The organism is Wolbachia endosymbiont (group A) of Aleiodes leptofemur, assembly GCF_964028465.1.
GTDB classification, from domain to species: domain Bacteria; phylum Pseudomonadota; class Alphaproteobacteria; order Rickettsiales; family Anaplasmataceae; genus Wolbachia; species Wolbachia pipientis.
Map to the genome: position 1 here is coordinate 57,672 of NZ_OZ034782.1, position 56,549 is coordinate 114,220.

The window sequence follows — 56,549 nt, forward strand, 5'->3', positions numbered from 1 at the left end:
CGCTGCATTAGTATCTCCTAGCATTTTAACATAACCACCCAATGGAACAACGCTTAATTTCCATCTAGTTCCAGACTTATCGTTAAAACCAAAAATTTCAGGACCAAAACCTATGGAAAAAGATTCAACTTTAACTTTGCATGCTTTGGCAACAACATAATGCCCATATTCATGCACGAATACTATGACAGAAATTATTAAAGAAAATGATAAAAAATAATATATTCCATCGCTAAATTGATGGATAAGATTAGAAATTAATTCCACCTGTATATTTAGATCTTAACAAAATGTTAAGTATATTAAAATGCGCCTCGCTTGACAAGTATTTAGTTTAACTTTTAAATTAAAAAAAGTTTAATTGTAATGACAGATACCTCACTACTCAGAAGAAAATTAATATATAGAAGCTGGCATAGGGGTTGCAAAGAAACCGATATACTTTTAGGGCATTTCGCATTGAAATATCTTGATAAATTTTCCTTAAGCGAACTAATCGAATACGAAAAAATAGTTGATCTTGATGATTACGAATTATATTGTTACATAACTCGTAAGACAAACCTCCCTCCTGGCTTGAATAGTCAGATAGTCAATTTAATTGCTTGCTTTATTGAAGCTAATCCTTTATGCACTCAAGATTAGTGATAATCTTATTTACCTTATCTAGTACCTCAGTATATTCTATTCTTTTCTCGTTTCTATACTTTTCGCGCTCTTGATTTACTTCATCTAATCGCTTTGTTAATTCTAAAATTTTATCCTCAAGAATTAGTGCTGCAAGTAAGAAATTTAATGCATCCGAACCCTTACCTCCAGTTTTTTGAGATACAGAACTAACTAACTTGTCAAAACTATTAGCAAGGCGTAATAAATGATTCCCCTTCCCACTTTCGCAAGATATTTTATATGTGTTATTACGTATAACTATTTCTACTACTTGCATATGGTGCTAAAAATTTCTATCGTACAGTATAAACTCAAACCCCTACTTTCATCTTATTTATGGTATAAATTTTTATTCATTTATCAAATCAGATAATTTTTTACTGCTACGAAAATATGTTTTAAAGTATTGATTCTTTGTAAACTTCTGTAACATTAAATGGCTTGTTTCTTTCAAGTTATAACTTCTAACTGAAAAAGAACCAAACCCCCTAATTTCAACTCTATTATGATGTTTCAATGTGCTTGAAAGTATCCCAAAAAATCTATCAACTATAGCTGCTATAACAATCTTATCTAAAAAAGGATGTCTTTTTGCTACCCTCGCTATTATATCAGACTTTGTTGCCATTTATATGAAGCCAAAATAAGTAAACCTTATCACTTAGCAGATAATGCTATGTTATATTCTTCAACACCCAATACTTCAACTTCTATTTTTTCTGATATAGAGAGTTTTTTATTCTCTGGTAAATGCTCTTGATCTATTAGAAGGGTTACATCGTTCTCAACTTCAACGACTAGTCCATTATCTTCTCTCTTACCTACAATAACCTGTATTTTATCACCTACCTTAACTTTCTTTATCAGTTCTTCAAGAGGATCATACTCTATTTGTTTTATTCCAAGATAAATTCTTGCCCGATTCACGTTAGCCCTTATTACTTTTGCTTCTATTTTATCACCTACATTATACTTCTTTATCTCATCTGAACCATTTTTAGACCAACTAAAATCTTTCACATATATTGTCCCTTCTACGTTCTCATCTATTTCAGAATCACCGAAAGCAACAGATACATATGAGCCGGTATTATTCTTCACTTCACCAGAAACAATAGAACCAGGAGGATATTTATTGATAAATACTTGCCAAGGGTTGTCTACACACCTTTTCATGCTTAAACTCATCCTACTCTTAGCAATGTCAATACTGAGAATTTTTACATATACTTCTTGTCCCCTTGTTACGAGACTACTAACTGGTAAATTACTCTTAACCCAAGTTATTTCTGACGAGTGCACTAAACCTTCAATTCCAGGTCTAAGCTCAACAAATAATCCATAATCTTCTATGCTTGTTACATAACCCTTATGCACACTATCAACTGGATATTTTGACTCTGCATCTTGCCAAGGGCTATCTTCTAGCTGCTTCACACCCAAGGAAATTTTAGCATTTTCCTTATCTATTTTTATAATTTTAACTTTTATAGTCTGACCACAAGTAAAAACTGCAGACGGATGACTCACCCTACTCCAAGAGATATCTGTAATATGTAACAATCCATCTATAACTCCCACTACATCTGATTCATGAATACCGACAAATACACCGTAATGAGTGATACTTTTTATTTTCCCTTCTATTATATCGCCTTCATTTAAAGATTCTAAAAATTTAATTTTTTCACCAGCGTGCAATTTTTCTAACACCAGCTTTCTTGATACTACAATATTGCCCTGCTTCTTATCCATTTTAAGCACGATGAACTTTTGTTCAGTTTCAATAAGGTGCTTCGCATCTTTTACTTGCTTCAAATCCACATGACTCAGCGGTAAAAAAGCGCTTATTCCGTCACCAAGATCAACAATAAAGCCACATTTAATTGAGCGTTTAATAACTCCGCTTACTTCAGCCCTTGTAACTGTATCTTCTTCCAACTTATTCCATTTTTCGTCCCTAATTGCTTTTTCACGACTAAGAACAACATTACCATGATAATCTTCAATTCTTTCCACATAAACTCTGATTTTCGAGCCAATAATGACCTCATCATTACAACCGAGTTCCTTGATCAGAATTCTCCCGTCAGATTTTAAACCAATATCAACCACAACGTCGTTAGGGTTTATTCTTGTAATTACACCTTCTACCACATCTCCTTCTTTAATTTTGTTAACAAAAGAATCTTCAAACAAGGTATTATCTTGATCCTCAAATTGGCCTTGACATATCTCTTCTATAAATTTGTTTGATGATAGCTTTCTGATAGTAACCGGTAGATTTACGACTGGATTATTATTATTCATACCTTTACCTTTACCTTTAACTTAAACTTTATTAGAACTCATATATTATATAATATTAACAATTATTGACAAGTAATTTTTCATTAACTCATTTCGAGAATTGTTTAAGCTATATAAAATATAGTGAGAAAATTATATATGTATCAAGAATATGCTATTTAAGAATAGCAAGTGGATTAGATCGTTCTCCAGAAGGTCCAGGCTAAAACCTGATGTTGATGAAATATTGGAAAAATATTCTATTCAAAACAGCAAGGAATCTATAGAGAAAATTGTAAATTCACAAAAAAGAATATGGGTAGAAATAGGCTTTGGCAACGGTGAAAATATGCTTGACCAGGTGCTCAATGAACCTGATCTATTATTTATAGGATGTGAGCCCTACTTAAAGGGGGTTTCTCGCTTGCTAACAAACATAGAAATACAGAACATAAAAAATATTTTAATGTGGACAGAAGATGCAAGAGAATTGATTGCAAATTTTCCTGATAACAGTGTTGAAAGATTCTTTATTCTCTTTCCAGATCCATGGCCAAAAAGAAGTCACAATAAAAGACGATTAATTAATACGGAATTTTTAAATTTATTAGCAAAAAAAATACTTATAACAGGGGAAATATTCATTGCAACCGATCATCAGGACTATGCAGAGTGGATAGCATCACATATAAAGCAGTGTAACTCTTTAATCTATAGGGAAGACGATTTCACAAGTTATACTCTTACAAAATACCACAGAAGAGCGCTCAAAGATCAGCGTAAAGTGAGGTTCTTTAAAGTAAGTGTTATTAATAATTTGCAGACTATGGATCAATAGAGTTTTTGCATATCTCTTTTACGTTGACTATAGATTAAAAATAATAAAAAAAGAGGGAGAAATAGAGTAAATTCCTTTAACTACTTCTCCTTATGAAGGAATAGACTTCTTGCATAACCCAAACTAAGTAGAAAAAAGGTATCATCCAAGTAGCCCCTTTCTCGTCATGCCGCTGCGAATCGTCATACCGCCGCGGCGCTAACACGTAGCGGGATGATGAGGCTTATCGTCATGCCACCGCGAACCGTCATACCGTCACGGTATCTCTTAGCCGCTAACAAGTAGCGGGATGACGGTTGTCAGGTTAGCTGTTATCCCAGTTTTTGACACTGGGATGACAACGAAGGGCTACTTGGATGACAGGGAAGGATGCTGGAATGAAGGTTTTTCAAATTGTCGATAAACCTAAATCTATAATAACTATTTGCCTTTTTTCTAGGTTATGCAAGAAGTCTACTGAATAACAGTAAGATTTTTCAATCCTGTTCCACAGCAAATTTTAGTGCCATGTGAGTAGTTATGGTGCTGTTAACAATCAAAATAACAAAAACTAAGATGGTGATTAGTAGTGTATAAATATTCAAGGATAAATTTTCAAATTGAGTTAGCATTTTAAAATACACAAAGGTTGGCATTATCATTGGCAAAACAAGAATTTGCGATACTCCTGATGCTAAGTTGTTTTGACCAATCATCAATGCATTTCCAGTAGCTGAAATATTAGTGATTATCAGCGTATTAAATAATAAAGACACTCCAACTGCTATTGAGTGTTCAATACTATTGCCTAGAATTGCAAAGCTGAATATGGAAGAAATTACTGAAATCGGTAACCCAAATAATAACCAGTGAGCGAAAATTTTATAAGCAACTATAAGCCTAGAAGAGAGTGGCTGTACAAAGATTTGCTCTAATATTCCATCATGATAATCAGATGTAAACAAATTATTTGTAGAAATCTGCAAAACAAATGTAGCACATATCCATGTTAATGTTAACATAACTTCTTGTTTATTGTTGTTTTTAAGTGTAAATGAAGATAAACTTAACATTATGATAAAAATACATACTATATAGGTAAAGTTCTTATCATCTATTACTAATTTTTTTACTGAGTCGATCATACTAGGCTTTTAAATGTTTATTATAAATTATAGTGTTTACTTTGAGGTAGTATAATTTTTTGTTCATAAATTATATAGGTTTTATTATTTTTTTGATAATGCAATTATGGAAAAGTTACCAAAAATAAAGTCACCAGAAGATTACACTCCTTCAGAAGATGAAGAATATATGAGCGTAAAACAACTGGAATACTTCAGCTTAAAGTTACAATCAATACTCGCTGAGTTAGAGAAACAAGAACTAGAAGATAATAGTATTGATACATACTATTCTGATGAAGATAGTGGAAACGAGGAATTAATCAAGCGTCGAAAAGATAGAAAAGAAAAAATTAAGGAGGCGTTAGAAAAAATAAAATTAGGCACTTATGGTTACTGCGATGGAACAGGAGAAGAAATAGGAGTCGAAAGACTTAAAGCTAATCCGCTTGCTATATATTGTATTGAAGAGCAAGAGAGAGTAGAAAAAGAAAAGAACGTGTACAACATTAACGATTAATTTACACATAAGTGGTGAGCCCATTGGACTTCAAGAGGAGCAAGAGGCGCTGAAGTATGTTATGCTATAAAGAAAGTGGAAAATTGGACATTCTCAACTTGACTCCTGCAGATTAAAAATTAAGTTGTATCCGTTCAGGCAATGGCGTCAACTTAAGGAAAAATATCAGCGATAGTGTATAAAATTTCTCTCCAAATTTTTTATCATTAAATTATCCAAAGAGTGCAAGGGACAGCACTTTTGTTTCTGTTTTATTTCAACAAAGAAGTCTAAAATGTGTCCTTTTTAGGTGAAATATGCAAAAAGGAAAAAACCTTATTCTACAAATTAAAAATATAATATACTCGAAAACTTTTCAGAAAATCCATTGTGTTGAGTTTTACACGAACAAGAAAACTTCCTTTTTCGACAGTATTTTCTATGATTTTAAAGTTAGTTAAAAAAAGTTTGGGAATAGAATGTGAACTTATGGAGCCATTGACATGTACCCTCAAAGCAAGCTTTTTCTAAAGCAAGATATAAGATTTGCCATACAGGCTTTCAAGAATTTAAGCATCCAAACAGCCTATCAGGATGAACCTGAGTTGGAGAGGCTATAGACTTATTGCAGCAGATGGTTCTGGTATGAGATTACCCAGCTCTGGGGAAATTGTATCCGAGTTTGAACCAAATGGAACAACAGGCACCATTGGCAATTTGTTTGTTGATTTGTGTACTTCATTGATTTGCAGTGCTCGTCTTGCAGCTTGGAATATAGGTGAACAAACGTTGGCGGCAGAGCAATTACCCGAAGTTATCACTCAAATGCGTTTATTAAATCAAGAGAAATTATTATTTATCTATGATCGTCTTCAGTAAAATTCATTCAGCAGCATTATAATTTGGAAGTAGATTTTATTTTTCGCTTGCAAAAAAGAAATTATAGTAAGCTATGGGAACGCTGGCGAATTAGATTTTGATTTTATATTAGAAAATGAAAAGCTAAAAAATAAAATGAAAGGACAGAAAGTAAGAGTTATAGTGCTGACATTAGCCAACTGAGAAACAGAGTTTTTGACCGAGACTTTGGAGCAAAGCTTATGTGTTAAGGTGGCACATAGAGGAGTGCTATAAACGACTCAAAGTAGGAGCAGAGTTAGAGAATTTTTCTGGAGAGGCTGTATTACAAGAATTTTGGGCAAACTTGGTCATGTGCAATATATTATCGCTTCATATATGTGATGCACAAGGGCCTTGGAACCCAGATCAAATTACTGAGTATCGTTTAAATTTTTCAGTTTTATTTAGTGTAATGAGACAGAAACTCTATCAGGTACTTATTGCGCCAAAAAACTTTCAAGCCCTTTTTAAGTATACGCGCTAAAGTTAAAATCCGACCGGGACAGCCGCAATAAAGTAGATAAGCCTAAACGCCATCATGTCTTTAGGAGAGTTTGCTAATGAAAGTTCTTAAGTTGACGCCATTGGCTGTTCCGATTCGTTATATGACATAAGAGCATCATATATTTCATGCAATGTATTTGAGATGTTTTTTTCCATATGTTGATTAATATGCCCATATATTGTCGTCTCTTCCGAATACTCTGTATCTTTATGTATATGATTTTGTTGCTTTAATTCTTCTCTATCTACACTCTCTATTTGCTCTGACACTAGCATAACTACCCCATATTTTACATAACGAAATAAAAAAATTCTAACTGTAGTATGCTTATATAATCTACGAAGTCAATAGTTAAATTGAAAAGTTTCGGTTATAATTTACTTCATATAGAACATGCCCTTGAATTATGCTAAAAATCGCCATAGTAGGCCTACCAAATGCTGGAAAATCGACCCTATTCAACAGATTAGTAGGAAGAAAAGCAGCAGTAGTGAGTAACATTCCAGGAGTGACAAGGGATAGGCGAGAGGGAATGGGGAGAATTAGCGATTTGGAGTTTAAAGTTATAGATACAGGAGGATGGAACGACCAAACTAATTTTTCACTACAAGTTATTGAACAAATCGAATTTTCTTTATCCAATTCAAACATAATTTTCTTTCTTGTTGATGCAAAAGTGCAAAATGAGCGAAATGAAGAGTTTGCAAAGTGGCTGAAGAGAAAAATAAATAAACCTGTAATACTAGTAGCAAATAAATGCGAGAGTCATAAATCCGAAAATGTTGATTATTTGCAGTTTTTTGATTTTCTTGGCCCGGTGTATATCTCTGCCGAGCATAATCTTGGCATGGTTGATCTTTATGATGCATTAGCTGGTGTTATTGAAAATTTTAACGAGAACACTGAGTTACCTAACAATGAACTGAGTAGGCTGAGGATCGCGATCATCGGCCGTCCGAATGTTGGAAAATCAACTTTTTTAAATGGTTTACTTGCAGAAAACAGACTAATAACAAGTTCAGAGCCAGGTACCACACGTGATTCTGTGGATATTACATATGATCATGATGGAGAGTTAATTACTCTAATTGACACTGCCGGAATCCGCAGAAAGGCGAATGTTGTAGATGGCTTAGAATCAAGATTTGTTGAGAAAAGCATGGAATCAATCAAGCGCTCTCATGTGGTAGTTTTAATGCTAGACTCCCTAGTTGGTATTGAGCAGCAGGATTTATCAATTGGTGAAGCTGCAATTAAGGGAGGGAAAGGGATTATTGTTGTTTTAAATAAGTGTGATTTAATAGGTAAGGATGACAGAAGCAGGTTAATAAAATTTGTCAAACAACAGGAAGTAACCAGGTTATTCTTGGAAGTGCCAACTATAACAATTTCTGCGTTAAAAGGCATGCGCTGCGGTGATGTGATAGATAAGTGTCTTGAAGTGAGTGAATCCTTGAACAAGAAGATCAGCACTGCAAAACTGAATAAGTGGCTCATAGATGCTGTAGGAAAACATTCTCACCCTCTTGTAAAAGGCAAAGCAGTTAAAATGAAGTATATCGCTCAAATTGGTACTAAACCTCCAGCTTTTTCTTTGATATGTAACATACCTGAAAGTGTTGATGAAAGTTACAAACGCTATTTAATTAACGATCTCAGAAAAAATTTCTTTGCAGACGGTGTGCCAGTTAGATTGCTTTTGAAAAAAAATAAAAATCCCTATGTAAAATGAATACTCTGCTTTATACTTTCAGGGATAATTTACTTAAAGTTATGTGTAATAATTCCAGAATTCCTGCAATCTTTCTGCTGTCGAGTGCCGCTGCTCTAATTTTTGCATATGTGCTAGAATATTTTTTCAACATGCTGCCATGCAAGTTATGTACATACGAGCGAATAGTTTACTATATCGCTGGATTACTTGCAGTAGCGTGCATGCTTAAAGACAACAAAATTCTAATCTATGCAATGTTTTGCAGCTACCTCATAGGTGCAGTAATATCTTTTTATCATATAGGTCTTGAACTCCACTTATTTCATGATGTTTTAGGTTGTACAGAGCAAGCAAGTAGTAACGTTAGTATAGAAGAGCTCAGAAATAATCTACTAAATCCTAATTACTCTCCATCTTGTGACAGACCTCATTACGTTCTAGGTGTTTCCTTAGCAACATGGAATCTAATTTATCTCATAGTAGCTCTGTTCGTATCAGGTAAGGTGTATTGTGGAGAAAGAAAGAAATCTAAATAATTTAAGGTACAGCAACAATCAGTTCTTGCAACAGGCAATTAGAGTAGATCACGCTGGAGAATATGGAGCTATTTGCATTTATTCTGGTCAAAAATTTATTCTTAAGAAATCTTCTATAATCAATGAAATAATTGAAATGGAAGAGCAGGAAAAAAAGCATTTTCACTATTTTAATGAGAAAATCAAAGAGCAAAAAGTTCGTCCTACTGTTTTGTTGCCTGTTTGGCGTGTTTTAGGAGTGTCGCTTGGCGTTGCAACTGCCATTATGGGCAAAAAAGCTGCTATGGCTTGCACTGCTGCAGTTGAAGAAGTTATCGGGGAGCACTACAAAGAGCAAGTTTCACATTTAGAAGATGGGGAATTAAGAGAAACTATAAGTAAATTTCGCGACGAGGAGTTAGAGCACAAAGATATTGCAATTCAGCACAATGCTGAAAGCGCATTTGGCTACAACATTTTATCATCATTCATAAAAACAGGCTGCAAAACTGCTATTTACTTGTCTAAGTTAATTTAACTAAGCAGCTTTCTTAAAGTGTTTTAAATGTTCTGATAACAACAGAAACCAGGAAGGAATTCAAGTGTAACAATTATTTTATAACTATATTTACATATCACCATTATTAATAAATAATTAGTATTTGTAAATTAAATACATCTAAAGTATAGACTGCAAAGGAGGCAAAAGTGCGTTTTAATTTAGAAGAGGGAAATGCTCTTATGTAATACCTGCCACAGGTTCACAACTGTACGAACATTCATTTTTGAAGGTAAATTGCACAGCAAATGGTGTCATTCCAGTCTGGAATCCAGAAATTTTGCTTATAACTGAGCTGATAAGCTAAAGGTAATTGTCTTACACTAAAACAAACGTTTTTAATTAAGTTGCATAGAACCAGTGTCTGGGCACTGGGATGACACCCCACTGGTGGTCCAAACTACAACGTTCGTACAGTTGTGGATTCCAGACTGGGATGACACCCTACTGATGGGCCCAAATCACAATGTTCGTACAGTTGTGGGTCAGGCTATAGGATGACAGAAGTTGACTTTATTAGCTATAGGTGGTATGACACTTAGTCAATTTAAGTAAGCAGATGATCTTAGCTACAAAAGTATTTTTTACCTCATTTGTTTTTGGGTTTATTCTTTTTCCCTATTTTATAAAGCTTCTAAAAAAAATAAGCAAAGATGGGCAACCAATTAGATCATGTGGACCAGAAAGTCATTTAATAACAAAAAAGAATGTACCACCTATGGGAGGAATAATAATACTGATTTCTTCTTTATTACCAATTTTACTCTGGGCTCAGTTAACACCAGAAATTTTGCTGCTGATATTGATAACTCTATTTTTTGCTCTACTTGGATTTATTGATGATTATTTAAAATTGAAGACAAATCACTATCGAGGTTTAAGTGCAAAAACCAAAATACTTATTCAGTTTATTGTTGCTCTGGTTGGTGTGTTTATACTTAAGCTATACTCTGCTGAATGTTTTACAAAAACGTCCCTATTTAAAGGAGTAATAATAGATTTTGGCTATCTATATGTTCCGTTTGCTGCGTTTGTAATTGTCGGCTCTTCTAATGCTGTGAATCTCACAGATGGTTTGGATGGCCTTGCTGCAACTCAAGTTATCACTTCCTTTGCTTTTTTGGGGCTAATTGCATATATAACTCAGGCAGATATGAATATTACTTTATTCTGCATTGCATTTATAGGAGCTATTCTAAGTTTCTTGTGGTTTAACACACATCCAGCAAAAATATTTATGGGTGATGTTGGTAGCTTGTCGGTAGGTGCGGCTTTAGGGTTAACTAGTGTCCTAATTAAAAGAGAAATGCTTTTTGCCATTATTGGAATAATCTTTGTAATAGAGACTCTATCTGTTATTATTCAGATATCATATTTTAAATATACAAAGTTTAAATATGGAGAAGGAAAAAGAGTTTTTCTTATGGCACCAATACATCATCACTTTGAGAAGAAGGGATGGTCAGAAAATGCAATCGTTATGAAATTTTGGATAATTTCTATTATCTGTTCAGTTTTTACTATAACTTTCTTATTATAAAAACCTATGAAATACCCAGACTTTACATTAGAAAATAAATTATCAGGAGTGATAGCAGGAGTGGATGAAGTTGGAAGAGGTCCGCTAGCTGGTCCAGTAATATCCGCAGCCGTAGTGTTTATTGATAGAAATACAATTATTGATGGAATCAACGACTCGAAAAAGTTGACTCCTCAATGTAGGCAAGTCCTATATGAAAAAATAATATCCGTTGCAAAATTTGGTATAGGAATGGCAAGCGTAGAAGAAATAAATTCATACAATATCTTGCAAGCAACAAAACTTTCAATGAAACGTGCGTTGATAGACTTGGACCTAGAATTAGATTATGTGCTAGTTGATGGTAATCAACCACCTGAAGTGAAATGGCAAGTGAAATCCATAGTAAATGGTGATAATTTGAGTACATCAATTGCAGCAGCTTCAATCGTTGCAAAAGTTACGAGAGATCGGCTTATGCAAGAATTGCACAATAAGCATCCTGAATATAATTGGTATAAAAATAAAGGATATGGGACAAAAGAGCACCTTAACGCTATTGGCCTTTATGGAATTACAGAACATCATAGAAAAAATTTTGCACCCATATCTCGGGCATTATAGCCTTTACCCTTTTTTGAAAGGTATGGTTTCATTAAATAGGCAAACTGTACTCGATCCATTCCTTAAGGTAAACACTGAACTTACCCTTTCGATTATCAGGTAGTTATCAACTGTACGGAAATTTACTAAAGACTCATATCCTGCAGAATCAACCATAAAAACTGCCGGAAAATCAGAGTTTATTTTATTGAATTGTAGATATGTAAATTTTCCGTCATCAAAAACCTTAATTGGTATTATTGACTGACTACCTTTGACGTGCGAGATGGAATAATTAAAATTTAATCCCTTCTTTACAACTTCAATATCATTGATATCAGGAATAATGGTATGACTAGCTTGTTCGAAGATATCACCGTTATTTGTTGTGTAAATCTCATCACTGCTAAATAGTGGATAAAGAAACCTTACTTCATATGCTAATCTTGGATCATCTAGTCCAGTTGCTTCTTCAGCATGAAGTTCAAAGTAATAAACTCTTTTATTGGTAATTATAGTTGCATTAGTATCAGCAATATCATCTATGGGCTTAATAAACAATCTGTTACCTTGAGGAAGAAGTTGCCAACCAGTTGAATCACCCATTGAAAGGTTTTGTATTATCTCCCCTGGTTCAAACAATATACTGGACTGATAACCATAAAAACCCGTATACTTATGTATAGCCTGTGGGTTATAATTTATTACCTTTATGTGATTATCTCCAGCTATTGAACGTGGCTCCTGTTTTGCAAGTGCATCACTACCACAGAGGAACAATAGTACGGCAAACAGTAAACCAATCATAATATCAAAATGAATTAATCTTCATTTTATCATTAATAGACATGCACTGCAACTGTTAAGGCACTTTCTATACTATAAACCCCAAAGCAAGCGGTAGAAAAGGCAAGAAATAAGGCAAACTCCTTAAATACTTTAGAACTACAGGAGGCTTCACCTGAACGGGTACACTTGGAATCCTGCCATTTTCACTTCGTAAACATACCAAGAATTCTGTCCATTATTCCACCCATGTTTGCTTCAGCTTGAGTATACTCTATTTTACCACCATGCAAGATTAGTTTAATATCTGATCCAGGTGATATATTAACAAATTTACTGCCAACAACTCCACTGCTAGTGATCAGAGCTGAACTATCAATTGGCAATTTTATGTCTTTGCTTATACACATATCGATTCGTGCTACGTAGGTAGCTTTGTCAAGTGATACACCAGTTATGCTTCCAACATCTACACCAGAGATCTTGACACTATCACCAACTCCTATACCGTTAGCGTTAGCAAAAAGACCATATATTTTATAGCAATCCTTATAGTTTTTCTTTATGTAAGATAGCTTATCAATAGCAAAGAAAATCAGAAAAATAGTAAAAATTAATACAAATAATCCAGCGGTTATTTCAAGTATATTTGACCTTCGCATCTTTAGTTATCAGGACTCCAGCTTTTATAGTAATTTTTCACTTTTTGGTTTGGATAGTATGCATCTTTTGTACCCGTTAAATTAGGAGTATGTTTTACTTTTCTTTTTTTATTATTAACTGGTACTACATTATCAGTATAGTGAAGCCATATATGCCATTCCGGAGGCACTGTTGTAGGCTCAGAAACACTGCTATACATAACCCACCTTTTTCCTTTACTTGATTCATAGTAAGAATTTCCATTTTCATCTCTTCCTACAAATTTATCTTCTCTTCGTAATAGGCGTTTTATTGCATTACAAATTTTAGATAACATAAGGGTATTAAAACAAAAAGTATTATATATACTAATACTTTAACGATATATTAACAACAATTTAATGCAATTACCAATCTTACAAGTTATTATCCCAATAATTGCATCAATGTTTTGCTTTCTTGCCAAGAAACACAAGGTATCTTGGTTTATTTCTTTTATTGCAACAACAATCACTCTTATCATTTCATCAATACTACTCATTAAAACATATAAAGGTGAAATTATAACTTATCACCTTGGAAATTGGGCTCCTCCGTATGGAATAGAGTTAAGAATCGACGTGTTAAATTCCTTAATTCTAACCCTAGTGAATTTTATAGCGCTGATTAGTGTGCTTTATAGCTTTTATATTAACGAAAAAGAGATTAGCAAAAACAAAATCACTGGTTTTTACTCTCTATTTCTACTGTGCTTAAGCGGACTGCTTGGGATTTTAGTAACAAACGACATATTTAACCTTTACGTTTTCTTGGAAATTTCATCTCTTTCTTCTTATGTATTAGTTTCAATGGGAAGGGATAAAAAAGCCTTGGTTGCAGCATTTGAATATCTAATTAGTGGAACAATAGGTGCAACATTTTATTTATTTGGCATCGGGCTCTTGTATTCAATGACTGGAACGCTCAATATGTCTGACATGGCTGAAAGAATAGTTCCATTATACGATAACAACATCATAAAGCTTGGCACATTGTTCATTTTTGTTGGTCTCTCAATCAAAATGGCACTGTTTCCATTAAGCAGGTGGCTGGTTAATGCATATAGTGAGGCGCCAAGTTTCATTAGCATATTCTTTTCAGGCACAGTGACAAAAGTGATGATATATGTTTTCATCAGAATCTTTTATACTGTTTTTCATCAAAATTTTTTCTTATTTAAGCCGCTACTGGACAATGTGATAATTATCCTCGCACTTTGCGCTATTGTATTTGGGTCGATATTTGCAATAACCGCAAAAGACATAAAAAGACTGTTTGCTCACTCTAGTATTAGCCAAATTGGTTATATAATTTTAGCACTGAGTTTTAACTCAAAAACAGGTGTATTTGCAGCAATTCTTCACATAGTAAACCACAGCATAATAAAAACATCTTTATTTATGGCTGCAGGATGTATTTCTTACAAATTTGATACAACAAAAATAGAGAATTTATCGGGACTCAAGAAATCAATGCCTTATACAGCACTTGCGTTCACTCTACTCAGTTTAGCATTAATCGGTGTGCCTTTAACAAATGGCTTTGTAAGCAAGTGGTATATAATGAAAGCAATTATCGAATCTCGCGCGTGGATTTCCCTGATAGCTTTTGCTGCCGGTTCTTTTCTTGCACTAATATACATGTGGAAGATGGTAGAGAAAATGTATTTTGAAAATGATGCAACGTCACGCACTAGAATGACACTAGGCAAAATTAATGATGTGCCATTTCCTATGCTTTTCTGTCTATTGTTTATGGCAGCTTTAACAGTAGTAACTGGAATATATAGCACTCCAATTCGGTTAGTAGTTGAGAAGTTGGTTTTTTGATTTTTATCTTTGTTTCATATTTTACTATACTTTAAGGTTATAAGGTCTTTATTGTGGGTAGGCTGAAGAAGATTCATTGGTTATTAGTCATTAACGTGATAGCGCTGTTTTGCGTTGGCATTGTTGTTCAATACTCTTCTGCTGGAGGAAAGTGGGTGCCATTTGCGATTCACCAACTGGTCATATTTTCCTTCTTTTTCCTACTCGCTATAGCTATGTCATTCATAGAGCTAGATTTTTACTTGAAGTACGCCTACTTTTTTTATATAGCAGCAGCGATTTCACTATTAGCAGTAAATTTTTTTGGCTCACACATAATGGGTGCAACAAGGTGGATAAGAATTGGATCAATTAGTTTGCAACCATCAGAATTTGCAAAAGTAGGCTTAATACTTGCGCTTGCTCGCTATTTTGATAAGCAGAGTATGTATAAAATGATGGAATTTAAAAGATTGCTTAAGGCACTTATAATTATTTTCTTACCCGTGTTCTTGGTGTTAAAGCAACCTAATTTAGGCACAGCTATGATAATGTTATTTATAGGGATATCAATTATATTCACAACAATAATAAAAAGATCTCATTCAGTAATATGTGGAACTCTTGGCATTTTTGCAGTACCGGCTATTTGGCCTTTTTTACGTCCTTATCACAAGCAAAGGATATTGTCATTTTTGGATTCATCAGTGGATCCACTTGGAATAGGTTATAATGCGCAGCAATCTCAAATAGCTATTGGTTCAGGAGGTTTGCTTGGTAAGGGCTTTGTTAACGGAAGTCAAACTCAACTTGGATTTTTGCCGGAGAAACGTACAGATTTTGCTTTTGCAGTGCTGAGTGAGGAATGGGGCTTTTTAGGTAGCATGGCTTTAATTTTGCTTTATACCTCATTACTTGGAGTAATTTTCTCTATCGCTTATAGGTCGAAAAATTATTTTTCTAAGTCGGTATCTATCGGCATTTTCGCCTTTTTTAGCGCTCATTTTTTTGTAAACATTGGAATGTCAATAGGCCTCTTGCCTGTGATAGGCGATCCACTGCCATTTCTTTCCTATGGAGGAAGTACAACTGCTGCAAGCTTGATATGCATAGGATTATTGCTGGCAATAAAAGCAGATGAACAACAAAATGCTTGTATTTTACCTATGCTAAAGTAAAATTAAACTTTACTTAATAGTTTTTATGCTAGATGAAATGCGTGAGGAATGTGGGGTATTTGGCATAAGTTGCAACCAAAGTGCTGCTTTTAACTCTATACTTGCTCTCCACGCTTTGCAGCATAGAGGTCAAGAGTCTTTTGGCGTAGTAACCAGTAACAACGATAAGCTGCACTCTTATCACTTTCAAGGTCAAGTGAGCAGCGTATTTGATGATATAGATGAAATAAAGAAATCCTTACCTGGAGATTGTGCAATAGGTCACGTTCGATACTCAACAAGTGGTAATAAGTTTGGAGTGCAGCCCATGCTTGGCAAAAGTGGCAAATTTGGGGATTTTGCCATAGCACATAATGGTAATTTAATTAATATTTCTCCAATACGCGAACAATTAATTAAACAAGAGTGCGTTTTTCAGTCAGATATTGATACAGAAGTAGTAGTGCATCTGACAGCAAGCGGTGAAAAAGATAGCTTCTTAGAGAGTTTTATATATGCATTAAAGCAAATAAAAGGTGCTTATTCTTTTGTGGCAATCAATCAAGAAGTAGTTATTGGAGTACGTGATCCGTCTGGAATCAGGCCTCTTGTTTTAGGGAAGTTAAACGGTTCTTATGTTCTTGCATCTGAAACTTGTGCTCTTGATATAGTAAATGCAGAGTTTGTTAGAGAAATAGAACCAGGTGAGTTAGTCACCATTGATCGAAATGGTAATCTAGCTTCAGCATTTCCTTTCCCACAGCAAAAATCAAGTTTTTGTATTTTTGAATACGTTTATTTTTCAAGACCAGACAGCATAATGGAGAATAGGTCCATATATGATATAAGAAAAGAAATAGGAAGAATACTTGCAGAAGAGAGCCCACCAAAAAACAATATGGATATGGTTGTACCAATACCTGATTCTGGAATACCTGCAGCTATTGGATATGCAAAGCATTCAGGATTACCTATGGAACTGGGAATAATTCGTAATCATTACATAGGAAGAACTTTTATACAACCAACCGCTGAAGTACGTAAAGTTAGAATAAAATTAAAATTCAATGCTAATAAGCACACTTTGAAAGGTAAAAACATAATTTTAATAGATGATAGTATAGTGCGTGGTAGTACGTTAACAAATATAATAGTTATGCTAAAGGATGCAGGAGTAAAAGAGATTCACCTCAAAATTTCAAGCCCACCAATTAAGCATTCTTGTTTTTATGGAATAGATACGCCAGAGTGCAAAGATTTAATTGCTGCAAATAAATCTGTAGAGGAAATTAAGGAAGTTATAGGAGTAAACAGCCTAGCCTTCTTGAGTATTGATGGATTATATCAGGCTGTTAAAGGAGAAGTGTGTAACAATGCTACACCACAATATTGTGATGCTTGTTTCACTGGTGATTATCCAATTGGCAAATAGTCTACGCAAGATCACTGGAGCTTAAGTTTAGAAAATCTTAAACCGCCAAAATTTCTCTTGGCCTTTACTAATTCCGATTCTCGGAGTGCACACATAATCCGGGTTGAGGTGAGATTCATAAACACAAAATTTGTGGCTTATAGTAAGGTCTTGCTTATTATGTTCTTTTGTAATGTTTAATCTTTTGCACAGTATTCCTGGTCCGCCTAAGTTTGCTTCAAGCGGTTCAATGAGCTTTAATCCTCGTATTAACACTGCTGCTGGGAACCCTTCTGTTTCTGTTACAATATTTAAACAGTAATACATTCCATATATAAAGTACACGTATGAAAACCCCGGCATACCAAACATTACTGAGGTTCGATTAGTATAGCCTCTTGCCGCGTGACAAGCTGGGTCATTCATTCCTATATAGGCTTCAACTTCGGTTATTATTCCACTAAAGTTAGAAAATTTCAGCATCTTTCCTAGTATAGCATTTCTCATAATAGTCCGAATAGGTCATAGGAAGGCAGAATCAACAGCACGACGAAAGGATTCGAATAGAGGAATGTTTTTCCTGGCTCTGTTTTTTATAGCAAACCAATGATGCTCAATTTTGTTAAAATCTGGAGAATAAGGCGGCAGATACAAAATTTCTGCACCGACTCCTTTAGCGAGCTTGATAAGCTTATCAGACTTATGAAAAGTAGCATTATCAAGAATGACAGTTTGTCCAGGTTCTAAGATCGGTGCCAAAAATTGCTCAAACCATCCATTAAAAATATCCATATTACAGTGGCCTTCAAATGTTAATGGAGCAACTATCTTTCTTCTACTTAAGGCTGCAACCATGCTGATTCGTTGAGTTTTTTTTCCAGATTTTAGGGCATAAAATCGCTGTCCTTTCTGGCAATACCCATATGGATAGTCCTCCGTGTTATCAATCCCAGACTCATCTATATACACTAAGTTTTCTGGTTCTTTTGTTGCTATAATTTTTAAGAATTCAGCACGTTTTTCTTCGTTCCTTTCCTTGTATCCATATGTCTTTTTTTGCGCGTAAATCCAATTTTTCTGAGAGCTCGGTGGATCGTTTCGATACTAACGTTGCCCCAAAGTTTAGCCATTTCCGACAGAGTTTTTCTACCGTGTTTTTTAGCAAATTCGATAAACTTATTCCAGTCGATAATTTTCTGATTGTAACCTCCATTACCGAGTTTTTTGACTGAAAGTCGCCTGTTTCTTTTTTTCTTTGCTTCCACTCCCACAAAGTAGTTCGTCCAATTTTAAATCTTGCTGCCACTGCTTCTCTGCTTTCCCCTTCGTCTAGTGCTTCCATTGCTTTTTTTCTTAAATCATAACTATATGCTGCCGGCATCCAACCTCCTTATCGCCATCTATCCTTAATCTTATCATATCCGGACTTCTGTGGAAAGAGCTATAACTCCCCGGCTACAACCAAAGTTGGCCGCTCGTAGAAATTTCTTGGTAGTATTGTGTTGCTCATCATAAAAGTATAAGTTACTTGCAGATGCAAGCAACTTATACTGAATTTTCACTACTTTACCTATTTTGAAGCAGCAGGAGCTTGATGCTTTTGTGATGCGCCGCTCAAGTCTTCTACATTTGTTGAATGCTGCTCCAAAAATTTTACTTCTTCAGAGCTTTGTTGTAATTGTGTTTGTGGCAATTGTGATGCTAACACTTCATGTAAAGGCTTTGCTTCATATTGCCTTCCTACTTTTACTTCTTTATGTGCAGCTAATTGCTCCATAGTAACACCATTACCCTCAATAAGTTCTACGGAGCCATTATCATGAATATTAATTTTAATATTACATTCTTTTCCTTGAGCATTCCACTTTAAAGTCATTTGATATGACCCATTAGCTACTTCATAAATTCTTGTTCCATGTTCATCAACCCGGCAACGTAGCCCCCTTGCTTTACTTTGAGGTAGCAATAATGTAATTGCTTTCACGCCATATTGTTTACACAAATCGTTATTTAGAATGTCACTCATGCTTATTTCTTTTGTATTACTACCTATCGCAATTCTTACGGCAGGCTCAATAATATTATCTTCATTTTTGCTTTCTTTAAGTTTTATAAATTCTATATCATTATTTTCTATATTTTTAGATATCTCTTCTTTAATTTGTTCAGCAATTTTGCCTATAATGTTCTTACCACCATATTTATTCTCATCCCGAGCAGTATAGCTCTTTCCACAGAAGTCCGGATATGATAAGATTAAGGATAGATGGCGATAAGGAGGTTGGATGCCGGCAGCATATAGTTATGATTTAAGAAAAAAAGCAATGGAAGCACTAGACGAAGGGGAAAGCAGAGAAGCAGTGGCAGCAAGATTTAAAATTGGACGAACTACTTTGTGGGAGTGGAAGCAAAGAAAAAAAGAAACAGGCGACTTTCAGTCAAAAAACTCGGTAATGGAGGTTACAATCAGAAAATTATCGACTGGAATAAGTTTATCGAATTTGCTAAAAAACACGGTAGAAAAACTCTGTCGGAAATGGCTAAACTTTGGGGCAACGTTAGTATCGAAACGATCCACCGAGCTCTCAGAAAAATTGGATTTACGCGCAAAAAAAGACATATGGATACAAGGAAAGGAACGAAGAAAAACGTGCTGAATTCTTAAAAATTATAGCAACAAAAGAACCAGAAAACTTAGTGTATATAGATGAGTCTGGGATTGATAACACGGAGGACTATCCATATGGGTATTGCCAGAAAGGACAGCGATTTTATGCCCTAAAATCTGGAAAAAAAACTCAACGAATCAGCATGGTTGCAGCCTTAAGTAGAAGAAAGATAGTTGCTCCATTAACATTTGAAGGCCACTGTAATATGGATATTTTTAATGGATGGTTTGAGCAATTTTTGGCACCGATCTTAGAACCTGGACAAACTGTCATTCTTGATAATGCTACTTTTCATAAGTCTGATAAGCTTATCAAGCTCGCTAAAGGAGTCGGTGCAGAAATTTTGTATCTGCCGCCTTATTCTCCAGATTTTAACAAAATTGAGCATCATTGGTTTGCTATAAAAAACAGAGCCAGGAAAAACATTCCTCTATTCGAATCCTTTCGTCGTGCTGTTGATTCTGCCTTCCTATGACCTATTCGGACTATTATGAGAAATGCTATAACTCTTCTTCTGACCAATTAAACTTATTCATTTCTTCATAAGCTCGTTTTATTATTACGTCACTACCAACTATTTTATCTAGGTCCTCTTCGCTTGTTTCTGCTGCATATCGGAAAAAATAACACCATTTTTCTACTATATTTTCTAGTTGGTCTTCTTTTGTCTTTGTAAATTTAGGTAGTTCTATGAATACGAAGTAAAAATCCTTTAAGTCATGTTCAAAGCTATTTTGATCTAAAATGACATGATTAGATTTGTACTCAGCCTTATCTGGAAAAATAATACAATCAGCAACAGCAATAAAGATAATTTCTTTGAGGTTATGATAATCATCACCTTGATCAGCTTGACTTGAGTAGGCTTTGGCAGCATAGTATTGAGCACGCTTTTCGAAGCCTTTGGTCTTAGTAAACTGGTCAGGTAAGGAAGCAGTATTACTACTACCCCCTCCCTTAGAAACGCAGCATGCAGGTTTCCCAACACTACGCTTGAGCCCCTTATCTAAGTTCTTCTTTTCTAGAACCGGCTTGTCCTTCATGATTCCTCAGGAAACATCATTCTTAATGGTGACACCAACAGTAGAGAACCTTCTCTTGAGAAAGAGCTTGCTAACATTCTTGTTCGTTTCACTCTCTCATCAAAATACTTTTTCCATTTTAAGTCAAGGGGATTTGCATCCGCTCTGATTTTAACATGTCGTCTGATAGGTATATCAATCAGCTTAAGCAGTCTTAAATACCGTATCTCTTTTGGTTTGTTCTTGCATAGGGGTGCAGCAAAAACCCATTGGCGTTGACCCATTACTTTGAAGTAACGATTCTTTATCCAACGTAATCCTTTACGAGGATGTCCTTTCTTTGCCCATTTCCATAAACTATGCCAAATTTCATTGTCGATCTTTCTAAACGCTTTTTTAGCACACACATGGTGATAGTAATTTCCCCATCCTCTCAGTAGAGAGTTGAGTGACTTAATTACTATAGCCTGAGTGTTCGCTATATTTGCTTTTATCAATGTACGTGCTTTATTAAGAAGTCTTTTAATACTTTCTTTCGAAGGTTTAATAATTAACTTCTTATTATATCTACGTACATTACAACCAAGAAAGTCAAACCCTGTTGTGATAGATGTAATCTTTGTCTTCTCTTCTGACAGAATTAAACCTCGCTCATGAAGAAAAGATGATACTAAAGGCTTAACTTCCTTTTCCAGTACTTCATGTGTGAAACCTGAAATAATAAAGTCGTCTGCGTATCTGATTACATTCACTCCACTTCTGATTTTGTTTCTTTTTCTACTGCCGAGTTTACCAAATCGACTTTCCAATAACTTTTCAAGTCCGTTTAAGGCTAAATTGTCTAGTATTGGAGAAATTATACCACCTTGCGGGGTACCTGCAGTTGTGGGATACAGAGTTTTTGATTCTAGGAAGCCAGCTTTTAACCAACTATGCAGAATTTTTTTCTCCATAGGAATATGCTTCATAAGCCATTCATGATTAATGTTGTCAAAGCATCCTTTGATATCACCTTCAAGTATCCATTGTAGTTGATTACGACTTGCCAGTAACAAATGACAAGCTACTGTAGCATCTGCACAGGATCTTTTAGGTCTAAAGCCATAGGAGTGACGATCACTGATCGTTTCAGCTATCGGTTCCAGAGCAAACAGATATAATGCTTGCATGGCTCTATCTTTTATCGTGGGTATTCCAAGAGGTCTTCTTTTGCCATTAGATTTACTGATATAAATCCGTTTTAGCGGAGAAGGTTTATATCCTCTTTGCTTTAACTGCTTTATTCCTTGAAATTTAGCATTGCAAGTTGACCATAGTTGACGATCTACACCCGCTGTGTTTTTTCCTTGGTTTTCAGTTACTCTCTTAACAGCCAAAGCTTTTCCGCTAAAAGAGCGTGTGAGAAGATGTTGTAAAGTTTTTACCTTACCCCATCTTCCTTCTTGGACAGCCTTAACAATACATCTTTGTAGCCTCACAATAACTTTCTGGCATTTCTTCCATGGCAACTGCTTCCATGCTTCAAAGCTTTTGGTAGATGCACTTACAGGTTTACTTGTAATCATCTGCTTTCCTACCTTAAGTGGTTAACAAAGTTTCTTGTCACGAGGGACCAAACGGAAGTCTGCTCGTTTTCACGCGAATTAATGTTACAAATTCTATCCATTTCGTTACAAAATGGCATTCGCTTTCTCCATTCTCCTTTACCTGCACTTCCATCAGCATTCCTTGCGGTTTGCTTGCCATGTAGGCGAAAATACAGGCTTACCCTGTTTCTCCATTCATACAATAGTGGGTTAGGTGGCTTCTCTATACCGGTGGAGTTATTATTTGCGTACATCTAGAAATGAAAAATGTAACTTATCCACATTACCTTTTGGTCAGAGCTTATCAGCATCTTTAGCTCTTTCATCGTATCGGTACTTATAAAGCTTCACTTACGTTCACCATACCACTAGCCTAGCCCTCCAACCACATGATGCTTGCAGTTTATGCCCCTCTCACGATTGAGCATCTTCTTTTTCAAGAGGAGGTTCATTGTCCGCATCGCTTGGCACCAACCGGTTGCCCGATTCGCACTGATGCGTAGACTCAGACGGCAAAACATCTGGTTTAATAAGTTTTAGAATCCTTTCAGTTTCTTTCTGAATGAATTCCTCTCCTTTTAAACAATATGACCGAAGACTTTCAGGTCGCACCATTTCAATCACATACCTAGCCCCACTAGAGTCCCTGCAAAGAACATCAACTATACTTTGCTTATCAGAGGCAATTTCAGGATCCATTATAGTACTGAGGAATTCCACTTCTTGTATAGTATTTATCTCGGTAAACCCTAAAATATCATTCAAAAAATGTATGAGAATATTCTTATTTTTTTCAGTGCCAAAGATTCTTTTAAAGGTTAAATCCAGCTTAGGCTCGAGAAACTTAGATAAAGCCATAGCCAAAGTGCTTAAAAATATTAATAATTATACACTATTATTAACAATTATTCAACCATATTTTTGAAGATAGCTATACCGCCGCGGTATCTCAGCCGCTAACAAGAGATCCCGCTAACAAGCAGCGGGATGACGAGCTTATCGTCATGCCGCCGCGAACCGTCATACCGCGATTCATTCGCGGTATCTCGGCATAGATTCCGCTAACTAGTAGCGGAATGACGATTGTGTATCGTGTTTTGCTAAAAATCACAGAATGCAGTCTGGTTACATTACTCTAGCTATACGCAACAACTTTACTTTCAACAATTTTGTGAGCAATAATACGACTTTCATAATCAATATTTATTATATCAGATAGTGAATTAATATCAGTATAACTACCAAAACTTTCCATTGTTGATTCCACTACCTCTACTATTTTTAAAAAGCCGATTCGTGACTTCAAAAATTCATTAACAGCTATTTCATTTGCAGCATTGAGCACAATACTGTTTGTTTGTGGAGCAGAAGAGTTTAACACTGCCATGCTAAGCTTTAGCGCAGGAAAACGCTTATGGTCTGGTTCTTGAAAGGTCAATTTTCCTTGCTTTGTTAAATCTAATTTACGATTTAAAGCTGATCTTTCCGGCCAAGATAGAGCATATGAAATAGGAATTGCCATGTCAGTTTCTGCAAGCACAGCAAAGTTGAACCCATCCTTATAAGTTACAATTCCATGTACTATTGACTCAGGATGCACTATTGCTTCAATTTTATCCGGGCTGATATTAAACAAGTTATGTGCTTCTATTATCTCTAGTGCCTTATTCATCATTGTTGCGCTATCAACCGAGATTTTCTTTCCCATATTCCAAGTGGGGTGACTAAGCGCCTTATCTACCATAACATTTCTTAATTGCTCAAGGCTATAATTTAAGAATGGTCCACCAGAAGCAGTAAGTATGATCTTTTCTACGCATTTGTCGTCATTTTGCAAAATTTGAAAAATTGCATTGTGCTCAGAGTCAATAGGGATTATTTGTACATTTTTTTCTTTAGCTTTTTTGAGTAATAACTTTCCACCGCAAACAATGCTTTCTTTGTTTGCCAATGCAATGACTTTGGTACCGCTTTCTATAACTTCCATAACTGGCCCAAGGCCTGCAATGCCAACTATTGCAACAACTGAGAGATCAACAGGTATGGTAGCAATATTTGTAGCACCAATTGCTATTTTTACATCTGTACCAAGTAAACTTTCTTTCAAATCTTTGTAAAGCCTTTCATCGGAGATAGCAACATATTTTGCATTTAGCAGTTTTGCTTGGTGTGCCAGTAGAGCAAAGTTCGAATGGGCACTTAGTGCTTCCACTTGGTATTCTTCTTTTCTCTTTGAGAGCAAATCTACAGTCTTTTTTCCAACACTTCCTGTTGACCCTAAAACTGAAACCTTTTTCACTAAGACAAACTCATGTTAATTATAACAACAGCAACTTTTCTTATTAGGCCTTCTCGCATACTATTCAGCAGTTTTTAAGCGTTTAACCAAGTTCATGCCCGTGGTCATCACCAACAGATGGTGAAGGACCAGGTGAAAAAGATTGACCATGGTGATCACCTGCATCATGCATGTCTTGCAAACCATCAGCATTATGAGCCATTTCATTATTGGCATGAGGGTAATCATCTGAGTGAGGTCCCTCATCACCATGAGCCATATCCATTCCTTCTGATGGCATATCTTCCCCACCTCCACCTGAAAAATATTCTGCAAGGCCTTCAAGAAATTTTATGCCAAACATATTACCTGATTTTCCAAACAGCGTTACTAGACTACTACCACTCACCAAACCTTCAAACACGTTACTATAAGCAGCAATTGCTCCTTCATGAAAGTTGAACAACCATTTCATTCCATCCACGACTGTTGAAACAGAGTCACTATGACCAAGACCAAAACCACTTTTCTCACCAGCAGCCTCTTGGTGTTGCTGCTGCGCTTGCCATTCTGCAATATTTGGACCTTGAGCTTCACTCATAAATTTTTACTCTCAACCTTAAGCTATTATTTTATCACAAATATTGCAAAATATCAATAGAGCTTTTGAATATAGCTAATACAAACAATTTCTGTCATCCTATATATAGCTAAACTGACTTACGACAATTTGAAAAACGACAAATTCGTCATTCCGCTACTAGTTAGCGGAATCTATGCCGAGATACCGCGAATGAATCGCGGTATGACGTGTTAGCTATAGGATCCAGTTTGAAAAAAATCTGAATTCCAATGTCCACTACCTTTTACAAAGTTAAAACTTAAAAATATGACTGTTAGCAATAGTGTATATATCTTTAGCTATATATAATGAATGAATTTTTTTATATATTCGTTATTAGTATTTTGTATTTCCTGAACAGTTCCATGGGAAATGATCTCCCCTTCATATAATACTGCTATTTTATCAGCTATTTTAAATGCGCTATGAATATCATGTGTAATCGTGATAATTGTAGGGTTAAGATCTCTAGATAATTTTATTATTATCTCGTTTACTATATCTGACATAATTGGGTCCAATCCTGAAGTTGGTTCATCCAAAATAATGATTTCTGGATTGTGTGCAATCGCCCTTGCAAGTGCCACTCTTTTTTTCATTCCACCTGATAGCTCTATTGGAAACATATCTGCTATGCTTTCCTCCAGTCCAACATCATTTAACTTCTCGATTGCTAGCTGTTTTGCCTCTTTTTTGCTGATATTAAAGCGCTTTTTATAATTAAAAGATATATTTTCCCACACTGTAACGTAGTCAAATAAAGCGGAATTTTGAAATAAAACCCCAAATTTATTTTTGCTTTTACTATTTATTTTAACAGACCCTGAGTCTGGAGCAAGCAAGCCGATAATTGTTTTTGTTAATACAGATTTGCCGCTTCCTGAGCCACCAAGTATGACTAATGATTCCCCTTTTAATATATCAAAATTTAGATCCTTTAGTACTGTCCTATCATCAAAAGATAAGCTTAAGTTCAATATTGATATTATGGGGTTACGCATGTATCAAAGTAATCATGTAGTTTGCTAAAATGATCAGTATGGACGATAAAACAACAGTTGATGTTGTAGCAACACCTACTCCTCGTGCACCTTCTTTGCAATGGTAACCGTAATAGCAGCTTGAGACAGAAATTATGGCGCCAAATACAGTTGCTTTTATTAGCCCAGTTATAAAATCATACGTATTAAAGAACTGAGCTGTGTGTTTAATGTATATATTGAAATTGTGGTTAAATTCGAAGACTGCAGTGATACATCCTCCAAATATTCCTATTAAATCTGCACATACTGTAAGTATGGGAAATACTATGATTGACGCTAAAATCCTTGGTGCAATTAAATATTTAAAAGGGTTGATGTTCAAGGTTGTAAGTGCATCTATTTGCTCGGTGATGCGCATTGTACCAATTTCTGCTGCAACTGATGATCCAACCTTTCCTACCATTATTAAGCTGATCAAAACTGGTCCTAACTCTTTAATGATAGTGATCGTAACAAGTTTGGGTATTATCTGTTCTTGGTTAATTAATGGGTCACTCAAGCTACTTTGTAAAACTATTGCCGCTCCTATAAAAACTCCAGTGAGCCCAACAATTGGCAGAGAGAAAAAGCCTATCTCTATAATTTGTCTTGCTATGTTGCTAAAATAATATGGTGGCACAAGGCAGTGGTATAGAGATTGAATAAAAAATATGAATGCACTACCAAGCCTTAACAAAAAATTGATAAAGTACCTACCAATTATTCTAACACTATTTATATCAAAAAAGCTCACTTTGTATTCATTTTAGCTAGAGTTACTGATTTTATTAAAATTTTTATTAACTTTATCGCAAAGTATAGCTGAGATATGTTTTAAGTTCAATATACTTGATGTTTTAATTTAAAGCTTAACCCAAGAAAGGTTTCCCTACGTCATACCGCCACGGTATCCACAACTGTACGAACGTTGTAGTTTGGGCCACCAGTGGGCCAGTGCCCAGACACTGGTTCTATGCAACTTAATTAAAAACGTTTGTTTTAGCGTAAGACAACTACCTTTAGCTCATCAGCTCAGTTATAAGCAAAATTTCTGGATTCCAGACTGGAATGACATCATCTGTTGTGCAATTTACCTTCAAAAATGAATGTTCGTACAGCTATGCGCGGTATAGATTCCGCTAACGAGTAGCGGAATGACGGTTTTTCAAATTGTAGGTAAACCTAAGCCACTTTAGCTATAGAACTCAATTACATAAGCAAACCTTACTTATTTTACTATCCCTGTTTACTTCCTGTAAAAAACATGTTACTAATGTATTGTATTTTGTAGTAGAATGGAGGAAGTTTTGGCAGTTCCAAAAAGAAAAAAGTCAAAGTCAAGGCGTAATATGCATCGTTCTCATCATGCTATTCAGCCTAAGAATGTTGTGGTGTGTTCAACAACTGGGGAATTCATGTTGCCTCATAACGTAGCAGTTGATGGCAGTTACAAAGGAAAACGGGTTTTCATTAAGCAACAGGCAGAATGACTATTATGATATGTTATCTACGGTCAATAATAATATAGTTATTGCACTTGACGCTATGGGGGGCGATTTTGCGCCTCTTTCCGTAATTCAGGGTGCTGGTTTTTTTTTAGACAACCTTGTTGACCCAGGCATTAAAGTTTTTTTTCATATTTATGGAGATAAGGAAGAAGTATCTCCTTTGCTTTCAAAATACAAAAAAGTAAGTAACAATTCTGAGTTTACTCATTGTTCTGACAATGTCCTTGCAAATGATAAGCCATCTTTTGCACTGAGACATCGTAAAGACTCAAGTATGAAAGCTGCAATTGTTGCAGTGAAAGAAGGTAAAGCTTTCGGAGTGGTATCTTCAGGCAACACCGGAGCATTGATGGCAATTTCCAGATTTATTTTAGGAACATTACCAAATATTTATCGTCCTGCTATTGCCTCTATCTGTCCAACTAAGACAAAAAGCTTTGCTTTGCTTGACCTTGGTGCAAATGTTGATTGTAATGCCGACTCATTATTTCAATTTGCGTTAATGGGTAGTATATTTGCAAAAATAGCATTAAAAATTGACAATCCTGAAGTTGCTTTGCTAAATATCGGCACAGAAGAAGTTAAAGGTAATGACTCAGTGCGCGGCGCTTTTGAGTTGCTTAAAAACGCTCCAGGCATTAATTTCAAAGGGTATATAGAGGCAAGTGAATTTTTAGAGGGTAATATAGATGTGATTGTTGCTGATGGTTTTGTTGGCAATGTAATGCTCAAAACGGCTGAGGCAACCGCTAGTACCTTTATCAATCTAATAAAGCAGGAAGTATTCAACTCGTGGATAGCGAAAATGCTTGTTGGTATATTGTTAAAATCCAAACTAAATAAAGCATTAACGCGTTTTAATCCCCAAATTAGAAGTGGAGCTATGTTTTTAGGGCTGAATGGTATCATCATTAAAAGTCATGGAAATTCTGATGCTATTTCTTTTGCCCATGCCATAAAATTTGCAGTAAATGCAATTAGTGAAAATTTAAATCAAAAGATAATTAACGGGGTAAGTCATATTGAATAAAAGTTTCATATTAAGCACTGGATCTTACCTACCAAGAAAAATGTTGAGTAACAACGAAATTGCATCGATAGTTGAGACGAGCGATGAATGGATAAGGCAGAGAACAGGAATAGTTCAAAGGCATATAGCAGATGAAGGAGAGTTAACATCAGACTTAGCTGTAAATGCAGCAAGAAATGCTATAGAAAAAGCTAAAATTTCAGTAGATGAAATTGATTTAATCATAGTTGCCACAACAACGCCTGATAAAACTTTTCCTAGCTGTGCAACGATTGTACAAAGTAAGTTAAAATGTAAAAACGCATTTGCTTTTGATGTACAAGCAGCATGCTCTGGTTTTATATATGCAGTTACAGTTGCTGATTCGCTCATAAAATCTAACAATAGAATTAAATATGCGCTCGTTATTGGTGCTGAAATAATGTCTAGGATTGTTGACTGGGAAGATAGGTCAACTTGTGTACTCTTTGGTGATGGTGCTGGTGCAGTGATAATAAAATCAGAAATGGGTAGCAGCGGCATCATATCAACAAACTTATACTCTGACGGCAATGTGGACATACTATGTACGAACGGAGGGATATCCTCAACTGGTGATTCTGGAAAAATATACATGAATGGAAGAGAAGTGTTTAAACATGCAGTGGATAAGTTAACAGCCTTAATAGAGGAAACTCTGAAATGCAATAATTTGAAAATTACTGATATTGACTGGCTAATTCCCCATCAAGCAAACATTCGTATTATTGAAGCAGTAGTAAAGAAGTTAGATTTCCCTATAGAGAAAGTGATTAATACCGTTGATCAACATGCAAATACTTCAGCGGCATCAATCCCACTAGCACTTGATTATGCAATACAAAAATCAAAAATAAAATTAGGAAACCTGGCACTGCTGATTTCAATAGGTGCAGGCCTAACCTGGGGTTCTGTGTTGCTGCGTTATTAGACTTCCTGCATTACCTCCTGTCACCCAAGTACCCTCTCTTGTCATTCCAGTACCTCTTTCTCCTGTCATCCCAGTGCCCCCTTTTGTCATCCCAGTAGCCCCTTCGGTGTCATTCCAGTCTGGAATCCAGTTCTTATTGTACATTCACCTGGTGTAAAGTTATAGCTCTTTTTACAATAATCCGAACAGACCGTAATATGCTACTGGCCTGCTGTAGCCATAAACACATATCTTATCGCATTCGGACTATTATAAGAAAGGCTATAAGTTTCCTGGATCCCAGTGTCAGCTACTCGGATGACAAAAAAAGGAGCACTGGAATGACAGCAGTCCTACGTCATACCGCGATTCATTCGCGGTATCTCTAGATCCCGCTAACAAGCAGCGGGATGACGGTTGTCGTTTAGCCACAAATATTTAAGAAATTTACCAAATGAAAAAAAAGGCAAAAGAAGCCCTGGGGTTATTATCCGCTTTAAAATATTGGCGTTTTTTATGTTTTAAACGCTTGACAAGCGAGATTAAGCTGCTTTTAATTGCAACTAACTTACGCTGCAAACGTTTAAGAAATTTACTAAGCAGAAAAAAAGACAAAGAATCCCCGAGTTAGCTAGTCTTTTACTATCTCTGTCGAGTATTGGCATTTTTTGATGTCTTGTAACGCTTTGTAAGCGCGTTCAGCTTATTTAGATAAAAATCTAGATGTAGATGAAGTTTTGTAAAGACATACAGTATCTATATACTGCAAAAAATTGAACATAAGACGCCGATACATTAAGTAATCCTTACCTTTTAATCTGCAGATTGGCGAAAGCAAATACAATAGCTTCAGTTTCATGATAAGGGAGCTGGCGAGGTTTGTCAAGGAAGTTTTTCTTTCCCGTGAATTCCCTTTGAAGTTGAATATTGAAAATTGACTGGAGAGTTGTGGATTACTTTGTATATGTCATAACAAGCCATGGCGCTCTCAGCAAAACCATTTAGTATTAATTTTAGTTTGCCTGAATAAATAGCTATATCTCCGATTGCATATATCCTATCTCTACTGGTTTTAAGTGTAGCTGGGTCGACAACTATGCGGCTATGTTCTAACTGTATACCCCAATTGTTTATTGGACCAAGATTCATTGACAATCCAAAAAATGGCAGCAAAAAATCAGCGGATATTTCTTTTTCCTCCTTAGAGGCAATGTTTTTTACTATCACTGCGCTCAACTGCCCATTACTTCCTGCTAGTTCGTGTAATTGATATGGCACTACCAGTTCTATTTTTCCATCAATTTCAAGTGATTCTAATTTATTTCTAGTTTCAGGAGTGCAGCGAAATTCCTTTCTCCTATGTATCACATAAATTTTCTTTGCAACTTTAGAAAGTTCTACAGTCCAATCAGCCGCAGAATCACCCCCACCTGCAATGACTATAGTTTTATCCTGAAAATCAGAAATTTTATTTACACTGTAAAATACAGATTTATTTTCATATTCTAATATACCACTTAAGGGTGGACGGTTAGGTTCAAACATTCCATTACCTGCAGCAATGATAACAGCTTTGCATTTTACCTCTGTACCTATGTTCGTTATGATAGTAAAGTTTTCACCTTCGTTATTTGAAATCTTTTCTACTTTTTGACTTAAATGGTAAATAGGCTTAAATGGCGAAGCTTGCTCCATTAGCTGCTCAATTAATTTTTGGGCAGTAATTACAGGATAACCAGGTATATCGTATATTGGCTTTTCTGGGTAAAGAGCTGTGCATTGTCCTCCTGCTTGATCCAAAACATCTATTATATGACATCTCATATCAAGCATTCCCGCTTGAAAAGCAGTGAATATTCCAACAGGTCCTGCACCTATTATTACTATATCGGTTTTCATATTCAGATGGTGATCTATTTATAGATATTAGCTTTCTTTGCTAACAAGGTCAATTTACAAAGGGATGTATTTTTAAAAGATGTGGCTAGATTAGACAAGATTTCCAGCGTTATGAACCACATAGTCCAAATAAGCTCTAAAAATCAGCTAGCATAGCGAGATGCTGTGCGGACGGAATGGGATTCGAACCCATGGTACGCTCATCACGTACGTCAGTTTTCAAGACTGGTGCCTTAAACCGCTCGGCCATCCGTCCATTTCTTTTCTATCACAACATTTGATTTTAAGCAATCTATAAAAGCTTTACTTGCCCACGCAAAAGTTGCTAAACACACTACTCAATATTTCCTCAACATTAATAATTCCAATCACCGCACCAAGTTCAAATGCAGCAAGCCTCAAATCTTCAGATATCAACTCAATTGGATTATCGATATTAAAACGTTGTAAATGTTCCAGTGCTTTCTTCATGTGATTCCTATGTCTTTGCCGAGTGATTACAGGAGTGTCTCTATCATGCCCAAATTTTTCCTCTGCCTTCTCTTTTATGAGAGAGATCAATTTGTTTGTACCTATTCCCTTTAAAATAGAAATAGGTAGAAAATCTATGCCATTAATTTTTATATTGTGATTATTGATAACATCGTCAGCTTTGCTCAATACATAAATAGTATCGCTATTTACAACGTTGCAATTGATATTATGACGCTGTTCAAAAGGAAATAGTTCTATTCTTAAATCAGCTTCAAAAGACCTCTTTTTCGCTCGACTTATACCTTCTGATTCTATTGGATCTGAACTCTCACGAATTCCAGCAGTATCAGAGAGAATGATTGGGTATCCGCCAATGTCAATATGAGCTTCAAGTATATCTCTTGTTGTGCCTGCATATTCAGAAACAATAGCAATATCACGCTTGGCTAAGAAATTAAACAGAGTTGATTTACCGACATTTGGTTCACCAGTTATTACAATATGTAAACCCTCACGCAACCTTTCGCCCCGTCTATTATCATTTAAATGCTCTTGTATCAACTGCACGAGAGATTGCACTTCATTATTAATTTTTTCCAATTCACTTTTTTCTGCCCAAATGTCCTCTGGAAAGTCTATATATGCTTCGATTTTGGATTGTATCGTTATTAATCTTTGCCTCCAATTGCTGTATAGTCTCTCCAATTCTCCTGATATCTGCTTAATCGCTTGTTTAGCTTGCATTTTCGTCTCAGCGTCAATTAAGTCTGCAATTCCTTCTATTTGAGTTAAGTCAAATTTACCATTTAGAAAAGCCCTAAGTGAGAATTCTCCAGGCCTGGCCATAACGAAAATTTTTGATAATTCCTCCAAGATGATTTTTATGACTGCCTTACTTCCATGCACTTGTAACTCTATAACATTCTCGCCAGTGAAACTGTTTGGAGCAGGGAAATAGATGATTATTCCATTATCTATCAATTGATTGAAATCATCATATAGATCAACTAAAGTAGCAAATCTTGGTTTAATTTCTTTCTTAATATGAAAATGATTTAAAGCTTTAAGCGCATAGTTGCCTGAAATTCTAATTACTGCAACTCCTGACTTACCAAATACGGTCGATAAAGCGAAAATAGTTTCATTTGTGTTTGTCATTATTTATATAAACTACTTAGCAATATTACACTTAAGAAACCAAAATACCTAAAAAGTCACCCAGGTGAAAATATTTATTTTGAAAACTGATAATATGATTTATAATGACTGACACAAGTTTTAAATATTTTATGCTCAAGAAATTAGCTTGGTACTGGTCTTTTGTAGAGTTAATTAAAGGGTTTGTTATTACATTAAAATATATGTTTAAGCCAAAGGTTACTTTGAGGTATCCTATGGAGAAGGGCCCTTTAAGTCCAAGGTTTCGTGGTGAGCATGCGTTGCGTAGGTATCCAAACGGTGAAGAACGATGCATAGCTTGTAAATTATGTGAAGTTATCTGCCCTGCTCAAGCAATAGTTATTGAAGCAGAGGAAAGAGAAGACGGTAGTCGCCGCACCACGCGCTATGATATTGATATGACAAAATGCATATACTGCGGACTTTGCCAAGAGGCATGTCCAGTTGATGCAATTGTTGAAGGTCCTAACTTTGAATTTGCTACTGAAACAAGAGAGGAGCTAATGTACAATAAAGAAAAGTTATTGCGTAATGGTGAAGTTTGGGAAGACGCAATTGCACTCAGGTTAAAAAAGAATAGGCCTTATTATTAATGTTCAGAGCTTATAACCCTGTTATCCATTATGATTTAGGGGCAGTGCCCACTAGGGGTGGTGTCATCCCAGTAGCTGATACACAACTGTACGAACATTTGTTTGCGAGGGCAGTATGTTAAATGTTATAGCCTGTTTTGCCTCAAACACAAAGGTGTCATCCCAGTGCTTGACACTGGGATCCAGTAAAATTGATTGTGAACAAGCACACTATGCAACATTTTCAATGAAATTACAAAAAAGCTGGATTCCAGTGTCAAGCACTGGGATGACACCATTTGCTGTGCAATTTACCTTCGAAAATGAATGTTCGTATGGCTATGTGCGTGACACTGGGATGACACCGTTGGAAGAAGCAAACCGCCTTCAAGCTACATGTCCGTATAGGTTTATTTATGGTTAGGGTTACTTTTTCAACCGAACAAAAAGTAAAAGAATACAGTGGTAAAGTCACTGGCTTTGATATATTACAACCGGATGCTTTGAAAGAAGTAGTTGCATTGAAAGTAAATGGTGAGCTATATGACCTCTCACGTGAAATTGAAGCTGATGCAGAGATAGAGGTGATACAACTGAGTGACGAAGTGGGTTTAGATATAATAAGGCATGATGCTGCTCATATAATGGCGCAGGCAGTGAAAGAGCTATTTCCTAATACTCAGATTACTATCGGCCCAACAATTCAGGACGGTTTTTACTATGATTTTGCTACAGATCGTACCTTCACTACGGACGATCTTACCGCAATAGAAAAGAAAATGAAAGAGATTGTAAAAAGTAACCACAGATTTGTTCGAGAAGTTTGGACTCGCAAGCAGTCAGTTGATTTCTTTAGTGGTATAGGCGAAAAATATAAGGTTGATATTATCTCATCCATACCAGAGGGTGAAAACCTAACTGTTTATAGGCAAGGTGATTTTGTTGACCTATGCCGTGGTCCGCACTCACCATCAACCGGTAGAGTTAAAGCGTTTAAACTTATGAAAGTAGCGGGTGCATACTGGCGTGGTGATTCTAAGGGCCCAATGTTGCAGCGAATATATGGCACAGCATGGGGAAATAAGGATGAATTAAACGCTTACCTTGAGTGCCTCAAAGAAGCAGAAAAACGTGATCACCGCAAAATTGCTAAGGATATGGATTTATTTCACATTCAAGAGGAAGCTGTTGGGCAGGTTTTTTGGCATGAACAAGGATATATTCTATATAATGTTCTTGAGTCTTACATCAGAAAGAAGCTAATAAATAATGGCTATTTTGAGGTAAAAACTCCTATTTTAGTAAGTAAAGAGCTGTGGGAAAGATCTGGACATTGGGATAAGTTTCGTGAAAATATGTTTATTGTTGACGAATCTGAGAATAAAAAGTTAGCAATAAAACCCATGAATTGTCCTTGTCATGTGCAGATTTTTAATTCTCACACCAGGAGCTACCGTGATTTACCAATACGTATGGCAGAGTTTGGCACATGCCATAGAAATGAAAGCTCAGGCTCATTGCACGGACTGATGCGAGTGCGTGGTTTTACGCAAGACGATGCACACATTTTTTGTATGGAAGAACAAGTGAATTCTGAGACTATAAAGTTTTGTGACCTTTTAAAAGAAGTATATTCAGAGCTTGGATTTAATGAAATTTCTGTGAAATTTTCAGACCGTCCAGATATTAGAGCAGGTAATGATGAAGTGTGGGATAGAGCTGAAAAAGCGCTGCTTGAAGCCGTTAAAGAAGCGGGCTTGAGTTATAAACTTAACCCTGGTGAAGGTGCATTTTATGGTCCAAAGTTAGAGTTCGTTTTGAAAGACGCAATAGGCAGAAATTGGCAATGTGGAACATTACAAGTTGATTTCATTTTACCAGAACGTCTGGGAGCTTTTTATATAGGGGCAGATGGGCACAAGCATCACCCTGTCATGTTACATAGGGCAATTCTTGGGACTTTTGAGCGTTTTATCGGAATTTTGATAGAAAATTATGCAGGAAAATTTCCAGTTTGGCTTGCTCCAACGCAACTTGCTATTCTGACCATTACAAATGAAGCTGACGGTTACGCCACAGAAATTAGCAATATTTTAAAAGAACAAGGTGTGAGAGTCAAGACTGATTTGACCAATGAAAAAATTAGTTATAAGATACGTTTGCATAGTTCAAACAAGGTTCCTATATTGTGGATTGTAGGAAAAAATGAAGTTACAAGTAAAACTGTGTCAGTAAGAAATTTAGGATCGGAAAGACAGGAGTCTTTTTCTTTGGAAAAGGCTAATGAATCGCTGTTAAAAAGTATTAATTTGAATTAAGGGAGTTAAAGTTTGCAAGTTAAAAAGAACAATAAAAACAGAATTAATGGATTTATCACAGCTAAGGAGGTACGCTTAGTTGATCATAGTGGTGAAATGGTCGGAATCGTGCCAATAGAACGAGCTTTGGAATTTGCACAGGGTGTTGGTTTAGACTTGGTGGAAATTGCACCTGATTCAACCCCTCCAGTATGTAAAATTCTGGATTATAGCAAGCAAAAGTATGATATAAAAAAGAAAGCAAGTGAAGCAAAAAAGAAACAAAAAACATTAACTATAAAAGAAATTAAACTGGGTCCCAATATTGGTGATCACGATTACGGAACAAAATTGCGTCAAGCAAGAGACTTACTTGCCCACGGACATAAAATTAAAGTCACAATGAGATTTAGAGGGAGAGAGCTTATAAACACTGAAGTTGGACTGGAAAAATTAGAACGGCTAATTCGAGACACTGAAGATATCGCAAAGGTAGAATTGGCACCTAAAAGAGAAGGGAATCAATATTTTTTAGCTCTGGTTGCTAAGTAGCAAAACGGCTTAAGAAGTATAAGTAAAGTTAAATTATCGCTCTCTCTTTGATAACATGGCGAAAATGTCTTATTAATCCTTGAATCGGCCAAGCTGCAGCATCGCCAAGTGCGCAAATTGTATGTCCTTCTATTTGAGTTGTAAGGTCAAGCAGCTTATCTATTTCATCAGGCTTAACATCTCCTGCCACCATCCTCTTCATAATCCTCCACATCCATCCAGTACCTTCACGGCATGGTGTGCATTGTCCACAGGACTCATGCATATAAAAGTGTGATAACCTCTCTATTGCAGCTATTATATCAGTTGATTTATTCATCACTATTACAGCAGCAGTACCAAGCCCTGATTGTGCAGTTCTTAATGAATCAAAATCCATTTCAATAGTATCACATATAGATTTTGGAATTAATGGCACTGAAGACCCACCAGGTATTACAGCAAGTAAATTATCCCAACCTCCTCGCACTCCACCTGCGTATTTTTCAATTAATTCACGTAATGGAATTCCGAGCTCTTCTTCAACATTACACGGGTTGTTTACGTGCCCTGAAATACAAAAGACCTTGGTACCAGTATTATTTGGTTTACCAAGAGATGCAAACCATTCTCCTCCGCGATTCAGAATATCTGGAACCATGGCTATAGTTTCAACGTTGTTTATTGTGGTTGGGCAGCCAAAAAGTCCAACACCTGCGGGAAATGGAGGCTTCATGCGAGGAAAGCCCTTTTTTCCTTCAATTGATTCGAGTTGAGCTGTTTCTTCCCCACATATGTAAGCTCCTGCGCCCCTATGGATAAACACATCAAGATCATAACCTGATTTGCAGGCATTTTTTCCAATTAAACCTTCTTTATAGGCTTCCTCAAGTGCTTTTTTTAGAACTAAATATTCATTATAAAATTCACCCCTGATATAAATATATGCAACTGATGCGCTGATCGCTTTGCCGGCCAGGAGAATTCCCTCAAGTAACTTATGTGGCTCATATCGCAATATATCTCTATCTTTACATGTACCAGGTTCTGACTCATCTGCATTGACTACTAAATATGCTTTTGGGAGATTTTTGGGCATAAAGCTCCACTTAAGGCCGGTGGAAAATCCTGCACCCCCTCGACCTCTCAAACCAGATTTCTTTACTTCATCAATGATCTTTTCTGATCCTAAATCCAGTAATTCCTTTGTTTTTTGCCAGCTACCACGTTTTTTTGCACCCTCAAGTAGTGGAGTTCCTTTACCATTTAGGTTGGTGAATATTTTGTCTTGTTCTTTTAGCATGTTTTTCAAAATTTGTGAGTGATCCCGACGCGATTCGAACGCGTGACCCACTGATTAAAAGTCAGTTGCTCTACCGGCTGAGCTACGGGATCATTTCATTTTTCAGCTATACTAAACATCAATACAGTTTTTATCCGTTTTAATCAAACTAAAATTTTCATGTGTGGTTAAATAAATTATATAATATACTGCGTTAGTGATAATTTAGTTAAAAAATCTATGAATAATTTAAAAAAATTTCCAAAGGAAAACTTTTTGTTAATTTTCAGTTCACAGATTTATTTGGATGGTGTGACGTATAACGCTAAGGAGACAAAAAAATAGAGAAGTGTGTACACCCTGCAGAATTTGTACACTATTTAGCAATAGCCTAATAGATAAATATTTCTTGCATTTCAGCCTGAGTGATTTATGCTTTAAGCAAGAATTACCTGGGGGTATAGCTCAGCTGGTAGAGCATCTGTTTTGCACGCAGAAGGTCAGCGGTTCGATCCCGCTTGCCTCCACCATTCTATACAGCTCTAGCCGCCACAAAACCTGTCAAAGCAGCTTATTTTAATCTATGAGGATTTTATACTATTTCCCTGAAAATCTCTATTTCTTTTCGTAACTTTTCTCTACACAAGTAATGTTGGTTATTACAATTGTAATATATACTAACTTAACAATAAATTAATCAATAAATGTTAGAATACTAACAATTATAGCATTTCTCATAATAGTCCGAATAGGTCATAGGAAGGCAGAATCAACAGCACGACGAAAGGATTCGAATAGAGGAATGTTTTTCCTGGCTCTGTTTTTTATAGCAAACCAATGATGCTCAATTTTGTTAAAATCTGGAGAATAAGGCGGCAGATACAAAATTTCTGCACCGACTCCTTTAGCGAGCTTGATAAGCTTATCAGACTTATGAAAAGTAGCATTATCAAGAATGACAGTTTGTCCAGGTTCTAAGATCGGTGCCAAAAATTGCTCAAACCATCCATTAAAAATATCCATATTACAGTGGCCTTCAAATGTTAATGGAGCAACTATCTTTCTTCTACTTAAGGCTGCAACCATGCTGATTCGTTGAGTTTTTTTTCCAGATTTTAGGGCATAAAATCGCTGTCCTTTCTGGCAATACCCATATGGATAGTCCTCCGTGTTATCAATCCCAGACTCATCTATATACACTAAGTTTTCTGGTTCTTTTGTTGCTATAATTTTTAAGAATTCAGCACGTTTTTCTTCGTTCCTTTCCTTGTATCCATATGTCTTTTTTTGCGCGTAAATCCAATTTTTCTGAGAGCTCGGTGGATCGTTTGGATACTAACGTTGCCCCAAAGTTTAGCCATTTCCGACAGAGTTTTTCTACCGTGTTTTTTAGCAAATTCGATAAACTTATTCCAGTCGATAATTTTCTGATTGTAACCTCCATTACCGAGTTTTTTGACTGAAAGTCGCCTGTTTCTTTTTTTCTTTGCTTCCACTCCCACAAAGTAGTTCGTCCAATTTTAAATCTTGCTGCCACTGCTTCTCTGCTTTCCCCTTCGTCTAGTGCTTCCATTGCTTTTTTTCTTAAATCATAACTATATGCTGCCGGCATCCAACCTCCTTATCGCCATCTATCCTTAATCTTATCATATCCGGACTTCTGTGGAAAGAGCTATAAAGTTTTTATTCAGGGCCTAACAGACGGCCAACTAAAAACTCTTGCCAATACTCTTAGTAACGAGCAACTGCAAAAAATAATTCCTGAACTGAGCTCAAGCCAGTTGCAGGCCTTAGCAGAGAACTTAACAGATGAACAACTCCAAGCTTTAGTGGATCATCTAACCAATCACCAGCTAAAAACCCTCGCTCAGGAACTAAATCCAGAAAAGTTACAAATAATTGTTCCTATTTTAAATGATACTCAGCTTGAAGCTCTAGTGAGAAAATTAAATTCAGAGCAAGTAAAAGAAATTTTACCTCACTTAAAAGTGGATCAGTTCAAAGCACTTATTAAAACTTTATAGCTCTTTCCACAGAAGTCCGGATATGATAAGATTAAGGATAGATGGCGATAAGGAGGTTGGATGCCGGCAGCATATAGTTATGATTTAAGAAAAAAAGCAATGGAAGCACTAGACGAAGGGGAAAGCAGAGAAGCAGTGGCAGCAAGATTTAAAATTGGACGAACTACTTTGTGGGAGTGGCAGCAAAGAAAAAAAGAAACAGGCGACTTTCAGTCAAAAAAACTCGGTAATGGAGGTTACAATCAGAAAATTATCGACTGGAATAAGTTTATCGAATTTGCTAAAAAACACGGTAGAAAAACTCTGTCGGAAATGGCTAAACTTTGGGGCAACGTTAGTATCCAAACGATCCACCGAGCTCTCAGAAAAATTGGATTTACGCGCAAAAAAAGACATATGGATACAAGGAAAGGAACGAAGAAAAACGTGCTGAATTCTTAAAAATTATAGCAACAAAAGAACCAGAAAACTTAGTGTATATAGATGAGTCTGGGATTGATAACACGGAGGACTATCCATATGGGTATTGCCAGAAAGGACAGCGATTTTATGCCCTAAAATCTGGAAAAAAAACTCAACGAATCAGCATGGTTGCAGCCTTAAGTAGAAGAAAGATAGTTGCTCCATTAACATTTGAAGGCCACTGTAATATGGATATTTTTAATGGATGGTTTGAGCAATTTTTGGCACCGATCTTAGAACCTGGACAAACTGTCATTCTTGATAATGCTACTTTTCATAAGTCTGATAAGCTTATCAAGCTCGCTAAAGGAGTCGGTGCAGAAATTTTGTATCTGCCGCCTTATTCTCCAGATTTTAACAAAATTGAGCATCATTGGTTTGCTATAAAAAACAGAGCCAGGAAAAACATTCCTCTATTCGAATCCTTTCGTCGTGCTGTTGATTCTGCCTTCCTATGACCTATTCGGACTATTATGAGAAATGCTATAAATGACGAGCAATTTACAGTGCTTGCAAAAGACTTGGCTGAGCACCACTTGACAATACTCTCCAAAGAATTAGAAGGTGATCAGTTGAAAGCTTTAGTAAATAGTCTGCAAGAAGACCAACTGAAAGACTTAGTTAATAAGCTTGATCCTGAGAAACTCGAAGCAATTGCTCAGGATTTAACTGATTCTAATAGGATCCAGATTATCATTAAGTCTTTAGTTGATAACCCAGACAAACTTCAAGCTTTTGCTCGCAATATGTCTAATGAGCAGTTTAAAGAACTTTTGGATAACGTAGGTGCAGAAGAGCTTAAAGAGATTATTCACAAACTGCCTTATGAGAAAGTGACAGCTGTGATTGGTGATCTCAGCAATCAAGATCAGTCTAAAGCTATTATTGATGCATTAAAAGGGAAACTTGATGAACAAAATGAAAAACAAAAGGAAATCCTTGAGCTGATTAAGAAACTTGGAGATTCTGCTGATGAACCTAAATGGGAGGGCCCTCTTCAAAACGCCAATGCTGAACTAATGGTAATGGAAGAGTACTTTCAGACTGGATACGAAGTATTGTTGAGCTAAATATTTATGGGTTTGAAAAGAGCTTTTTATATTTCTATAGTTGATTTTATTTGAAATTTTAAATTTTAATGAGGTAGTTTATATGGCCAATGAACCAAAAATTATAAGTAAAGTTACCCTTGCAAAACCGACAAATTACGAAACGAATAAAGATAAAAATGCGAAAGTTAGTTATACTCATAGTGTTATTGATAAACTGATTGAAAGTATGAATGACGGACTTGTTGTGCAAGTAAATACTAACTTGCATGGAGAACAAGAAAAAGTCAATCAACTGATTGAAGACGTTGGTAATGTAGATAGTGGTTTAGTACAGAGCCTGAATAACTTACAGACAAGAGTAAAAGAATTAGAAGACAATACCACTAGTGAACCAGATTGGGGTTAAACTGGAAAGAGTAATAGTCTCTAGGCTATTACTTTCTCCACATACCATTTCAATGTAGCTGAGTTGATTTTAAAAGTATAATTTTTTATAGAAGTTAATATGAGTAATTACAGTGTAAAAGAAAGCGAAAGCAACTTTGAATTAATAAGCGAAATAGGCGGAGATAACCCTAGAGTAATAGACGACATAGAGGTCAAAATTAAGCCTAAATCTTTTGAGAGCGATAAAGAAAAGAATGCATCGGTCAATTACGTTCACAAAATTCTAGATAAACTAATCGCAGATTTAAACGACACATTTGTTCCTAAATTGAATAATGAGCTGAAGGATCGTCAAGATGAAGTGGATCTATTGTATAAAGATTTAGATAGGCTTGAGATGATAGCTATAGAGGCTGAGAAGGATTATAAAATTTTGGAAGGAAACCTTAACAACCTAAAAGAAGAGGTTGAAAAATTAAAAACAGGAACAATTGGTGGTGATAATATGATGAATGGGAAGCACCAACTCACTCTGATATATTGTAGTAGTTAGGAAAGTCACAGCTTGCTAGCAGGCTGTTACTCTCTCTACATACTATTTCAATATAGCCAGATTAAGGAATCTATTTTAAAACTTTCGGCATATAGTTCTCATCATGTTTTGCAAACACCGTATCTGCAAGAAAGGTATTATTATCAGACATTTTACCTTGCACAACAACACCACTTTTTTCTGAAAACATCGGTGGAAGTATTCCCTGGTATTTTACCACAACGCTTTTGTTAAAATCTGTCATTTGAAAAACTACTTCACTTTCGCTCCGTATCACACTATCTTCAACAACCATTCCACCAACACGGATTGGCTTTTGACTATTTGGTAAAACTATTGCCTCACTTACTGTATAGAAAAATGAGATATTTTCTTTGAGCGTTGTTAAAATAAAAAAGACTATGCAGCTTAAAAAGCAGAAAATTCCTGAAGTTATAAGTAATCGCTTATGTTTCTTCTTCATTATTATCTTTCAGGCTTTCTAGAATTTTTTTACTTTTAGTATAGCAAGAAATGGTAAAAATTAGCTCTCCAACAATCAGCGTGAAACTAATAAGGTAAGCAAAAATTACATACGTATTCATAATGCACTGCCAATAAATAACTCACCTGCATCAAAATAAATTAAGCTTCCATCCTTTTGCTGCAACACCAATTTACCACTTTTATCTATATCAGCAAAAATTCCTTCATACAATTTGTCAGCTAACTTTACACTGATTTGCTCATTCATTTTGAATGCTTTTTTTAACCACATTTCTCTTATAGCATAAAACCCATCAAATAGCCATTGCTTTCTTAGCTTATTAAAATTTATTATTAATTCCTTTAACAGATCTATGTTAGACACAGACTCACCGTAATTGCTAATGCACGTTGTTCCTGGAAGTGGTGCATGACTGACATTAATTCCAATTCCTATAATGAGCCAATTCGAATTGGATCTTTTTTCAAGCAATATTCCACTTATTTTCTTGCCATCAATAAGGGCATCATTTGGCCACTTATACTGGAGATTTAGACCATTTATAAATGACAGTATAGTATTTCCAACAGCAAGAGCAGTAACAAAAGTCAATTCTGTTAATTTGCTAACATCCGCAATTTTATTCACCAAACCCTTCTCTGTCATCCCAATGCCCTCTGATGTCATCCCAGTGCTTGACACTGGGATCCATTCTTCTTTTTTTCTAGATTCCAGCGTCACGCGCTGGAATGACACCGAAAGCTGGCTTTCATTCAGATAATCGTTAAAGAGGTTTATCACCAAACTCGCATAAAAATTACCCTCTGGAGAAACCCAACTTTTTCCGGTGCGCCCCCTGCCTTCTGTTTGTTTATCGGCAATAATAACGGTTTCATTTGATATTCCTTTATCAATTAAATCCAACGCTTCTTTATTAGTGCTTGAAACTTCTTTGTAATGATGAATATGAAAGCCCTCAGGGATCACCTTGTCAGCCCTTTAGTTCAATGAGTGAGTAAAGATCTTCTACATACAAGAAAAGAACGAGGTTGATCAGTGAAGCCACTGAAGTGATAATGAATAGACCCTTAGAATAAGCAACCTTATTACCACTAGCTTTATCAAAATACATAACTTTCATGATATTTAAATAATAGTAGCATGATATCACACTCGCTATTACAAGGATCAAGGACAGGCTGATAAAGCCAGAATTTATTAAACTTTTGAATATAAAAAATTTAGCGAAAAACCCAGCAAGTGGAGGTATTCCCGACATTGAGAGTAACAGCACAGAAAGATGAAATGCTACAATTGGGCGTTTCTTCCCTATACCAGATAAATTTGCAATATCACAATCGTCATCGTCAATTTGTACGAGATATGAGAATAGCCCTATGCTTGTGATGATATATATCACCAGATACATTAAGGCACTATCTGTTCCTGCTTGTGTAAAAATAGAAAGTGAAGCAAATATAAAACCAATGTGACCAATTGAACTGTAAGCAAGCAGCCTTTTTAAGTTTTGCTGACGTAAGGCCCCAAAAGCTGAGATAAGCACAGACAATGCTGAAACGTATAAGAAAATAGGCTGAACATAACTTTTTACATTTACTAACTCTTCATTCATCAATCGAATTAAAAATGTTACAAGTGCAGCTTTTGGGGCCGTAGAAAAAAACGCAGTTACTATGGTAGGTGCACCTTGATAGACATCTGGAGCCCACATATGAAAAGGAGCAATAGCAAGCTTGAAACACAAACCAATTAGGACAAAGACTAACCCAAAAACTATTCCATAAGTTATCTGATGGTTTTGCAAGAATGAACCGAGCTCAGAGAAATTGACTTGTCCTGTATATCCATAAAGCAGCGACATTCCATATAGCATAATGCAGGAATATAATGCACTGAGTGTAAAATATTTCACTCCTGCTTCACATGAATAAATCGAATCTTTATTAAAGCTCGCAAGAACATACAAAGATATACTCATCAACTCAAAAGCTAAATAAAAAGAAATCAGACTATTTGCTGAAACCAAAGTTATCATGCCAAATAGCGCAAAAAGAATCAGCATTGAAAATTCATACTTATAGTCATATTTTGATAAATTCAGCATCAAAAGTATTAAAATTCCTGTGCTGAGAATTAACCCTTGGGCTGACCTGATGTATAAATTGAGTTTTAACAACGAATTAAAGAGAAAAATTTCATTGTTTTCTGCCGAAAGAATTAAAATAATCAAAGTTACCACTGTGCAGCCAAGTGCTAATAAGTTGATAGTTCTGCGGTTAAATATAATCCCAAGCAGCAGCAACACTAACGAGGAGATAATAGAGAACGTTTCCGGCAATATCTGTATATAATTCATAGCGCATTATATTTGACTAACAAATTTGCCATACATGGCTTCAAATAATTCAGTGCAAGGGTTGGGTAAAATCCAAGCAAAATAACAAACACTGCAAGCAGAATTAAGACAGAAAATTCTATGCTATCCAAACGGTTATTTAATAATTTAGAATAGCTAACCCCCCATATTATTTGCTTACATAAATTCAGCATATAAACTGCGCTTAAAATAGTGCCAAGTGCGATAAATCCTGTAAAAAACCCTATGCTCTTAAACATTCCAACCATAGCCAAAAACTCACCTGCGAACCCAGATGTTCCAGGTAGCCCTATTGAAGCCATTGAAAATAAAATGAACATAAAACCAAATTTTGGCATTGTGTTTACTATGCCAAAATATTTTGCAATCTCCAAAGTTCCAGTTCGAGTATATAGCATTCCAACACATAAAAATAAAGCAGCAGAAATAAGGCCATGACTAATCATTTGAAATATGCTACCCAGTACTCCTTCCTCACAAAATGAAAAGAGGCCAGCAGTAACGATCCCCATATGTGCTATTGAAGAATAAGCTATTAACTTCTTTATATCATCTTGAGCAAACGCAACTAGAGAAGCATATATCACCGCAATAATGCTCAGCACAACAACGAAATTTGAAAAATACAAACTTGCCTGAGGAAGCATTGGAATAGAAAACCTTAAAAATCCATATCCCCCCATTTTAATAAGCAAGCCAGCTAAAATCACAGATCCAGAAGTTGGTGATTGCACATGTGCATCAGGAAGCCAAGTGTGAAATGGAAACATCGGTACTTTTATTGCAAAAGAAATAAAAAATGCAATCCACAGCAATGACTGCACTTCAAGATCAAGGCTTGGCACTAATGTAGCTAATTTTTGTATATTAAACGTTCCAAAAATGTTATAGATGTAAACCAATCCAAGTAGAAATAATAATGAGCCAGTTAATGTATAAAGAAACAACTTAAACGTTGCATATACCCTGTGTTTTCCTCCCCAGATGCCAATAATAAAGAACATTGGTATTAAAACAGCTTCAAAAAACACATAAAAGCTTATAGCATTCAGTGAAACGAAAAAACCGACTACAAAACTCTCAAGCAGTAGAAACAATGCCATATAGGCTTTTAGGGTCGTATAACTCATTTTGCAGTTGTAGAGTATACAAATTACAAACAAGAAAGTTGTAAGAAGAAGGAAAAGCAACGATATACCATCTATCCCTATTCCAACATTTCTAATTGGGTAGCTGACAAACTGAAAGTCCGCATTGTTATAATCAAATTCTATACAAGCTACAATGCTAAGCAAAAATGGAAGTACAGCAAAAAATAGAGCAAGGAATCTTAAGTGTATAGATTGATGATTAATCCTGATTAAGGATAAAATCAACGCTCCTATCAGTGGAAGCAAGAATATACTAAGTAACAACACCTTCTATTTAATTCCAATAATATATAAAGCACCGATTATTAGAGTAACAAACATAATAAATGCATAATCAAATATATAACCAGTTTGTAACTTTATAGAACTTTTTGAACATTCATTAACCAACCTTACAACACCATTTGGTCCAAATGAATCAATAGCCTTAACATCAAACTTCCATAGAAGCCTAGATATAAACCTTATCGGTGCAATTATAACAAACTCATACACCTCATCAAAGTACCATTTATTCTGCAAAAACTTAAGTAAAAATTTACTCTTAATTTGCCTAATTACTTGATATTGGTAAATTAGGTACGCAAGTGCTATTCCACTTAGGCTTGCTAAGGTTGGCAGTAGTTTTATAAAGAAATTATGAACTCCATGCTCATCAATCATCACTAAACTTGATTTCCAAAACGCATTACTAGTTATGTTCAAAATATTTGCTCCCCATATTCCAGAAAATACTGATCCAAAAGCGAGTATCAGTAATGGTATAAGCATAATCTTTGGTGCCTCATGTATATTAATTTTACTTTGTTTTTGGCTGTGGAACACAAGAAGCAATAACCTCCAAGAGTAAAACGCTGTGAAGAATGCAACAACTAAGCTTATTACAAAAGCAAAGCTATCCGTGCTATAAGCATGTTCAATTATCAAATCCTTTGAATAAAAACCTGCAAATGGGAATATCCCAGAAAGCGCAAGAGATCCAATCCACATGAGAGCGTAAGTGCAAGGGATTTTCTTCCAGCAATTTCCCATTTTCTGAATGTTTTGCTCATGATGCATTGCATGAATCACATTGCCAGCACCAAGAAATAGTAGAGCTTTAAAAAAAGCGTGTGTCATTAAATGAAAAATAGCAACATTGTAAGCAGAAAGCCCACATGCCATGAACATATAACCAAGTTGACTGCAGGTTGAATAAGCAATTATTTTCTTTATATCGTTCTGAGTAATTGCAACGGTGGCTGCAAAAAAAGCAGTGAGTGCTCCAACGATAACTATTAATTCTCGTGCCACATTTGATAACTCAAACAATGGAGAACACTTTGCTACTAAAAATATACCTGCTGTTACCATCGTTGCTGCGTGAATAAGTGCAGAAACAGGAGTTGGCCCTTCCATTGCATCTGGCAACCAAACATGTAAACCAAGCTGTGCAGATTTACCCATACAGCCAATAAAAAGTAATATGCATATTATATGAGTTACTTTGAATTCACAGCAGAATGCCCTAATGTTCTGCGTGCCAAGAAGATCAGTTGTGTCAAAAACTTCAGTAAAATTCAAAGAGTGAAATGTATAATAAATAAGAAAGATTCCAATCAATAGTGCAAAGTCTCCTACCCTATTCACAACAAATGCTTTAATTGCTGCATTATTTGCAGAATATTTTTGGAACCAAAATCCTATGAGTAAATAAGAACATAGGCCAACCCCTTCCCAGCCAAAAAAAAGCTGCACGAAATTATCGCTTACAACCAGCACAATCATGCAAAACGTAAATAGCGATAGGTAAGAAAAAAACCTCGACTTCCCCTTATCATGCTCCATATAACCGATAGAGTAGAGATGTACTACCAGTGAAACGGTGGTAATAACAATAAGCATTAAGGATGAGAGAGCATCCACACTAATTGCCCAATTTACTTTTAAGATGCTCAATGAAAACAAAGGAAATAAACTCAAGTGATAATTTTCAGAGAAGGTGAGAAAAACATACCAAGATAAAACTGCAGATATTCCAATCCCTGCCGTTGTAACTAACTGACTTTTTCTAAAAAGTGCTGCAAATAGCGAACCAAAAAGTGGCAAAAATACTATTAATTTCAGTATATCCATCATACTTTCATTCTTTCATTAAATTTGCTTGTTCAACATCTATATTGCCACGGCTTCTATAATATACAACCAATATTGCAAGCCCAACTCCTGACTCTGCTGCCGCAACAGTCAACACAAACATCACAAAAATTTGCCCAACTATATCATTCATAAAGGCAGAAAAAGCAACTAGATTGATGTTAATCGCCAACAATAATATTTCTATTGATAACAATATATTGATTATGCTCTTACGGTTGATGAAAATACCGCACACCCCAACAGTGAACAAAATAGCAGTAACTATCAAAAAATGATTTAATCCTATTTCCATTCCACTCCTTTTCCAAATTTAGCCTTAACCAATTTTACAGATGAAGATTGCGTCAATTGCTTTAATACATTCTGTTTTTTAACTCCTTTTTTCTTGTCCTGCAAAGTAAGAGCAATTGCACCGACAATTCCAACAAGTAGCAAAATTCCAGAAAGATGAAAAGCGTACATGTAGTCAGTGTAGAGCAAATTACCGATAGCTTTCACGTTATTGGCATTATAGTTTATAACATTACTTATATTCAGCGTTGAGCTGCGGATTACAAAACTGATAATCAAAAAAAACACACCACACAATATAGCACCAAGAGTGAAATGCTTCGCAAAACCCTGGCGCAATCTTATGTAGTCAATATCGAGCATCATAACTACAAAGAGGAACAACACTGCAACTGCACCGATGTATACTATCAGTACCATCATAGCGATGAATTCAGCTCCAAGGAGAATGAAAAGCACTGCAGAGTTAACGAAGGTGAAAATTAAAAATAATACTGCATGCACAGGATTTCTTACACTAATTGCGCATACAGCAGATAAAATGCTAAGAATTGCAAAAAAATAAAAGAAAAAAGGCATTGATACTTTAACTGCAACAATAGTTACTAATTTAAAGTGACTATCGTTGTAAAGTCAATATTATATTAAACGTTTGAAAACATTGTACTACAAAGCTCCAGCTCCATTTTAAATTATTATACAGAGCGCTTTCTAAGTGCTTAATCAATACACTAAGTCCTTAATTTATCAATATATAATATGTGTATGTTAGTAATTAATGGCGGCTCAAAATGTACAACATATTTGGTTATTTTAAAAGCAACAATAGTTCTAACGCACAAAGTAGCAGACTAGATGGAGAAAGTTATCAATACACCACAAGAGACTATATGACAATTTACTTTAATAACACACTAGCAAGTTTCAGTAGATCATTGAGAGAATTTAAAGAAAAAGCGTATGGATTTATGTATGATATCGGAACTTGGTTGAAAGAAACATATGAAAATCTCACTGAACGACCTGCAACGCATAATCGCTATACCCCAAAAGAAAAACCCCTTGTTGAAGTTGAAGAAATAGAAATGAAGGAACTAAACCGTACATATAAGCCATTCCAAACTCCACTTATCCACCCAACAAGCAGAAGTTCTGGTGCCAATACCTCAAATCAAGTTGTTGTTACTCGACATACACCTGAAACTACTAAAACAAAATAGATGTAAAACCTACGTTTAAATATGTAGTACTTGAGTGAAGCATTCTTTAACTGTTCTATTCAATAAAACCTTTACAATATTTCAATCATAGGTTTAACTTTACGAAGTTATAATCTATAGGGCTACGATGAACGATTATCTCTCACTGCTAAATCCAGAACAACAATCAGCTGTAACTAACATAGATGGACCAGTTTTGATACTGGCAGGAGCCGGGACGGGAAAAACAAGAACGATTACTTCAAGAATAGCACACATAATTAGAAACGGTCACGCTTATTCTGATGAGATATTAGCAGTTACATTTACAAATAAAGCAGCAAATGAGATGGTATCAAGGGTACTTGAGCTAACGGGCACAAACATACCATGGCTTGGCACTTTCCATGCAATTGCAGCAAAAATCTTGCGCCTGCACGCAGAAATTGTGGGCTTAAACCCCAATTTTACAATCATTGGTGTGGATGACCAATTACAGGTAATAAAAAATATTATCAATGAAATAAATCCTGATTACCTATCAGAAAAATGTAAGACCATTATGAATATTATTCAGCAATGGAAAGAGAAGTGCTTATTGCCATCTGAAGTGGAAGATATTCAATCATTTAGGCCAGTATATGTAACTGCACTCAAAGTCTATCACCAGTATCAGGAAAGGTTGAAATTCCTTAATTCTGTCGATTTTGGTGACTTATTGCTATATAACATACAGCTCTTTAATCAAAAGACCGAAGTTCTGTCCTACTACCAAAACAAGTTTAAATATGTTATGGTAGATGAATATCAAGATACAAATGCGATACAATATCTTTGGCTAAAATACCTTGCAAAAGAGCACTCAAATATTTGCTGTGTAGGAGATGATGACCAGTCGATATATAGTTGGCGTGGTGCAGAAGTTGAAAATATTTTGAAGTTTTCTGATGATTTTAAAAATGCAAAAACCGTTAAACTAGAGTGTAACTACAGGTCAACATCCCACATACTTGCAACTGCGTCATATGTTATCAATCACAATAAGACTCGCTTAGAAAAAAAATTGTGGACAACAAACATTGAAGGGGAAAAGGTAAATCTAATAAAATTATGGGATGGGAAAGCTGAAGCAAGGTTCATAAGCGAACAGATATTGAAACTCAATAAATACAGATTTAGTGACATTGCAGTGCTGGTAAGGGCCACTTTTCAAACTAGAGTTCTCGAAGAGTATTTTATAAAATATTCAATTCCCTACAAGATTATAAGTGGCGTAAAATTCTACGAACGTCAGGAAGTCAGGGATATAATTGCATATTTAAGACTTGTTACAAACAATAACGATGACTTAGCTTTCGAAAGGATAGTAAATCGGCCAAAAAGAAGCATAGGAGCTACAACTCTAAAGAAAATATACACGACTGCTCAGGATAACAAAATTTCTTTTTTTGAGGCAGCAAAAATATTAGTTAATAGTAATCAGGTAACCGAAAGAATTAAACTCTCACTCAACGATTTTTTAAATAAAATTAAAGCTTGGGAAGAAATAGTAAGCGTAAAACCACTGCATGAATTCGTTAAAATCGTAGCAAACCAATCAGGATATATTGAAATGCTTGAAAATGAGGAGGTAACAGGCTTAGCACGAATAGAAAATGTTAAAGAGCTCATCTCATCTTTAAAAAATTTCGATAATGCCACAACTTTCTTGGAGCATATAAGTCTGGTGATGGAAGTGGATAATATGAATAACGATGACACCGTATATGTTATGACTCTTCATGCAGCCAAAGGACTTGAATTCCCGTGCGTGTTTCTACCTGGTTGGGAAGAGGGATTATTTCCTCATCAAAGATCTTTTGATGACAAAAGTGGTAAAGCTTTAGAAGAAGAAAGGAGACTCGCATATGTTGGCATAACCAGAGCCAAAGAAAGGTTAATCATTTCATGTGCAGATAGGAGGGAAATTAACAACCAGTGGCAACCGATGCGCACTTCTCGGTTCATTAAAGAATTGCCAAGAGAAAATGTTGAGGTAATTAAAAGCAACATTGCCTACTGTTGAAGCTATAATTGCAGATAAACATATCTTACAAATCTGAATTACTTTAACTATATGTTTCTCCTGGCAAAAATTCTGTAACCGTTCACACTTAATTCTTCAATCTCATACCAATTTCTATTACATAACAAACAAATAGACAATAGAAGTGAGAAGGTTATACTAAGGCAGTATAATGATGGAGTTTTGGAATGGCATTGGTATCAGGTTGCAATTTTAGCTTACATTATGCCAATCTTTCTTCAATTGCTGCTCGCATAAATTCTGCCTGTCTTTTAGTTCTGCAGTGCACTATCGCATCATCCACATATCTTTCAAATGGTACTGTTGGGTGATTTTGTTTCATCCATATATCAAATGCATTGTGCATAAATATGTTTGAAATGATTGGGCTTATTGAACCTCCTTGCGGAACTCCTTTTTTCCCTAACTACCTTACTGCCATCTGCTTGCTGAATAGGGGATTTCATCCAACTTTCAACATACAGTATGACCCATTTGCAGTCTGTGTGCTTCTTGATAGCCTGCAGTGCTAAATTGTGGTCCAGATTGTCGAAAAATCCTGTAACATCAACAGCTTTCTTGGTAATCGTATCCTGTCTCCAATAAACAGCGGTTTTGCTATGTATCCTTGATCAGCAAAAAACTTACGTAAAGTTGGAGCCTTGTATTTAGCTTGAGTGAAAAGATTTAGAGCACCATCACGATCTTGAACACTTGCACTATGAACATCAGCCGCAATAATTAAGCCCACTGTATCTACAACAATATGACGTTTTCTACCCTTTATTTTTTTTTCAGCATCATATCCTCTGGATCCCCTTTTTGAGTGGTTTTTACTGATTGACTGTCAATTATTCCTACTGAAGGTGTTTCATTTTTACCAAACATTTTTCTCACCTCTTTTACTAGCATATTATGTATTTTTTCCAATTTGCCATTACTACGTCACCTGAGAAAATAGTCATACACCGTCTTCCATGGAGGAAAATCTTTCGGCAGCATTCTCCATTGACAACCACCTCTCATTATATACCTTATTGCATTAATAATTGTTCTGATATTGTGCTTTCTTGGCCTCCCTATCTTTCCTTGTGCAACATGTGGCTCCAAAATTTCCCATTCCTTATCACTTATATCACTTGGATACAATTTTCCCTCCTATTTTTTACTTACACTATCATATTTTTTTCCTCATTCCTTTTTGAGACATACTCTTAGACAACTGGACGTCAAGCCTATCCTAGTGCTGCATATCAAGCTCATACTCAGTATGTAAATCTTTGACTAAAGCTACAGCGCATTCTTTTTGAACAATTATACTGATTTTGATTTCAGATGTTGTGATAGCAAGTATTTCTATCTTTTTTTCGCTTAAAACCTTGAGTGTGCGGTGCATCACTTCAGTGTTAGACATAACACCAATACCAATTATTGAAATTTTAGCTACATTATCGTTTATAGCATAATTTTCATTCTTATTCAGTAACTTTTCCATTAAATCAATATCAAATTTGGAGATAACAAAACTTGACCCATGTATCATATCAATTTTAACGTTTGCTCCTGCTATATCTCTTAAAGTACGCAAGTTATTTGCAAGGTTAGTGAAAGTTACAAGAGCTTCATTAGTGCTATAAGTTATTCCAGTAATTAAGTATCTCTCTAGTACATCCCTTTTGTGTAGCACTGTGGTGCCTTCTACTTCCTTAAAAGTGGATAGCACTTGCACTTTAATGTTATGTTTCATTGCAAGTTGTACTGAACGATTATGCAGTATTTTAGCACCAGATGACGACATTTCCAACATTTCATCGTAAGAGATAAATTTGAGCTTGCGTGCCTTTGGAACAATTCTCGGGTCTGCTGTATATATTCCATCAATATCAGTAAAAATTTCGCAAGTTCTAACACCAAAGGCTACCGCGAAGGCAACTGCTGATATATCAGAGCCTCCTCTTCCAAAAGTAGTGATTCTATCATCATTTATACCCTGAAAACCAGCAATGATCGCAGCAGTATAACCCTCAGCAAAAGATCTTTTCACACGTTCAATCTTTATTGTTTTTATTTTAGACTCAGAATAAAAATCATCAGTTACAATTGGTAACTGCCAGGCAAGCCACGATTTAGCATTAACTCCGATCGATTGGAGAGTGATAGCTAATAGACCGCAAGAGATTTGTTCTCCTGCTGAAAGCATAACGTCATACTCTGATAACTCTTGTCTATAACTTAAATTTGAGATTTGCCTAGCCTGAAAAACCATTTGGTCAGTAAATCCTGCAACAGCAGATACAACAACGATTACATTACAACCTTTCTCAATATCGTTTTTTATCAAATTTGCAACTCGGTTTAAATCAGTTAGCGAAGTCCCACCAAATTTTTTTATGATTATTTTGTCCATAGTTACAATATAACTCTCTTCTGAAGAAAAATATAGTTTTTGTAGAGATAGCAGCTTGAAAGCCATTCAGAAAAGGGAAGACAAAGCTATAGCTAACGCGTCATACCACGATTCATTCCATAGCTGTACGAACATTCATTTTTGAAGGTAAATTGCACAGCAAATGGTGTCATCCCAGTGCCTAGACACTGGGATCCAGAAGACTTAATTTCAACCAAGTGGCTGCATAATAAAGGCTGGATTCCAGTGCCAAGCACTGGAATGACACCCTCCCTTGTGGAAATTGCTCTCAAATCACAATGTTCGTACAGCTATGGATTCATTCGCGGTATAGATTCCGCTAACTAGTAGCGGAATGACGAATTTGTTGTTTTAAAATTGTCAGTAAATCTAAGTCAGTTTAGCTATATAGCACGAACTAAACCACTAAGCAGCAGAAGACCTTGCATGACCTCCAAAAAATGTTTTTACTCTTTCAAGATAAGTAAGTGGTTCTGCAGGAATTTCTATCTCGTCTATCTTATAAGATATTGCTGCATCTATGACTTCATCTGTTATTAATTCTCTTAGCCTTTGTTTTATTTGCCCTCTCCGAATATGTTCTCCATAGTCGTTATAAAACTTTACATATAATTCCTTAAACACAAATTCTTTTATAGCATCTCTTGTATAAGAAATGCCATCCTTTACTTCATCACTCACGCTGCTCAAATCCACCCCAGAACTTGGTGAATACAAGTTATCAAAATTTTCTTTCAAAACTTTTATTTTATGGTAGTGCTTATCCACATATTTCTCAAGAAATCTTTTAGTAGCATCACTAGCCAACTTTCCTATTGGCTGAGGCTCTAGTTGAGCTGCAAAATTATTTTCCGCTTTAAGACCACTTAATGCATAAATGATACGGTTGAGCATTCCAGGACCACATTGGCGATTACTTTCCTCAAAGCGAACCAGTAATATAGACTTCAATAATTCTATATCTGCATTTTGCTTTCTTGCCGCAATTAAAACTAAATTTATAGCCTGTGTCAATGTCAATCCGGTTTGTGAATCTGCCCAATTTACCCACTCCCCAGTTTCATAACCATCCAATCTTAGATAAGGTTCTATCATTCGTTTTTGCTGACTTGTTAAACCGCTTATATAACTTTTAAACTCTTCATCCAACTCATTTAACGGCGTACCATGTTCTTCCTTTAATTTTTTGGCACATTCAATAACGCTTTGCTGAAAACTTCTAGTATGAACGCTCTGACTACTAGTACCCACATCACTTACATTAAACAAAAAGCTTAGCTGCTTTACATTCAAACCCAAAGGTGAAAAGAGTTTTACTGATGGATATTTTATTAACTCAAGAAGTGCTACTGGAATTAGCAGTGCATAATTTAACAATAATAAACCAAAATTAAATATAAGAAACCCACGTAGAGCTGATACCTTTGATGCAATATACAAAAATGGAAGCTGTAGGTAATATATCAAGTGTATACTGAA

General features: G+C 35.6%; 60 protein-coding genes, 3 tRNA genes and 8 pseudogenes (2 of these 71 cut by a window edge). 30 read left to right on the forward strand and 41 right to left on the reverse strand.

The window, feature by feature from the left end:
• Window positions 1-267, reverse strand: partial view of an RIP metalloprotease RseP gene (gene rseP / locus ABWU67_RS00305; protein WP_010082085.1) — the 5' portion only. The gene continues 852 nt to the left of window position 1, outside the view; 267 of the gene's 1,119 nt are visible here — the first part of the coding sequence; the start codon lies at window positions 265-267; the stop codon falls past the left edge of the window.
• 99 nt (window positions 268-366) lie between these two features.
• Between rseP and ABWU67_RS00310 the strand changes: the two genes are divergently transcribed.
• Entirely contained in the window at window positions 367-645 is a 279-nt protein-coding gene (locus ABWU67_RS00310; RefSeq protein ID WP_006279484.1) for a succinate dehydrogenase assembly factor 2, read from the forward strand.
• On the opposite strand, the gene ABWU67_RS00315 is transcribed toward ABWU67_RS00310, so the two are convergent.
• The 3 genes from ABWU67_RS00315 to ABWU67_RS00325 all read right to left on the reverse strand — a co-directional run bounded on the left by ABWU67_RS00315 (window position 620) and on the right by ABWU67_RS00325 (window position 2,979).
• Window positions 620-946: a cell division protein ZapA gene (locus tag ABWU67_RS00315; protein WP_010082086.1), complete on the reverse strand. Its 327-nt coding sequence runs from the start codon at window positions 944-946 to the stop codon at window positions 620-622. The two genes, ABWU67_RS00310 and ABWU67_RS00315, sit on opposite strands and share 26 nt — an antisense overlap.
• Before the next feature lie 72 nt (window positions 947-1,018).
• Entirely contained in the window at window positions 1,019-1,297 is a 279-nt protein-coding gene (locus ABWU67_RS00320) for an HU family DNA-binding protein (protein WP_010963035.1), read from the reverse strand.
• A gap of 29 nt (window positions 1,298-1,326) precedes the next feature.
• Complete coding sequence (locus tag ABWU67_RS00325) at window positions 1,327-2,979, reverse strand: 30S ribosomal protein S1 (RefSeq protein WP_353282027.1); 1,653 nt, start codon at window positions 2,977-2,979, stop codon at window positions 1,327-1,329.
• Between the two features lie 151 nt (window positions 2,980-3,130).
• Here ABWU67_RS00325 and trmB point away from each other — a divergent pair, with 151 nt between their 5' ends.
• Window positions 3,131-3,796 carry a tRNA (guanosine(46)-N7)-methyltransferase TrmB gene (gene trmB / locus ABWU67_RS00330; protein WP_353282028.1) on the forward strand — a complete coding sequence of 222 codons (666 nt, stop codon included), beginning with the start codon at window positions 3,131-3,133 and terminating at the stop codon, window positions 3,794-3,796.
• Between the two features lie 476 nt (window positions 3,797-4,272).
• Here the strand turns inward: trmB and ABWU67_RS00335 are convergent, their stop codons facing one another.
• A complete protein-coding gene (locus ABWU67_RS00335) occupies window positions 4,273-4,920 on the reverse strand; it encodes a heme exporter protein CcmB (protein ID WP_010963039.1) in 648 nt (215 codons plus the stop codon).
• A gap of 106 nt (window positions 4,921-5,026) precedes the next feature.
• Here ABWU67_RS00335 and ABWU67_RS00340 point away from each other — a divergent pair, with 106 nt between their 5' ends.
• Window positions 5,027-5,419, forward strand: coding sequence for a TraR/DksA family transcriptional regulator (locus ABWU67_RS00340; protein WP_010963040.1), 393 nt, complete (start codon window positions 5,027-5,029; stop codon window positions 5,417-5,419).
• A gap of 296 nt (window positions 5,420-5,715) precedes the next feature.
• Window positions 5,716-6,859 (forward strand): annotated as a pseudogene (locus ABWU67_RS00345) (transposase).
• 9 nt (window positions 6,860-6,868) lie between these two features.
• On the opposite strand, the gene ABWU67_RS00350 reads toward ABWU67_RS00345, so the two are convergent.
• Window positions 6,869-7,078 (reverse strand): hypothetical protein, encoded by a 210-nt coding sequence (locus tag ABWU67_RS00350; protein WP_010081834.1) that lies wholly within the window; start codon window positions 7,076-7,078, stop codon window positions 6,869-6,871.
• Between the two features lie 131 nt (window positions 7,079-7,209).
• Here ABWU67_RS00350 and der point away from each other — a divergent pair, with 131 nt between their 5' ends.
• From der to ABWU67_RS00375, 5 genes are all read left to right on the forward strand, one after another.
• Window positions 7,210-8,535 (forward strand): ribosome biogenesis GTPase Der, encoded by a 1,326-nt coding sequence (der, locus tag ABWU67_RS00355; RefSeq protein WP_341821980.1) that lies wholly within the window; start codon window positions 7,210-7,212, stop codon window positions 8,533-8,535.
• Window positions 8,532-9,053 (forward strand): disulfide bond formation protein B, encoded by a 522-nt coding sequence (locus ABWU67_RS00360; RefSeq protein ID WP_010963042.1) that lies wholly within the window; start codon window positions 8,532-8,534, stop codon window positions 9,051-9,053. The genes der and ABWU67_RS00360 overlap by 4 nt, the downstream gene beginning before the upstream one ends.
• The gene (locus tag ABWU67_RS00365; RefSeq protein ID WP_006279362.1) at window positions 9,028-9,570 is read left to right on the forward strand and encodes a demethoxyubiquinone hydroxylase family protein; all 543 of its coding nucleotides are present in this window, start codon (window positions 9,028-9,030) and stop codon (window positions 9,568-9,570) included. The genes ABWU67_RS00360 and ABWU67_RS00365 overlap by 26 nt, the downstream gene beginning before the upstream one ends.
• Before the next feature lie 580 nt (window positions 9,571-10,150).
• Complete coding sequence (gene mraY / locus ABWU67_RS00370; RefSeq protein ID WP_151807633.1) at window positions 10,151-11,131, forward strand: phospho-N-acetylmuramoyl-pentapeptide-transferase; 981 nt, start codon at window positions 10,151-10,153, stop codon at window positions 11,129-11,131.
• 6 nt (window positions 11,132-11,137) lie between these two features.
• Entirely contained in the window at window positions 11,138-11,734 is a 597-nt protein-coding gene (locus ABWU67_RS00375) for a ribonuclease HII (protein WP_015589381.1), read from the forward strand.
• A gap of 3 nt (window positions 11,735-11,737) precedes the next feature.
• On the opposite strand, the gene virB9 is transcribed toward ABWU67_RS00375, so the two are convergent.
• The 3 genes from virB9 to ABWU67_RS00390 form a co-directional block, all read right to left on the reverse strand.
• Complete coding sequence (gene virB9, locus ABWU67_RS00380) at window positions 11,738-12,520, reverse strand: P-type conjugative transfer protein VirB9 (protein ID WP_015589382.1); 783 nt, start codon at window positions 12,518-12,520, stop codon at window positions 11,738-11,740.
• A gap of 185 nt (window positions 12,521-12,705) precedes the next feature.
• Window positions 12,706-13,161 (reverse strand): outer membrane lipid asymmetry maintenance protein MlaD, encoded by a 456-nt coding sequence (gene mlaD, locus ABWU67_RS00385; protein WP_007548591.1) that lies wholly within the window; start codon window positions 13,159-13,161, stop codon window positions 12,706-12,708.
• A 2-nt stretch (window positions 13,162-13,163) separates the two neighbouring features.
• Window positions 13,164-13,478, reverse strand: coding sequence for an NADH-ubiquinone oxidoreductase subunit NDUFA12 family protein (locus ABWU67_RS00390; protein WP_007548590.1), 315 nt, complete (start codon window positions 13,476-13,478; stop codon window positions 13,164-13,166).
• Between the two features lie 64 nt (window positions 13,479-13,542).
• Between ABWU67_RS00390 and ABWU67_RS00395 the strand changes: the two genes are divergently transcribed.
• Genes ABWU67_RS00395 through purF form a run of 3 tightly spaced genes read left to right on the forward strand, consistent with a single transcriptional unit; the run spans window position 13,543 to window position 17,577 of the window.
• Window positions 13,543-15,009: a proton-conducting transporter membrane subunit gene (locus ABWU67_RS00395; protein WP_264722945.1), complete on the forward strand. Its 1,467-nt coding sequence runs from the start codon at window positions 13,543-13,545 to the stop codon at window positions 15,007-15,009.
• Between the two features lie 53 nt (window positions 15,010-15,062).
• Window positions 15,063-16,166 (forward strand): rod shape-determining protein RodA, encoded by a 1,104-nt coding sequence (gene rodA, locus ABWU67_RS00400; RefSeq protein WP_151807632.1) that lies wholly within the window; start codon window positions 15,063-15,065, stop codon window positions 16,164-16,166.
• A gap of 25 nt (window positions 16,167-16,191) precedes the next feature.
• Window positions 16,192-17,577 carry an amidophosphoribosyltransferase gene (gene purF, locus ABWU67_RS00405; RefSeq protein ID WP_353282029.1) on the forward strand — a complete coding sequence of 462 codons (1,386 nt, stop codon included), beginning with the start codon at window positions 16,192-16,194 and terminating at the stop codon, window positions 17,575-17,577.
• A gap of 27 nt (window positions 17,578-17,604) precedes the next feature.
• Here the strand turns inward: purF and ABWU67_RS00410 are convergent.
• The 4 genes and pseudogenes from ABWU67_RS00410 to ABWU67_RS00425 all read right to left on the reverse strand — a co-directional run.
• Window positions 17,605-18,051, reverse strand: a pseudogene (locus ABWU67_RS00410) (DNA-3-methyladenine glycosylase); the annotation flags it as partial.
• A gap of 27 nt (window positions 18,052-18,078) precedes the next feature.
• Window positions 18,079-18,937 (reverse strand): annotated as a pseudogene (locus tag ABWU67_RS00415) (IS630 family transposase).
• A 63-nt stretch (window positions 18,938-19,000) separates the two neighbouring features.
• A pseudogene (locus tag ABWU67_RS00420) lies at window positions 19,001-19,066 on the reverse strand (3-methyladenine DNA glycosylase); the annotation flags it as partial.
• Window positions 19,067-19,126: 60 nt separating this feature from the next.
• A complete protein-coding gene (locus ABWU67_RS00425) occupies window positions 19,127-19,582 on the reverse strand; it encodes a hypothetical protein (protein WP_264705938.1) in 456 nt (151 codons plus the stop codon).
• Between the two features lie 259 nt (window positions 19,583-19,841).
• Between ABWU67_RS00425 and ABWU67_RS00430 the strand changes: the two are divergent.
• A pseudogene (locus tag ABWU67_RS00430) lies at window positions 19,842-20,700 on the forward strand (IS630 family transposase).
• 28 nt (window positions 20,701-20,728) lie between these two features.
• Here ABWU67_RS00430 and ABWU67_RS00435 read toward each other — a convergent pair.
• The 7 genes and pseudogenes from ABWU67_RS00435 to ABWU67_RS00465 all read right to left on the reverse strand — a co-directional run.
• Window positions 20,729-21,268 (reverse strand): annotated as a pseudogene (locus tag ABWU67_RS00435) (PD-(D/E)XK nuclease family transposase); the annotation flags it as partial.
• A complete protein-coding gene (ltrA, locus tag ABWU67_RS00440) occupies window positions 21,265-22,812 on the reverse strand; it encodes a group II intron reverse transcriptase/maturase (protein ID WP_353281921.1) in 1,548 nt (515 codons plus the stop codon). The pseudogene ABWU67_RS00435 and the gene ltrA, both read right to left, overlap by 4 nt.
• Before the next feature lie 633 nt (window positions 22,813-23,445).
• Window positions 23,446-23,691 (reverse strand): annotated as a pseudogene (locus ABWU67_RS00445) (PD-(D/E)XK nuclease family transposase); the annotation flags it as partial.
• Window positions 23,692-23,968: 277 nt separating this feature from the next.
• The gene (gene dxr / locus ABWU67_RS00450) at window positions 23,969-25,132 is read right to left on the reverse strand and encodes a 1-deoxy-D-xylulose-5-phosphate reductoisomerase (RefSeq protein ID WP_070356952.1); all 1,164 of its coding nucleotides are present in this window, start codon (window positions 25,130-25,132) and stop codon (window positions 23,969-23,971) included.
• An 82-nt stretch (window positions 25,133-25,214) separates the two neighbouring features.
• A complete protein-coding gene (locus ABWU67_RS00455; protein WP_182367341.1) occupies window positions 25,215-25,712 on the reverse strand; it encodes a hypothetical protein in 498 nt (165 codons plus the stop codon).
• A 320-nt stretch (window positions 25,713-26,032) separates the two neighbouring features.
• Window positions 26,033-26,734, reverse strand: a complete 702-nt coding sequence (locus tag ABWU67_RS00460; RefSeq protein ID WP_006279859.1) for an ABC transporter ATP-binding protein — start codon at window positions 26,732-26,734, stop codon at window positions 26,033-26,035.
• Entirely contained in the window at window positions 26,727-27,509 is a 783-nt protein-coding gene (locus ABWU67_RS00465) for an MlaE family ABC transporter permease (protein WP_353282030.1), read from the reverse strand. The genes ABWU67_RS00460 and ABWU67_RS00465 overlap by 8 nt, the downstream gene beginning before the upstream one ends.
• Before the next feature lie 553 nt (window positions 27,510-28,062).
• Between ABWU67_RS00465 and rpmF the strand changes: the two genes are divergently transcribed.
• Genes rpmF through ABWU67_RS00480 form a run of 3 tightly spaced genes read left to right on the forward strand, consistent with a single transcriptional unit; the run spans window position 28,063 to window position 30,242 of the window.
• Window positions 28,063-28,245, forward strand: coding sequence for a 50S ribosomal protein L32 (rpmF, locus tag ABWU67_RS00470; RefSeq protein WP_082860917.1), 183 nt, complete (start codon window positions 28,063-28,065; stop codon window positions 28,243-28,245).
• A gap of 10 nt (window positions 28,246-28,255) precedes the next feature.
• Window positions 28,256-29,293: a phosphate acyltransferase PlsX gene (gene plsX, locus ABWU67_RS00475; RefSeq protein WP_353282215.1), complete on the forward strand. Its 1,038-nt coding sequence runs from the start codon at window positions 28,256-28,258 to the stop codon at window positions 29,291-29,293.
• Complete coding sequence (locus tag ABWU67_RS00480; RefSeq protein WP_353282031.1) at window positions 29,286-30,242, forward strand: beta-ketoacyl-ACP synthase III; 957 nt, start codon at window positions 29,286-29,288, stop codon at window positions 30,240-30,242. The genes plsX and ABWU67_RS00480 overlap by 8 nt, the downstream gene beginning before the upstream one ends.
• On the opposite strand, the gene ABWU67_RS00485 is transcribed toward ABWU67_RS00480, so the two are convergent.
• On the reverse strand, window positions 30,210-30,386 hold the full coding sequence (locus tag ABWU67_RS00485; protein ID WP_341821894.1) for a hypothetical protein: 177 nt from the start codon (window positions 30,384-30,386) through the stop codon (window positions 30,210-30,212). The genes ABWU67_RS00480 and ABWU67_RS00485 overlap by 33 nt on opposite strands.
• Before the next feature lie 53 nt (window positions 30,387-30,439).
• Here ABWU67_RS00485 and ABWU67_RS00490 point away from each other — a divergent pair, with 53 nt between their 5' ends.
• Window positions 30,440-30,610, forward strand: a complete 171-nt coding sequence (locus ABWU67_RS00490; RefSeq protein WP_353282032.1) for a hypothetical protein — start codon at window positions 30,440-30,442, stop codon at window positions 30,608-30,610.
• Between the two features lie 65 nt (window positions 30,611-30,675).
• Window positions 30,676-30,852: a hypothetical protein gene (locus tag ABWU67_RS00495; protein WP_179945717.1), complete on the forward strand. Its 177-nt coding sequence runs from the start codon at window positions 30,676-30,678 to the stop codon at window positions 30,850-30,852.
• Between the two features lie 251 nt (window positions 30,853-31,103).
• On the opposite strand, the gene ABWU67_RS00500 is transcribed toward ABWU67_RS00495, so the two are convergent.
• The 3 genes from ABWU67_RS00500 to mnmE all read right to left on the reverse strand — a co-directional run bounded on the left by ABWU67_RS00500 (window position 31,104) and on the right by mnmE (window position 33,752).
• Window positions 31,104-32,120, reverse strand: coding sequence for an NAD(P)/FAD-dependent oxidoreductase (locus ABWU67_RS00500; protein WP_353282033.1), 1,017 nt, complete (start codon window positions 32,118-32,120; stop codon window positions 31,104-31,106).
• Between the two features lie 168 nt (window positions 32,121-32,288).
• Window positions 32,289-32,376: transfer RNA gene (locus ABWU67_RS00505), tRNA-Ser, on the reverse strand.
• Window positions 32,377-32,423: 47 nt separating this feature from the next.
• On the reverse strand, window positions 32,424-33,752 hold the full coding sequence (gene mnmE, locus ABWU67_RS00510) for a tRNA uridine-5-carboxymethylaminomethyl(34) synthesis GTPase MnmE (protein WP_353282034.1): 1,329 nt from the start codon (window positions 33,750-33,752) through the stop codon (window positions 32,424-32,426).
• 131 nt (window positions 33,753-33,883) lie between these two features.
• Here mnmE and nuoI point away from each other — a divergent pair, with 131 nt between their 5' ends.
• The 4 genes from nuoI to infC all read left to right on the forward strand — a co-directional run bounded on the left by nuoI (window position 33,884) and on the right by infC (window position 37,194).
• Window positions 33,884-34,366 (forward strand): NADH-quinone oxidoreductase subunit NuoI, encoded by a 483-nt coding sequence (gene nuoI, locus ABWU67_RS00515; protein WP_038199316.1) that lies wholly within the window; start codon window positions 33,884-33,886, stop codon window positions 34,364-34,366.
• Window positions 34,367-34,481: 115 nt separating this feature from the next.
• A complete protein-coding gene (locus ABWU67_RS00520; RefSeq protein ID WP_010962961.1) occupies window positions 34,482-34,769 on the forward strand; it encodes a hypothetical protein in 288 nt (95 codons plus the stop codon).
• On the forward strand, window positions 34,762-36,663 hold the full coding sequence (thrS, locus tag ABWU67_RS00525; RefSeq protein WP_010962960.1) for a threonine--tRNA ligase: 1,902 nt from the start codon (window positions 34,762-34,764) through the stop codon (window positions 36,661-36,663). The genes ABWU67_RS00520 and thrS overlap by 8 nt, the downstream gene beginning before the upstream one ends.
• Before the next feature lie 12 nt (window positions 36,664-36,675).
• Entirely contained in the window at window positions 36,676-37,194 is a 519-nt protein-coding gene (infC, locus tag ABWU67_RS00530; RefSeq protein ID WP_006279610.1) for a translation initiation factor IF-3, read from the forward strand.
• Window positions 37,195-37,222: 28 nt separating this feature from the next.
• Here the strand turns inward: infC and nuoF are convergent, their stop codons facing one another.
• Together nuoF and ABWU67_RS00540 are read right to left on the reverse strand one after the other, a co-directional pair.
• Window positions 37,223-38,476 (reverse strand): NADH-quinone oxidoreductase subunit NuoF, encoded by a 1,254-nt coding sequence (gene nuoF, locus ABWU67_RS00535; protein WP_353282035.1) that lies wholly within the window; start codon window positions 38,474-38,476, stop codon window positions 37,223-37,225.
• A 19-nt stretch (window positions 38,477-38,495) separates the two neighbouring features.
• Window positions 38,496-38,568, reverse strand: a tRNA-Lys gene (locus tag ABWU67_RS00540).
• Between the two features lie 341 nt (window positions 38,569-38,909).
• On the opposite strand from ABWU67_RS00540, the gene ABWU67_RS00545 reads away from it, so the two are divergent.
• Window positions 38,910-38,985, forward strand: a tRNA-Ala gene (locus ABWU67_RS00545).
• 223 nt (window positions 38,986-39,208) lie between these two features.
• Here the strand turns inward: ABWU67_RS00545 and ABWU67_RS00550 are convergent.
• Window positions 39,209-40,067 (reverse strand): annotated as a pseudogene (locus tag ABWU67_RS00550) (IS630 family transposase).
• A gap of 133 nt (window positions 40,068-40,200) precedes the next feature.
• On the opposite strand from ABWU67_RS00550, the gene ABWU67_RS00555 reads away from it, so the two are divergent.
• The 5 genes from ABWU67_RS00555 to ABWU67_RS00575 all read left to right on the forward strand — a co-directional run bounded on the left by ABWU67_RS00555 (window position 40,201) and on the right by ABWU67_RS00575 (window position 42,933).
• A complete protein-coding gene (locus tag ABWU67_RS00555) occupies window positions 40,201-40,479 on the forward strand; it encodes a hypothetical protein (RefSeq protein ID WP_353282216.1) in 279 nt (92 codons plus the stop codon).
• 60 nt (window positions 40,480-40,539) lie between these two features.
• A protein-coding gene (locus ABWU67_RS00560) for an IS630 family transposase (protein WP_156518142.1) occupies window positions 40,540-41,399 on the forward strand; the annotation gives its coding sequence in 2 pieces (ribosomal slippage) (window positions 40,540-40,864 and window positions 40,864-41,399; 861 coding nt in all).
• Between the two features lie 15 nt (window positions 41,400-41,414).
• The gene (locus tag ABWU67_RS00565) at window positions 41,415-42,011 is read left to right on the forward strand and encodes a hypothetical protein (protein ID WP_410541765.1); all 597 of its coding nucleotides are present in this window, start codon (window positions 41,415-41,417) and stop codon (window positions 42,009-42,011) included.
• A gap of 82 nt (window positions 42,012-42,093) precedes the next feature.
• Window positions 42,094-42,399, forward strand: a complete 306-nt coding sequence (locus ABWU67_RS00570; protein WP_264329450.1) for a hypothetical protein — start codon at window positions 42,094-42,096, stop codon at window positions 42,397-42,399.
• A 99-nt stretch (window positions 42,400-42,498) separates the two neighbouring features.
• Window positions 42,499-42,933 (forward strand): hypothetical protein, encoded by a 435-nt coding sequence (locus tag ABWU67_RS00575; RefSeq protein ID WP_209472434.1) that lies wholly within the window; start codon window positions 42,499-42,501, stop codon window positions 42,931-42,933.
• A 70-nt stretch (window positions 42,934-43,003) separates the two neighbouring features.
• Here ABWU67_RS00575 and ccmE read toward each other — a convergent pair whose 3' ends face one another.
• The 7 genes from ccmE to ABWU67_RS00610 form a co-directional block, all read right to left on the reverse strand.
• Complete coding sequence (gene ccmE / locus ABWU67_RS00580; protein ID WP_174515681.1) at window positions 43,004-43,396, reverse strand: cytochrome c maturation protein CcmE; 393 nt, start codon at window positions 43,394-43,396, stop codon at window positions 43,004-43,006.
• Between the two features lie 117 nt (window positions 43,397-43,513).
• Window positions 43,514-44,386 carry a biotin--[acetyl-CoA-carboxylase] ligase gene (locus ABWU67_RS00585; protein ID WP_209472430.1) on the reverse strand — a complete coding sequence of 291 codons (873 nt, stop codon included), beginning with the start codon at window positions 44,384-44,386 and terminating at the stop codon, window positions 43,514-43,516.
• A gap of 4 nt (window positions 44,387-44,390) precedes the next feature.
• The gene (locus ABWU67_RS00590) at window positions 44,391-45,776 is read right to left on the reverse strand and encodes an NADH-quinone oxidoreductase subunit N (RefSeq protein WP_353282036.1); all 1,386 of its coding nucleotides are present in this window, start codon (window positions 45,774-45,776) and stop codon (window positions 44,391-44,393) included.
• A complete protein-coding gene (locus ABWU67_RS00595; RefSeq protein ID WP_010962955.1) occupies window positions 45,773-47,215 on the reverse strand; it encodes a NuoM family protein in 1,443 nt (480 codons plus the stop codon). The genes ABWU67_RS00590 and ABWU67_RS00595 overlap by 4 nt, the downstream gene beginning before the upstream one ends.
• Before the next feature lie 3 nt (window positions 47,216-47,218).
• Entirely contained in the window at window positions 47,219-49,066 is a 1,848-nt protein-coding gene (gene nuoL, locus ABWU67_RS00600) for an NADH-quinone oxidoreductase subunit L (RefSeq protein ID WP_022626390.1), read from the reverse strand.
• Between the two features lie 4 nt (window positions 49,067-49,070).
• Window positions 49,071-49,379 carry an NADH-quinone oxidoreductase subunit NuoK gene (gene nuoK, locus ABWU67_RS00605; RefSeq protein WP_264373713.1) on the reverse strand — a complete coding sequence of 103 codons (309 nt, stop codon included), beginning with the start codon at window positions 49,377-49,379 and terminating at the stop codon, window positions 49,071-49,073.
• Window positions 49,370-49,957 (reverse strand): NADH-quinone oxidoreductase subunit J, encoded by a 588-nt coding sequence (locus tag ABWU67_RS00610; protein WP_353282037.1) that lies wholly within the window; start codon window positions 49,955-49,957, stop codon window positions 49,370-49,372. Before ABWU67_RS00610 ends, nuoK begins: the two co-directional genes overlap by 10 nt.
• A gap of 212 nt (window positions 49,958-50,169) precedes the next feature.
• On the opposite strand from ABWU67_RS00610, the gene ABWU67_RS00615 reads away from it, so the two are divergent.
• Together ABWU67_RS00615 and ABWU67_RS00620 are read left to right on the forward strand one after the other, a co-directional pair.
• A complete protein-coding gene (locus tag ABWU67_RS00615) occupies window positions 50,170-50,598 on the forward strand; it encodes a hypothetical protein (protein ID WP_010082321.1) in 429 nt (142 codons plus the stop codon).
• A gap of 127 nt (window positions 50,599-50,725) precedes the next feature.
• A complete protein-coding gene (locus tag ABWU67_RS00620; protein WP_264338041.1) occupies window positions 50,726-52,642 on the forward strand; it encodes an ATP-dependent helicase in 1,917 nt (638 codons plus the stop codon).
• Between the two features lie 223 nt (window positions 52,643-52,865).
• Here ABWU67_RS00620 and ABWU67_RS00625 read toward each other — a convergent pair whose 3' ends face one another.
• The 7 genes from ABWU67_RS00625 to ABWU67_RS00655 form a co-directional block, all read right to left on the reverse strand.
• Window positions 52,866-53,009, reverse strand: coding sequence for a hypothetical protein (locus ABWU67_RS00625; RefSeq protein WP_353282038.1), 144 nt, complete (start codon window positions 53,007-53,009; stop codon window positions 52,866-52,868).
• 162 nt (window positions 53,010-53,171) lie between these two features.
• Window positions 53,172-53,483: a transposase gene (locus ABWU67_RS00630; RefSeq protein WP_081420825.1), complete on the reverse strand. Its 312-nt coding sequence runs from the start codon at window positions 53,481-53,483 to the stop codon at window positions 53,172-53,174.
• On the reverse strand, window positions 53,426-53,554 hold the full coding sequence (locus tag ABWU67_RS00635; protein ID WP_255317429.1) for a hypothetical protein: 129 nt from the start codon (window positions 53,552-53,554) through the stop codon (window positions 53,426-53,428). Before ABWU67_RS00635 ends, ABWU67_RS00630 begins: the two co-directional genes overlap by 58 nt.
• A gap of 33 nt (window positions 53,555-53,587) precedes the next feature.
• Window positions 53,588-53,791 carry an IS5 family transposase gene (locus ABWU67_RS00640; protein ID WP_007549940.1) on the reverse strand — a complete coding sequence of 68 codons (204 nt, stop codon included), beginning with the start codon at window positions 53,789-53,791 and terminating at the stop codon, window positions 53,588-53,590.
• 91 nt (window positions 53,792-53,882) lie between these two features.
• A complete protein-coding gene (locus ABWU67_RS00645) occupies window positions 53,883-55,049 on the reverse strand; it encodes an aspartate kinase (RefSeq protein ID WP_010962950.1) in 1,167 nt (388 codons plus the stop codon).
• Window positions 55,050-55,141: 92 nt separating this feature from the next.
• Window positions 55,142-55,342, reverse strand: coding sequence for a hypothetical protein (locus ABWU67_RS07210; protein ID WP_010962949.1), 201 nt, complete (start codon window positions 55,340-55,342; stop codon window positions 55,142-55,144).
• Between the two features lie 133 nt (window positions 55,343-55,475).
• Window positions 55,476-56,549, reverse strand: partial view of a hypothetical protein gene (locus tag ABWU67_RS00655; RefSeq protein WP_353282039.1) — the 3' portion only. The gene runs 393 nt beyond the window's last position; only the last 1,074 of its 1,467 coding nucleotides appear in the window; the start codon falls outside the window, past its right edge — the gene reads right to left on this strand; the stop codon is at window positions 55,476-55,478.

Excerpts from the sequence above, each read along its gene's own strand:
- ABWU67_RS00500 (WP_353282033.1), bottom strand. The coding sequence starts at position 32,120 with ATGAAAACCGATATAGTAATAATAGGTGCAGGACCTGTTGGAATATTC.
- ABWU67_RS00425 (WP_264705938.1), bottom strand. The coding sequence starts at position 19,582 with ATGAGTGACATTCTAAATAACGATTTGTGTAAACAATATGGCGTGAAA.
- ABWU67_RS00460 (WP_006279859.1), bottom strand. The coding sequence starts at position 26,734 with ATGCGTAACCCCATAATATCAATATTGAACTTAAGCTTATCTTTTGAT.
- ltrA (WP_353281921.1), bottom strand. The coding sequence starts at position 22,812 with ATGATTACAAGTAAACCTGTAAGTGCATCTACCAAAAGCTTTGAAGCA.
- ABWU67_RS00335 (WP_010963039.1), bottom strand. The coding sequence starts at position 4,920 with ATGATCGACTCAGTAAAAAAATTAGTAATAGATGATAAGAACTTTACC.
- nuoL (WP_022626390.1), bottom strand. The coding sequence starts at position 49,066 with ATGATGGATATACTGAAATTAATAGTATTTTTGCCACTTTTTGGTTCG.
- mnmE (WP_353282034.1), bottom strand. The coding sequence starts at position 33,752 with ATGACAAACACAAATGAAACTATTTTCGCTTTATCGACCGTATTTGGT.
- mlaD (WP_007548591.1), bottom strand. The coding sequence starts at position 13,161 with ATGCGAAGGTCAAATATACTTGAAATAACCGCTGGATTATTTGTATTA.
- mraY (WP_151807633.1), top strand. The coding sequence starts at position 10,151 with ATGATCTTAGCTACAAAAGTATTTTTTACCTCATTTGTTTTTGGGTTT.
- ABWU67_RS00320 (WP_010963035.1), bottom strand. The coding sequence starts at position 1,297 with ATGGCAACAAAGTCTGATATAATAGCGAGGGTAGCAAAAAGACATCCT.
- ABWU67_RS00615 (WP_010082321.1), top strand. The coding sequence starts at position 50,170 with ATGTACAACATATTTGGTTATTTTAAAAGCAACAATAGTTCTAACGCA.
- plsX (WP_353282215.1), top strand. The coding sequence starts at position 28,256 with ATGTTATCTACGGTCAATAATAATATAGTTATTGCACTTGACGCTATG.
- ABWU67_RS00645 (WP_010962950.1), bottom strand. The coding sequence starts at position 55,049 with ATGGACAAAATAATCATAAAAAAATTTGGTGGGACTTCGCTAACTGAT.
- ABWU67_RS00390 (WP_007548590.1), bottom strand. The coding sequence starts at position 13,478 with ATGTTATCTAAAATTTGTAATGCAATAAAACGCCTATTACGAAGAGAA.
- nuoI (WP_038199316.1), top strand. The coding sequence starts at position 33,884 with ATGCTCAAGAAATTAGCTTGGTACTGGTCTTTTGTAGAGTTAATTAAA.
- ABWU67_RS00495 (WP_179945717.1), top strand. The coding sequence starts at position 30,676 with ATGAAAAAAAAGGCAAAAGAAGCCCTGGGGTTATTATCCGCTTTAAAA.
- ABWU67_RS00635 (WP_255317429.1), bottom strand. The coding sequence starts at position 53,554 with ATGCTAGTAAAAGAGGTGAGAAAAATGTTTGGTAAAAATGAAACACCT.
- ABWU67_RS00360 (WP_010963042.1), top strand. The coding sequence starts at position 8,532 with ATGAATACTCTGCTTTATACTTTCAGGGATAATTTACTTAAAGTTATG.
- ABWU67_RS00315 (WP_010082086.1), bottom strand. The coding sequence starts at position 946 with ATGCAAGTAGTAGAAATAGTTATACGTAATAACACATATAAAATATCT.
- ABWU67_RS00575 (WP_209472434.1), top strand. The coding sequence starts at position 42,499 with ATGAGTAATTACAGTGTAAAAGAAAGCGAAAGCAACTTTGAATTAATA.
- ABWU67_RS00350 (WP_010081834.1), bottom strand. The coding sequence starts at position 7,078 with ATGCTAGTGTCAGAGCAAATAGAGAGTGTAGATAGAGAAGAATTAAAG.
- ccmE (WP_174515681.1), bottom strand. The coding sequence starts at position 43,396 with ATGAAGAAGAAACATAAGCGATTACTTATAACTTCAGGAATTTTCTGC.
- ABWU67_RS00310 (WP_006279484.1), top strand. The coding sequence starts at position 367 with ATGACAGATACCTCACTACTCAGAAGAAAATTAATATATAGAAGCTGG.
- ABWU67_RS00570 (WP_264329450.1), top strand. The coding sequence starts at position 42,094 with ATGGCCAATGAACCAAAAATTATAAGTAAAGTTACCCTTGCAAAACCG.
- thrS (WP_010962960.1), top strand. The coding sequence starts at position 34,762 with ATGGTTAGGGTTACTTTTTCAACCGAACAAAAAGTAAAAGAATACAGT.
- ABWU67_RS00565 (WP_410541765.1), top strand. The coding sequence starts at position 41,415 with ATGAGAAATGCTATAAATGACGAGCAATTTACAGTGCTTGCAAAAGAC.
- ABWU67_RS00340 (WP_010963040.1), top strand. The coding sequence starts at position 5,027 with ATGGAAAAGTTACCAAAAATAAAGTCACCAGAAGATTACACTCCTTCA.
- nuoK (WP_264373713.1), bottom strand. The coding sequence starts at position 49,379 with ATGGAAATAGGATTAAATCATTTTTTGATAGTTACTGCTATTTTGTTC.
- ABWU67_RS00455 (WP_182367341.1), bottom strand. The coding sequence starts at position 25,712 with ATGAGTGAAGCTCAAGGTCCAAATATTGCAGAATGGCAAGCGCAGCAG.
- ABWU67_RS00610 (WP_353282037.1), bottom strand. The coding sequence starts at position 49,957 with ATGCCTTTTTTCTTTTATTTTTTTGCAATTCTTAGCATTTTATCTGCT.
- virB9 (WP_015589382.1), bottom strand. The coding sequence starts at position 12,520 with ATGATTGGTTTACTGTTTGCCGTACTATTGTTCCTCTGTGGTAGTGAT.
- ABWU67_RS00590 (WP_353282036.1), bottom strand. The coding sequence starts at position 45,776 with ATGAATTATATACAGATATTGCCGGAAACGTTCTCTATTATCTCCTCG.
- ABWU67_RS00375 (WP_015589381.1), top strand. The coding sequence starts at position 11,138 with ATGAAATACCCAGACTTTACATTAGAAAATAAATTATCAGGAGTGATA.
- ABWU67_RS00620 (WP_264338041.1), top strand. The coding sequence starts at position 50,726 with ATGAACGATTATCTCTCACTGCTAAATCCAGAACAACAATCAGCTGTA.
- ABWU67_RS00625 (WP_353282038.1), bottom strand. The coding sequence starts at position 53,009 with ATGCACAATGCATTTGATATATGGATGAAACAAAATCACCCAACAGTA.
- ABWU67_RS00520 (WP_010962961.1), top strand. The coding sequence starts at position 34,482 with ATGTTAAATGTTATAGCCTGTTTTGCCTCAAACACAAAGGTGTCATCC.
- nuoF (WP_353282035.1), bottom strand. The coding sequence starts at position 38,476 with ATGCTAAAAGAACAAGACAAAATATTCACCAACCTAAATGGTAAAGGA.
- ABWU67_RS00395 (WP_264722945.1), top strand. The coding sequence starts at position 13,543 with ATGCAATTACCAATCTTACAAGTTATTATCCCAATAATTGCATCAATG.
- trmB (WP_353282028.1), top strand. The coding sequence starts at position 3,131 with ATGCTATTTAAGAATAGCAAGTGGATTAGATCGTTCTCCAGAAGGTCC.
- ABWU67_RS00490 (WP_353282032.1), top strand. The coding sequence starts at position 30,440 with ATGCTACTGGCCTGCTGTAGCCATAAACACATATCTTATCGCATTCGG.
- der (WP_341821980.1), top strand. The coding sequence starts at position 7,210 with ATGCTAAAAATCGCCATAGTAGGCCTACCAAATGCTGGAAAATCGACC.
- purF (WP_353282029.1), top strand. The coding sequence starts at position 16,192 with ATGCTAGATGAAATGCGTGAGGAATGTGGGGTATTTGGCATAAGTTGC.
- ABWU67_RS00325 (WP_353282027.1), bottom strand. The coding sequence starts at position 2,979 with ATGAATAATAATAATCCAGTCGTAAATCTACCGGTTACTATCAGAAAG.
- ABWU67_RS00485 (WP_341821894.1), bottom strand. The coding sequence starts at position 30,386 with ATGTACAATAAGAACTGGATTCCAGACTGGAATGACACCGAAGGGGCT.